The 57,671-nt window shown below is 42.8% G+C and carries 57 protein-coding genes and 1 pseudogene (2 of these 58 only partly in view); 19 read left to right on the forward strand and 39 right to left on the reverse strand.

Annotation, left to right across the window (positions count from 1 at the left end):
- Together KAI36_RS18980 and KAI36_RS18985 are read right to left on the reverse strand one after the other, a co-directional pair.
- On the reverse strand, positions 1-177 hold the 5' portion of the coding sequence (locus KAI36_RS18980; protein WP_220025723.1) for a TIGR04053 family radical SAM/SPASM domain-containing protein. It extends 939 nt beyond the left edge of the window; the window shows 177 of its 1,116 coding nt (coding positions 1-177); it begins with the start codon at positions 175-177; the stop codon falls past the left edge of the window.
- A 14-nt stretch (positions 178-191) separates the two neighbouring features.
- Positions 192-980 carry a YwiC-like family protein gene (locus tag KAI36_RS18985; protein WP_220025724.1) on the reverse strand — a complete coding sequence of 263 codons (789 nt, stop codon included), beginning with the start codon at positions 978-980 and terminating at the stop codon, positions 192-194.
- A 169-nt stretch (positions 981-1,149) separates the two neighbouring features.
- On the opposite strand from KAI36_RS18985, the gene KAI36_RS18990 reads away from it, so the two are divergent.
- Complete coding sequence (locus KAI36_RS18990) at positions 1,150-1,572, forward strand: hemerythrin domain-containing protein (protein WP_220025725.1); 423 nt, start codon at positions 1,150-1,152, stop codon at positions 1,570-1,572.
- Positions 1,573-1,601: 29 nt separating this feature from the next.
- Here the strand turns inward: KAI36_RS18990 and KAI36_RS18995 are convergent, their stop codons facing one another.
- The 5 genes from KAI36_RS18995 to KAI36_RS19015 all read right to left on the reverse strand — a co-directional run bounded on the left by KAI36_RS18995 (position 1,602) and on the right by KAI36_RS19015 (position 5,216).
- Positions 1,602-2,399 (reverse strand): hypothetical protein, encoded by a 798-nt coding sequence (locus KAI36_RS18995; protein ID WP_220025726.1) that lies wholly within the window; start codon positions 2,397-2,399, stop codon positions 1,602-1,604.
- A gap of 77 nt (positions 2,400-2,476) precedes the next feature.
- On the reverse strand, positions 2,477-2,944 hold the full coding sequence (locus tag KAI36_RS19000; protein WP_220025727.1) for a hypothetical protein: 468 nt from the start codon (positions 2,942-2,944) through the stop codon (positions 2,477-2,479).
- Between the two features lie 52 nt (positions 2,945-2,996).
- The gene (locus KAI36_RS19005) at positions 2,997-3,467 is read right to left on the reverse strand and encodes a DUF6097 family protein (RefSeq protein WP_220025728.1); all 471 of its coding nucleotides are present in this window, start codon (positions 3,465-3,467) and stop codon (positions 2,997-2,999) included.
- 100 nt (positions 3,468-3,567) lie between these two features.
- Positions 3,568-4,269 carry a DUF1963 domain-containing protein gene (locus KAI36_RS19010; protein ID WP_220025729.1) on the reverse strand — a complete coding sequence of 234 codons (702 nt, stop codon included), beginning with the start codon at positions 4,267-4,269 and terminating at the stop codon, positions 3,568-3,570.
- Positions 4,270-4,289: 20 nt separating this feature from the next.
- Complete coding sequence (locus KAI36_RS19015; protein WP_220025730.1) at positions 4,290-5,216, reverse strand: cell division protein ZipA C-terminal FtsZ-binding domain-containing protein; 927 nt, start codon at positions 5,214-5,216, stop codon at positions 4,290-4,292.
- Between the two features lie 159 nt (positions 5,217-5,375).
- Here KAI36_RS19015 and KAI36_RS19020 point away from each other — a divergent pair, with 159 nt between their 5' ends.
- The 4 genes from KAI36_RS19020 to KAI36_RS19035 all read left to right on the forward strand — a co-directional run bounded on the left by KAI36_RS19020 (position 5,376) and on the right by KAI36_RS19035 (position 8,827).
- On the forward strand, positions 5,376-6,122 hold the full coding sequence (locus KAI36_RS19020; protein ID WP_220025731.1) for an MORN repeat-containing protein: 747 nt from the start codon (positions 5,376-5,378) through the stop codon (positions 6,120-6,122).
- Positions 6,123-6,393: 271 nt separating this feature from the next.
- The gene (locus tag KAI36_RS19025; protein WP_220025732.1) at positions 6,394-7,479 is read left to right on the forward strand and encodes a WXG100 family type VII secretion target; all 1,086 of its coding nucleotides are present in this window, start codon (positions 6,394-6,396) and stop codon (positions 7,477-7,479) included.
- Between the two features lie 33 nt (positions 7,480-7,512).
- Positions 7,513-8,349, forward strand: coding sequence for a hypothetical protein (locus KAI36_RS19030; protein ID WP_220025733.1), 837 nt, complete (start codon positions 7,513-7,515; stop codon positions 8,347-8,349).
- A complete protein-coding gene (locus tag KAI36_RS19035) occupies positions 8,342-8,827 on the forward strand; it encodes a DUF5381 family protein (RefSeq protein WP_220025734.1) in 486 nt (161 codons plus the stop codon). Before KAI36_RS19030 ends, KAI36_RS19035 begins: the two co-directional genes overlap by 8 nt.
- A gap of 18 nt (positions 8,828-8,845) precedes the next feature.
- Here the strand turns inward: KAI36_RS19035 and KAI36_RS19040 are convergent, their stop codons facing one another.
- The 3 genes from KAI36_RS19040 to KAI36_RS19050 form a co-directional block, all read right to left on the reverse strand.
- Entirely contained in the window at positions 8,846-9,556 is a 711-nt protein-coding gene (locus tag KAI36_RS19040; RefSeq protein WP_071642164.1) for a 5'-methylthioadenosine/adenosylhomocysteine nucleosidase, read from the reverse strand.
- Positions 9,557-9,598: 42 nt separating this feature from the next.
- On the reverse strand, positions 9,599-10,774 hold the full coding sequence (locus KAI36_RS19045) for an aminotransferase class I/II-fold pyridoxal phosphate-dependent enzyme (protein ID WP_220025735.1): 1,176 nt from the start codon (positions 10,772-10,774) through the stop codon (positions 9,599-9,601).
- Between the two features lie 69 nt (positions 10,775-10,843).
- A complete protein-coding gene (locus KAI36_RS19050; RefSeq protein ID WP_071642166.1) occupies positions 10,844-11,683 on the reverse strand; it encodes a MetQ/NlpA family ABC transporter substrate-binding protein in 840 nt (279 codons plus the stop codon).
- A gap of 272 nt (positions 11,684-11,955) precedes the next feature.
- On the opposite strand from KAI36_RS19050, the pseudogene KAI36_RS19055 reads away from it, so the two are divergent.
- Positions 11,956-12,351: pseudogene (locus KAI36_RS19055) on the forward strand (YdhK family protein); the annotation flags it as partial.
- Between the two features lie 86 nt (positions 12,352-12,437).
- On the opposite strand, the gene KAI36_RS19060 reads toward KAI36_RS19055, so the two are convergent.
- The 5 genes from KAI36_RS19060 to KAI36_RS19080 all read right to left on the reverse strand — a co-directional run bounded on the left by KAI36_RS19060 (position 12,438) and on the right by KAI36_RS19080 (position 16,685).
- On the reverse strand, positions 12,438-14,321 hold the full coding sequence (locus tag KAI36_RS19060) for a stalk domain-containing protein (protein ID WP_220025736.1): 1,884 nt from the start codon (positions 14,319-14,321) through the stop codon (positions 12,438-12,440).
- 167 nt (positions 14,322-14,488) lie between these two features.
- A complete protein-coding gene (locus KAI36_RS27405; protein ID WP_258382197.1) occupies positions 14,489-14,671 on the reverse strand; it encodes an antitoxin Xre/MbcA/ParS toxin-binding domain-containing protein in 183 nt (60 codons plus the stop codon).
- A gap of 116 nt (positions 14,672-14,787) precedes the next feature.
- Entirely contained in the window at positions 14,788-15,273 is a 486-nt protein-coding gene (locus KAI36_RS19070; RefSeq protein WP_220025737.1) for a methylated-DNA--[protein]-cysteine S-methyltransferase, read from the reverse strand.
- A gap of 25 nt (positions 15,274-15,298) precedes the next feature.
- The gene (locus tag KAI36_RS19075; RefSeq protein WP_220025738.1) at positions 15,299-15,859 is read right to left on the reverse strand and encodes a bifunctional transcriptional activator/DNA repair enzyme AdaA; all 561 of its coding nucleotides are present in this window, start codon (positions 15,857-15,859) and stop codon (positions 15,299-15,301) included.
- Positions 15,860-15,896: 37 nt separating this feature from the next.
- The gene (locus KAI36_RS19080) at positions 15,897-16,685 is read right to left on the reverse strand and encodes an isocitrate lyase/PEP mutase family protein (RefSeq protein ID WP_220025739.1); all 789 of its coding nucleotides are present in this window, start codon (positions 16,683-16,685) and stop codon (positions 15,897-15,899) included.
- A gap of 320 nt (positions 16,686-17,005) precedes the next feature.
- Here KAI36_RS19080 and KAI36_RS19085 point away from each other — a divergent pair, with 320 nt between their 5' ends.
- Entirely contained in the window at positions 17,006-18,034 is a 1,029-nt protein-coding gene (locus tag KAI36_RS19085; RefSeq protein ID WP_220025740.1) for a chitosanase, read from the forward strand.
- 228 nt (positions 18,035-18,262) lie between these two features.
- Here KAI36_RS19085 and KAI36_RS19090 read toward each other — a convergent pair whose 3' ends face one another.
- Positions 18,263-18,589 (reverse strand): hypothetical protein, encoded by a 327-nt coding sequence (locus tag KAI36_RS19090; RefSeq protein WP_258382329.1) that lies wholly within the window; start codon positions 18,587-18,589, stop codon positions 18,263-18,265.
- 482 nt (positions 18,590-19,071) lie between these two features.
- Here KAI36_RS19090 and KAI36_RS27410 point away from each other — a divergent pair, with 482 nt between their 5' ends.
- Positions 19,072-19,338, forward strand: coding sequence for a hypothetical protein (locus tag KAI36_RS27410; protein ID WP_258382198.1), 267 nt, complete (start codon positions 19,072-19,074; stop codon positions 19,336-19,338).
- A 28-nt stretch (positions 19,339-19,366) separates the two neighbouring features.
- Positions 19,367-19,513, forward strand: a complete 147-nt coding sequence (locus tag KAI36_RS27415; RefSeq protein ID WP_230486196.1) for a GNAT family N-acetyltransferase — start codon at positions 19,367-19,369, stop codon at positions 19,511-19,513.
- A 100-nt stretch (positions 19,514-19,613) separates the two neighbouring features.
- Here KAI36_RS27415 and KAI36_RS19100 read toward each other — a convergent pair whose 3' ends face one another.
- The 4 genes from KAI36_RS19100 to KAI36_RS19115 form a co-directional block, all read right to left on the reverse strand.
- A complete protein-coding gene (locus KAI36_RS19100) occupies positions 19,614-20,786 on the reverse strand; it encodes an MFS transporter (protein ID WP_220025741.1) in 1,173 nt (390 codons plus the stop codon).
- Between the two features lie 79 nt (positions 20,787-20,865).
- Complete coding sequence (locus KAI36_RS19105; RefSeq protein ID WP_013311367.1) at positions 20,866-21,144, reverse strand: ArsR/SmtB family transcription factor; 279 nt, start codon at positions 21,142-21,144, stop codon at positions 20,866-20,868.
- A gap of 222 nt (positions 21,145-21,366) precedes the next feature.
- A complete protein-coding gene (locus KAI36_RS19110) occupies positions 21,367-22,104 on the reverse strand; it encodes an SDR family oxidoreductase (RefSeq protein ID WP_028542250.1) in 738 nt (245 codons plus the stop codon).
- Positions 22,105-22,143: 39 nt separating this feature from the next.
- Positions 22,144-22,422 carry an Atu4866 domain-containing protein gene (locus tag KAI36_RS19115; RefSeq protein WP_220025742.1) on the reverse strand — a complete coding sequence of 93 codons (279 nt, stop codon included), beginning with the start codon at positions 22,420-22,422 and terminating at the stop codon, positions 22,144-22,146.
- Positions 22,423-22,621: 199 nt separating this feature from the next.
- On the opposite strand from KAI36_RS19115, the gene KAI36_RS19120 reads away from it, so the two are divergent.
- The gene (locus tag KAI36_RS19120; protein WP_220028172.1) at positions 22,622-23,551 is read left to right on the forward strand and encodes an AraC family transcriptional regulator; all 930 of its coding nucleotides are present in this window, start codon (positions 22,622-22,624) and stop codon (positions 23,549-23,551) included.
- A gap of 160 nt (positions 23,552-23,711) precedes the next feature.
- Here KAI36_RS19120 and KAI36_RS19125 read toward each other — a convergent pair whose 3' ends face one another.
- Positions 23,712-24,362, reverse strand: coding sequence for a hypothetical protein (locus tag KAI36_RS19125; RefSeq protein WP_220025743.1), 651 nt, complete (start codon positions 24,360-24,362; stop codon positions 23,712-23,714).
- Positions 24,363-24,427: 65 nt separating this feature from the next.
- A complete protein-coding gene (locus KAI36_RS19130) occupies positions 24,428-25,465 on the reverse strand; it encodes a LacI family DNA-binding transcriptional regulator (protein ID WP_220025744.1) in 1,038 nt (345 codons plus the stop codon).
- 340 nt (positions 25,466-25,805) lie between these two features.
- Here KAI36_RS19130 and KAI36_RS19135 point away from each other — a divergent pair, with 340 nt between their 5' ends.
- Complete coding sequence (locus tag KAI36_RS19135) at positions 25,806-26,858, forward strand: 2,3-butanediol dehydrogenase (protein WP_023989740.1); 1,053 nt, start codon at positions 25,806-25,808, stop codon at positions 26,856-26,858.
- A 115-nt stretch (positions 26,859-26,973) separates the two neighbouring features.
- Here the strand turns inward: KAI36_RS19135 and KAI36_RS19140 are convergent, their stop codons facing one another.
- Positions 26,974-28,968, reverse strand: a complete 1,995-nt coding sequence (locus KAI36_RS19140; protein ID WP_220025745.1) for an AraC family transcriptional regulator — start codon at positions 28,966-28,968, stop codon at positions 26,974-26,976.
- Positions 28,969-29,148: 180 nt separating this feature from the next.
- Here KAI36_RS19140 and KAI36_RS19145 point away from each other — a divergent pair, with 180 nt between their 5' ends.
- The 3 genes from KAI36_RS19145 (at position 29,149) to KAI36_RS19155 (ending at position 33,196) form a co-directional block, all read left to right on the forward strand.
- Positions 29,149-30,411, forward strand: a complete 1,263-nt coding sequence (locus KAI36_RS19145) for a VWA domain-containing protein (RefSeq protein WP_220025746.1) — start codon at positions 29,149-29,151, stop codon at positions 30,409-30,411.
- Positions 30,412-30,690: 279 nt separating this feature from the next.
- Positions 30,691-32,034 carry an amino acid permease gene (locus tag KAI36_RS19150; RefSeq protein ID WP_220025747.1) on the forward strand — a complete coding sequence of 448 codons (1,344 nt, stop codon included), beginning with the start codon at positions 30,691-30,693 and terminating at the stop codon, positions 32,032-32,034.
- 7 nt (positions 32,035-32,041) lie between these two features.
- Complete coding sequence (locus KAI36_RS19155; protein WP_220025748.1) at positions 32,042-33,196, forward strand: VanZ family protein; 1,155 nt, start codon at positions 32,042-32,044, stop codon at positions 33,194-33,196.
- A 134-nt stretch (positions 33,197-33,330) separates the two neighbouring features.
- Here KAI36_RS19155 and KAI36_RS19160 read toward each other — a convergent pair whose 3' ends face one another.
- The 10 genes from KAI36_RS19160 to KAI36_RS19200 form a co-directional block, all read right to left on the reverse strand.
- Complete coding sequence (locus KAI36_RS19160) at positions 33,331-33,984, reverse strand: nitroreductase family protein (protein ID WP_023989745.1); 654 nt, start codon at positions 33,982-33,984, stop codon at positions 33,331-33,333.
- Between the two features lie 255 nt (positions 33,985-34,239).
- Positions 34,240-34,671: a transposase gene (locus KAI36_RS19165; protein WP_258382199.1), complete on the reverse strand. Its 432-nt coding sequence runs from the start codon at positions 34,669-34,671 to the stop codon at positions 34,240-34,242.
- Between the two features lie 69 nt (positions 34,672-34,740).
- Positions 34,741-34,866 carry a hypothetical protein gene (locus tag KAI36_RS27420; RefSeq protein WP_258382200.1) on the reverse strand — a complete coding sequence of 42 codons (126 nt, stop codon included), beginning with the start codon at positions 34,864-34,866 and terminating at the stop codon, positions 34,741-34,743.
- Between the two features lie 64 nt (positions 34,867-34,930).
- Positions 34,931-35,113: a 4-oxalocrotonate tautomerase DmpI gene (gene dmpI, locus KAI36_RS19170; RefSeq protein ID WP_023989746.1), complete on the reverse strand. Its 183-nt coding sequence runs from the start codon at positions 35,111-35,113 to the stop codon at positions 34,931-34,933.
- 44 nt (positions 35,114-35,157) lie between these two features.
- Positions 35,158-35,550 (reverse strand): MarR family winged helix-turn-helix transcriptional regulator, encoded by a 393-nt coding sequence (locus KAI36_RS19175; RefSeq protein ID WP_025718154.1) that lies wholly within the window; start codon positions 35,548-35,550, stop codon positions 35,158-35,160.
- A gap of 242 nt (positions 35,551-35,792) precedes the next feature.
- Positions 35,793-37,169 (reverse strand): NADP-specific glutamate dehydrogenase, encoded by a 1,377-nt coding sequence (gene gdhA / locus KAI36_RS19180; protein ID WP_220025749.1) that lies wholly within the window; start codon positions 37,167-37,169, stop codon positions 35,793-35,795.
- A 381-nt stretch (positions 37,170-37,550) separates the two neighbouring features.
- Positions 37,551-38,942, reverse strand: coding sequence for a threonine synthase (gene thrC, locus KAI36_RS19185; protein ID WP_025718158.1), 1,392 nt, complete (start codon positions 38,940-38,942; stop codon positions 37,551-37,553).
- A 215-nt stretch (positions 38,943-39,157) separates the two neighbouring features.
- Complete coding sequence (locus tag KAI36_RS19190) at positions 39,158-40,501, reverse strand: TldD/PmbA family protein (RefSeq protein WP_220025750.1); 1,344 nt, start codon at positions 40,499-40,501, stop codon at positions 39,158-39,160.
- Between the two features lie 3 nt (positions 40,502-40,504).
- A complete protein-coding gene (locus KAI36_RS19195; protein WP_220025751.1) occupies positions 40,505-41,899 on the reverse strand; it encodes a TldD/PmbA family protein in 1,395 nt (464 codons plus the stop codon).
- A gap of 419 nt (positions 41,900-42,318) precedes the next feature.
- Complete coding sequence (locus KAI36_RS19200) at positions 42,319-42,585, reverse strand: hypothetical protein (RefSeq protein WP_220025752.1); 267 nt, start codon at positions 42,583-42,585, stop codon at positions 42,319-42,321.
- 108 nt (positions 42,586-42,693) lie between these two features.
- On the opposite strand from KAI36_RS19200, the gene KAI36_RS19205 reads away from it, so the two are divergent.
- Positions 42,694-42,921: a helix-turn-helix domain-containing protein gene (locus KAI36_RS19205; protein ID WP_028542234.1), complete on the forward strand. Its 228-nt coding sequence runs from the start codon at positions 42,694-42,696 to the stop codon at positions 42,919-42,921.
- A gap of 435 nt (positions 42,922-43,356) precedes the next feature.
- On the opposite strand, the gene KAI36_RS19210 is transcribed toward KAI36_RS19205, so the two are convergent.
- The 6 genes from KAI36_RS19210 to KAI36_RS19235 form a co-directional block, all read right to left on the reverse strand.
- Positions 43,357-45,873, reverse strand: a complete 2,517-nt coding sequence (locus tag KAI36_RS19210; protein WP_258382201.1) for a DEAD/DEAH box helicase — start codon at positions 45,871-45,873, stop codon at positions 43,357-43,359.
- Between the two features lie 30 nt (positions 45,874-45,903).
- Positions 45,904-47,451 (reverse strand): Hachiman antiphage defense system protein HamA, encoded by a 1,548-nt coding sequence (locus KAI36_RS19215; protein ID WP_346730211.1) that lies wholly within the window; start codon positions 47,449-47,451, stop codon positions 45,904-45,906.
- Between the two features lies 1 nt (position 47,452).
- Complete coding sequence (locus tag KAI36_RS19220; RefSeq protein ID WP_220025753.1) at positions 47,453-48,727, reverse strand: MBL fold metallo-hydrolase; 1,275 nt, start codon at positions 48,725-48,727, stop codon at positions 47,453-47,455.
- Between the two features lie 349 nt (positions 48,728-49,076).
- Complete coding sequence (locus tag KAI36_RS19225) at positions 49,077-50,534, reverse strand: hypothetical protein (RefSeq protein WP_220025754.1); 1,458 nt, start codon at positions 50,532-50,534, stop codon at positions 49,077-49,079.
- A gap of 3 nt (positions 50,535-50,537) precedes the next feature.
- Complete coding sequence (locus KAI36_RS19230; protein ID WP_028542230.1) at positions 50,538-51,833, reverse strand: hypothetical protein; 1,296 nt, start codon at positions 51,831-51,833, stop codon at positions 50,538-50,540.
- Positions 51,834-52,171: 338 nt separating this feature from the next.
- Positions 52,172-52,750 (reverse strand): TetR/AcrR family transcriptional regulator, encoded by a 579-nt coding sequence (locus KAI36_RS19235; protein ID WP_220025755.1) that lies wholly within the window; start codon positions 52,748-52,750, stop codon positions 52,172-52,174.
- Between the two features lie 148 nt (positions 52,751-52,898).
- Here KAI36_RS19235 and KAI36_RS19240 point away from each other — a divergent pair, with 148 nt between their 5' ends.
- The 4 genes from KAI36_RS19240 to KAI36_RS19255 all read left to right on the forward strand — a co-directional run.
- Positions 52,899-53,195, forward strand: coding sequence for a hypothetical protein (locus KAI36_RS19240; RefSeq protein WP_220025756.1), 297 nt, complete (start codon positions 52,899-52,901; stop codon positions 53,193-53,195).
- A gap of 29 nt (positions 53,196-53,224) precedes the next feature.
- Positions 53,225-54,037 carry an alpha/beta hydrolase gene (locus tag KAI36_RS19245; protein ID WP_220025757.1) on the forward strand — a complete coding sequence of 271 codons (813 nt, stop codon included), beginning with the start codon at positions 53,225-53,227 and terminating at the stop codon, positions 54,035-54,037.
- 368 nt (positions 54,038-54,405) lie between these two features.
- A complete protein-coding gene (locus KAI36_RS19250) occupies positions 54,406-57,456 on the forward strand; it encodes a nucleic acid/nucleotide deaminase domain-containing protein (RefSeq protein WP_220025758.1) in 3,051 nt (1,016 codons plus the stop codon).
- A gap of 4 nt (positions 57,457-57,460) precedes the next feature.
- Positions 57,461-57,671, forward strand: the 5' portion of a protein-coding gene (locus KAI36_RS19255) for a hypothetical protein (RefSeq protein ID WP_053325908.1). The gene runs 299 nt beyond the window's last position; only the first 211 of its 510 coding nucleotides appear in the window; the start codon lies at positions 57,461-57,463; its stop codon lies off the right edge, out of view.

The raw sequence follows: 57,671 nt of genomic DNA on the forward strand, positions 1-57,671 counted from the left end.
TTCAGCAATTTGATCTATCAGCTTCTTACCCTCTTCTAATGTCAGTTGGCGAGGATCAGGTTTGTACTGAGCTTCCGCTCTACAGTGAAGGCACTTTAAAGCACAAGCTCGTGTAACCTCCCAGATGACTATAAACGGATCTGTATGATAATCACGCGGCGTTTTCAAAGATATCATTGATGTCTCTCCTTTTAGAAGTATAAAAACAACACAAAAACATAGAGCATCATTGAAAATCCAATTTCCGCCATGCCAACTTGTTTTGCCTTTAATCCGAGTTTAGGAAGCCATATGGCTCGTATCAAAAAAATCAAAAAAGGAACAAACAGAGGTAACTTTAACCAAGTAGCAAACAACAAAATCACCAAATGATAGATGACGGAAGCATAATGGTAACGTATATTTTTTCTTTCACGAATGATCGTTTTGACATACAAAGCAGTTCCGATAAAGTAAAGCACCAAAAGCAAGAATAGCTCTGTTGCTACTCTCCAATCCTCTCCTTCCCCCATATAAATAACAGGGTATATAAAAGAACAAAAGAGTAGAATTGCAACAATATCATTGAGTAAAGCACGTTCATTTTTCGTTTTTGCAAAATAAATATTAACCATAAAAAAGAGCAATAGAAGAACTCCATACCAGATCAAGGCAGGCTCAAACCATATCAGTGAAATTAACAAAGGAAGTAATATCACTCCGTATACAACGGCGGGTTTGCGGTATCTTTCACTGCTGCCTGTTTTGATCCATTGGAGGACAGGAAAACTGAATAAGTAGATAAAAAACCAGCACACAAATAGGGGTATATGAATGAGTTCCCCTCGAGAAGCAGCTAAACCGAATAAAAATGGAAGAATGAGCATGGCCCAGGCTCCATGTTGATTGGGTATGTATCTGCTCATCCCCTTCAAACCCTTGATCCTTTTTTCACAATCTTTTTTATGTCTATTATTTCGGTTAATCGATTCATCATCCATTCCCCCAAGATTGAGTTTTATCTTCTAACTTCATTCTAAGTATTATATGAAATTGAACCAATTAGGGAGTTCCCTTTTCCTTAGGGGGGAATATCCTAACCGGAAAAATAACGCTATTTTCTTATGCTATACTGTACTAAAAAAGGGAACAAAGAAAGGATGAACTGTTATGGGAGGACCTTCTTTACGTCAACTGCATGCTCATCATGCCATTCATCAAGGCGGGCTAACTGGCGCTCTAGATAAGACGAGAGAAGTAGAAGAATTACTCGAAGCAAAAGAATTCAAGGTGGCGCGCCAGGCTGCCGACCACTTGATCGAATATTGGGAAACCCGCATTCTCAGCCATGCTGATGCAGAAGAGGAAGGATTCTATCAGGAAATGGTCGAGAAAAAACCGGAACTGCAGGAGGCTGTCGTCAAACTTACACGGGATCATGACCTGCTCCGAATCATTGTAAAAGAGCTCAAAGCCGTGATCCGTGAAGAAGGGCTTACGCCTGAAGTTCTTCAGCAGTTCCATGCGCTTCTGGTTGTCAATGCTATTCATAGTCGGGAAGAAGAACGTTTGTTGTTTGAGGAACCGTCATGATCAAGATGGGGCATAACGATTCACTTTCTCTATAAAAACGTTCCAAAGAAATAGTCCAACGCCTCTTGTGAGTATCCGTCATCTCCTTGCCAAGCTGCTACGGAATAAAAATCATGATTGCCGTTCTGTCGTTTACGAGGCGTGTCCTGTGGGACCAGCAGTCCGGCATATCCCCACACCTCCATGACTACATCACGCTCGTTTTTGCTGGATGGAAACACATCCTTCCAGCGCTTTTCCAATTGACGCGCACTACTTTGAGCATCACAGTTCTGAACAGCTTCGAGCATGTTATGGAGTATAGCTAGATCCTCGTCGGAAACTTGAACATCCTCTTCTTGACTGAACAATTCAAGGTCCATCCAGCAATACAGAAGGTGGTTCAGACGAATACCGCCCCATTTGATTCGTTCAAAATTCAGTACATTCAAATCTTCATTGACATATTCCTTATCAGACATCAATTTATTAAAATTACAATCCCCACAGCTACTGTAATTGGGCAAGACGACAGGCCGCTCCCCATAGGTGTGCAAAGGAAGCCTCGCGGTTAATGCCCAGCTCGATAAGGCGCTTCGTAAATGAACCTTTTTCGTGGAAAGACTGTGCAAAAACGCTGCTGCCACTCGCTCTTTTGTAGCCTTTTGCTGGTGCAGCTCATGCAGCCTGTTTATAATCTCGTTATGTGTAATCGTGATCGGATCGAACATCAAGCCCTTACTTTTGGCATATTCAAAATCCTCACCCGAAAAAGATCCCCGCTCCTGCTTCCAGCCGCTGGAGGACCAGAATGTGTTCATCAGTATTTTTTTCGCCTTTTTATCCACAACACATCTCCCTTACTCATCCAAAACCCTACCTCCAATATAAAGCGCAGGGTTGTAGTGCATTTTATGTAAGATTGCTATTCATCTTTATACTTAAAAGCAATGGCCGTATTTCCTGACCGGGGGTCAAAATAAGAAAAGATTTTCCCCCAGCTCAGCTCATATTCCATATAGGGGTAAGGCTTGGTTTGACGATAGCTTGGCTTCACGGACAAATGTTGCTGTAACAAACGATCATGCTCCCTTTGCCGCTTTCTCTCTCCTTCTTCAGACCAATTATCCCACGAAGTTGGAAATTCATCGCTCTGGAGCGAAATCTCCACGACAACTAGGCTTGTATCCTTAAAGCATACAGACACAAAAAAATGCCGACGCAGCAAAGAAACCTGATCGAAATGATACCAGATGTACTTATTCCCTAGCTTTCTTACAGAATGAAAATATTTCGAATACCAAGCGGACTCTAACAACTGCTCTTCCGTTAAAGATGAGTAAATCGCACGATCACCATCGACCTGAATGATTCCCGATTCCCAGTCATTCATTGCTGCCACTCCTTCAGCTATTATGCCAATCTCCTACAGTTACTCTCTGTCCTCATTTGTCCACATGATTGAAAATGGCCTGCCAGGCCCGATCTAACACGCGCGTATGTAATTGCTTGGCATAAACATTTCTAACGATGGCAAGAACGATCACACCCACAAATACAACACTGAGCAAAGTGATAGAGGGAACCCAATAGTCAAACATGGCATTCGCCAGCACTTGCAGCAAATGTCGTTCGGGTTGTAAATATTCTACTGCCGCAACGATGCCTGCTGCCAGCAATATGATCACAGATATGATCATAAGCATTGCATTGATTACTTTGTATTTGGCAAGCCCTCGCTGAAAAACGCGAATTCCAGCATATTGCTCCAGCACGATGATCTGCTTGTGAAAATCATTTTCTACCTGCTCTACAGGCAGATCGTGCTTCTGAATAAATGCATGGGCTTTCTTCAATTCGGATTGAATAAATAAACTACTCTGGATAGCAGATCCCAGCTGACCTAAAACATTCATATCTTTTCACTCCATTTTCGATAGCTTCTAAACTACGAGTATATAGGGTTGCCATGCTCTACAAAACGATCGGTTCCAGACTGCTCTCTACGTGAGCTTATCAGTAAAAATCAAAGTAACCCCGCCAGGCTCCTTCATTCTGATGCTTGGCAAAATAAAAGCTGCCTCCATCCACAATATTCAATTGGGCTTTGGCATCTGAAGCAATCTGAAACACAAATTCATAGCCCTCGCCAAAGTCGATGCCCGGTTGAATAAAGCTGGGATAGCCACCGATTTTGTGAACCGCATATATTTCCTCTACAATGTCCTCAAAATAGTCGGGTTCCTCCTCGTCCATATGGTTGAGGGCATCGCCATATTCCTCAGGAATGTCTTCACCGTCCCAGACCGGATAGTCATTCTCTTTGAGCTCAGGGAATAGCGGGAACGCCTTGATTTGCATAAATGCCGGACCAAAATCTTTTTCGACCAAATCCTCTACCGACGTATACTCACGAATACACATATATCCTTCTATGTCCTCATGATCCAGTACATCGGGAGACAAAAAGACCGTCAACAGCTTGACACTGTGCATAGCCGGAGGAACAAAGGGCAAGGCAGGCAAATACAATTGCATGATCGGAGCCATAACATTCCCTTGTACATCAATGGGTTGCTCCTCCGTTGGCAAAGCCACTGTAACTCTACCAATCCAGCTTTGTTCAAGGGAATCCGACGGTCTACGACCCCCTGTATGAAAAATAGTAGCTTTACGTTTTAAAATCGTTCTTAGCTTCTCAATAGCGTTGCTGGACAACGAAACCACTCCTTTCTAATCTAGAATAGAAACGCAACAACATCCTCGCCTGCTTTAAATCCAAACTCTCTTAATCGATCTTCCATCTCTTGAATCTGGCGCAGATAATCTTCCGGCACAGCTGGCAGACCCTGTTCATTCACTAATGTCCCGCCGAGTCTGGTGCGTGCATATTCGGCACTTTTCCACATCACCTCAAACACAGTTTGCGGCTGCACGGTTCGTACCCCATCCATACTGAAAATCAAATCGGCAAAGCGATCCTCTGCGAGTGTACTCAACCAAAAAAAGCCAGGCTCGGTTCCCGTATGTACGCTAAATAGTTCATCATAGCCTCCCGGCCCGTGATGGTATGCATGGAAAATATCCATATCTCCCCACTCCATTTCGAGACTCAGCATGACATCCCAGATATCCGCTCCACGGTAAGATTGGCCTTGATCCGCTACCAGCCTAAGCATGACAGCATGTTCCCTTTCACCTTCCTGATCTGTAAATGCTTTAAGTTTTTCCCCTTTTGCACGTGCATGGGCAGCATCCTCCCGAGGAAGCACATGAACAGTGCCCTTCTCCTGAAAACGTGCTGGCAGTGTGTTCATAAAGTCTGCAACCTTGGCTTCATCTAAACGAACCTGCATCTCTACATTATCGAATATATCCATACAAATACAGATTTTATCAAAATGACATTCGCCTGCCGGTCTGCGCCCCACACTAGTCCACATCTGTAAATCATGGACATGCCCATACACGATATATCCTTTGAGCAATTGCAAAATATCCTCATCTGATAACGTAAAACCGCTGAATTCCACGTCAATCAGCCAATAGATATTAGAATCAGGCTCCACTTGATGGATTCCTTTTATGGTCTTCACAGGCTCATGTTCTATCTCCACGGCAAGGATGCTAGATACATCCTCACTCCCATGTTCAGGTAAATTCATGAATCTCTCTCCTAACTAGCTGTTTTCACTTTACAGTTTCCTATAATTCTCAATCTATATTAAACTATAAATCACCAAGCACAAAACAGTATAAAAACGGTGCTGGGTGGTTGAACTTAACTTTTAGAAATTCAAAGCTTCGAAAGGGGAGAACTTGTGATGCAAAAACTTTGGCAAAAAGGGAAGGCTCTGTCTCTGCCTATTATGGTGTCCGCATCGCTGATATCTGGAGCGCTGTCTGTAAGTACACCTGCGGCGAATGCGGCTGCTACCAAGGAATTGCTTCAGCTAACCGGTCAGACGACTTACTATGGAGAGGTCGAGAATGGGCAGCCCAACGGACGTGGTACAATCAAATGGAGCGAATATAAGCAGTATTCGGGTGATTTTGTGAATGGCAAGCGCTCAGGTACCGGAAAATATATAAATCAATACACCGATGCAGATGGACAAAATCATAAAGTCGTATACAACGGCACATGGAACAATGACACGATGAGTGGCAAGGGTACGCAGACTGAAAAAGTGACCCAAATGGACGGAACCGTACGTTCGAACGAGATCCAAGTAGGTACCTTTCAGAACAATGGATTACAGAATGGCTACCAAGTGATCCACGCTGTGGCCGATCCAGACTACAGCTTCACTTATAAAAACAGCAAAGAAACACTAAATATCTTGCACAGTAATCAAGATCTGGTCCAAAGATGGCAAAAAGGAGATCTCTTCTCCGTAAATTATAAAAATGGCTCTGTCCAAAAGGAATACTCTATGTTCCCTGAAGAGACTGCTACCAAAGAACGTCAAAGACAAGCGTCCATCAAGTATCTCAAAGGAATTACTGCCAAGGTCACTCCTTATTTGCAGCAGTTTGAAAAGCTGTCCAAGCAGATTCCGCTAAAATAATTAAAACGACGCGAAATATGTATTAGCCTCTACGCAAGAAGGCCTCTCTTTCTAATGGAAAGTTCCATTTGAAAAGAGTGGCTTTTTTTGTTTCGTTATGAATGACATATAAGAACTTCGGAGCATAACACCTCCTACTATTCTCCCCTATGAATCCTCAGGAACTCATACAAATGACTTATTTTTCACTTAAATCCCCTCCTTTTTTTGCTAACCCCCCCTAGATTCACTAGAATATAAGTAATTATTTTAATCATCCGAGGTGGACATCATGGCAAAAATTATGGTTCCTCCTGAGAAACTTGAGGCGGTTTCCAGGCAGTTCGCACAGGCACGTGAGCTGGGGGCACAAATTTGCGGACAACTGTCACAGCATATTCAGATGTTGGAAAATAGCTGGGCAGGAACAACACAGCAGCGCTTTTATCAGGATTTTCATAAAGCGCGTGGACAAATGGATGCTTTCACCCAAACTGTCGGTTCTGTCAGCACAGAGCTGCGTTCCATTGCAGTAAAATTCAAGGAAACAGATACACAAGCAGACACGGGTATTAACAAAGGAGATCACAGCGGACAGATCGGCAGCAGTGAAGGGGCAGCTTCCGGAAAAAAAGGACCCGATCCAGCAGATATAGCTATTAACAGCATTTCAGAAGCCAATAAATGGCGCGGGCAACTGGGATTTGCCGGAACAGCTATCTATAGCGGTCTGGCTTCTACACTTGTGCTCACCAAAACAGTAGAATTCAAGAAAAGTCTGAAGAATCCCACTCGAGCGGTTATACATAATGCGGCATGGGTGAATGGCAAGGGTAACAATGCGTTTATGCGTAATTTGGGCAAAAGCCTAAACCGCCAATTCGCTAAACCCGGTATTGTGATGAAGGGTTTAAAGGGCTTTGATCGTTTAGCTGGAAAGCTTCAAATGGGTAAGCTCGGCCTCGGATTCAACAAAGCCAATAGCTTTCCTCAGTGGACGCGGAACGTCATCGCTGGGGTGGAAAAAGGCCGTTACGGCATAGCCACCCGCCAAATTCCCGGCATGATTGCCAAAAAGCTATACCCTATTAATGCCACCATGAATATTGTGGGCGAGGGTATCAGTCTGGCTGGAAAATGGAAAAGCGGGAAGCTTACCGGAACGGATGTGGCTGTATCTGCTTCTAACGTAGCGATTAAAACCGCTGCAACTTATGGCGGTGCTGTTGCTTTGGGAGCCGTAGGCGGCGCTATCGGTGGTCCAGTCGGTGCAGCCGTCGGTGCTTACGTCGGCGGTACGGTGGGAAGCTGGGCAGGTGGAAAGGTCGCCAAATTCGCCGAAAAAGGGATACGTTGGGCCAGCAAACTATTTAAATGACATACACCTAACAGATGGAGAAGGAGCCTGACTATGGACAAACAAACGGTAATTTTAACGCTTGAAGAACTAGGCTTTGCCTTGACCGCACTGGGCGCAGAAGATATGGCTTCTGGTCTGCTCCAATCTTATTACGGGGAACTGACCGAGGATCGCTGGGAACTGCTTTTTCATGCCGCAACGCATAGCCTGATATCCAAGGGTTTGATGGAACAACGGGATGACGGGCAACAACAGCTCGAATTTGATGCGTTTATTTTTGAAATGCTAGCTCATCTGGTACAAAGTCGTCAGATGCTACGTGGCTACAAGGAGCAACAGGACAAGCAAAATACATTAACGATACACCATGGAAATGAACGTTTTCTGTATCATTTTTCCAGCCACAATGAACTCCATTTCTTTCGCTGGTCTTCCCCAGAAGACTGGTATCACGACATTGATCAATTGTTCAGCCTGCTTGCTTCGAACTTCAATGCGCACAGCCGATACGTCGATCTGACAGAAGAACAGTGGAATGAGTTAACCTCTTCCAGCTTCAGCATGCAGCAAATGACAACGTGGAAGCTTCATGAGTCGGCTCAACAAATGATACAAGACTGGCGAGAGGATTTTGATCGTAATCAGTGTAGCCTAGATAATTTGAGCCAGATGATATACGCGGATACGGATGAAGATGGACCTTCCGTTACAAATCTACTATTTGTTCTTAAAGGAACGAATGATGTGTGGATCGTAAGAAATACAGAACTGGATATGCAGGCCACCCCATGTCTGCGTATTGAAAGTGTAACCGAATCTGACTGGAGAGAACGAATAACTTATTTCATTCAGGAGTTTGTACGCGACGAGGCGGTATTCCGTGGATAAAATTGTATATCGAAGATCTTTGGCATTTTGGAAAGCCATGGGCAGCTTGATGTTTGTGCTTATCTGTCTGTTTTTGCTGCTGCTCATTTTTATCGACGAAGATATCTCAGCTCTACAAATCTTCTTCTTTATTACCTCCGCCATTGTCGGACTTCCTTTTTTCGGTAGCTATCTCGTGGTTTGTTTGAGCAGAACGCTTCGTAAGGATACCTACCTGTTCATCTTTGACGAGCATAGCATTTCCGATGGTATTCGAACTGTCCCATGGTCTGCAATCACTAAAGTCGAATTCGAAGGGGCCTCCATCCGCAAATGGCTGCGCCCTCGCTTTCCCGCCTTTATTTTTCATCTGAATGACCGCAGCACCTGGGAAGTCAGCACCGATTATGTGTTGAACGATATGGAGCTGAACCAAGCCGGGAAACAACTTCGAACTCTCATTAACCAGCATGGCAAGCCGAAGAAAAAACGTTCCTGAATATTGCCATTGAATATATCAAAGCTTGTCTCTATCATATGCGGCTACAAGAGCCACAACCACTGCTGCCGAGTTGGCCGCAGCCAAATCAAGATTGGAGTCAAAAGAATCCGCCGCTTCTACACCGGCAAGATCAGACAAAGAACGGACAGCCAAAAATGGAACACCAAACTGGTACGCAGTCTGAACGACCGCGGCCCCTTCCATATCCGTCACTTTTGCTTCAGGAAACTGGCTACGGATAAAATGGGCGCGCTCAGCCTGGGAGATAAAAGAGTCTGCCGTCGTAATCAAACCGTTGACGATCTGTCCCTCAATCCTGGTCTCCGCCAGCGCTTCTGTCGCAAAAGCAAGCAGCGCTGGATCGACAGGATAACTTGCCGGCATCTGTGGTACCTGTCCGTAGGTATAGCCGAACGCCGTTCCGTCCACATCGCTGTAAGTCAGCTCGGTCGCCACTACGACATCGCCAACATGCAGCGCTGGATCGAGCCCACCTGCAGACCCGGTATTAATGACAAGCTCCGGGCTAAATCGCTCAATCAGCAGCGCCGTAGTCGAGGCTGCGTTCGCTTTGCCAATTCCTGATTGCAGCAGAACCACTTCCTTGCCCTCAAGCTGGCCTGTATAAAAAATCCCGTTCGCAATCTGGGTCATCTTTATCCCTTCGATCTGCGCTTTCAAATCTGCTATTTCTTCCTCCATGGCTCCGATAATCGCTATACTCAAAGTTCTTTTCCCGCTCCCTCCATGAATTCCTTGTATCCCAGCTTATACTTGAAAAACACCCGTTGCTGCGATGCGCTGCACTGCCTCCAGCAGCCTTTCTTCACTGTTCACCAGACTGACCCGCACATGAGAAGCTCCCGCACGACCAAAGCCTTCTCCAGGGGCGACCGCAACATGCGCCTCGTCCAATAAAAAGTCTGCAAATGAAGCGGATGTATAACCCTCTGGCACCTTGAACCAGGCAAAAAAAGACCCTTGGGGAGCAGCTACATCCCAGCCAATACCTCGTAACGCTGCAATGAGAACATCACGGCGCCGCTCATATAACGCCGCGAGCTCCCGTACTGGTTCCTGCGTGCCCAGCAATGCCACAGCTCCCGCATCCTGTACCGCTCCAAAAACAGTGCTGTAAGCATGCGTATGATAATGCTTGAGCGCACCAATGATGGACGAATTTCCCACTGCAAAGCCGAAGCGCCATCCAGCCATGTTATACGTTTTGGAAGCCGTATACGTCTCGACGCCATACTCCTTGTCGCCGGAGATTTGCAGTAAACTAATCGGCTTATGTCCGTCAAATCCAAGAGCACCGTAAGCAAAATCATTCATAACCGGAAACTGATACCGAGCGGCATAATCCAGCGTCTTTGTCAGAAAATCTGCAGTAGCTACTGCTCCAGTCGGATTGTTCGGATAATTAATCATGAGCAATTTGACCTGCTCTGCAATTTCTTCCGGTACGGTTGTATAATCAGGCAAGAAACCATGCTTCTCATCAAGCGGAATCGTATGAATATGGGCTCTTGCCAGCGCAGCAGCGGAATAATATTGGGGATATGCCGGATCGGTGGTCAATAACCAATCACCGGGATTCAGCAGCGCCTGTGGAATCCCCATTACACCTATGGCTGAGCCGTTGAATATGGCAATCTCCCGGTCAGGATCCAGCTCCACCTGATACTCCCGTTTATAGAACGCAGCGACAGCCTCCAGCGTGCTTTTTTTCCCATGAAAAGGTGGATAGCCCTGATTGATCGGTTGATCGACCGCTTCTTTCAAAGCGCTGATGATATGTGCTGGTGTTGGCTGATCCGGGTTGCCGGCTGCCAAATTGATTACATCTATTCCTTTGCTTTTATACAGATTCACTTTGTCATCCATTGCGCTAAAATAGTTGTCAGGCAGAGCCTTGACGAGATCAGAGGATGAAAAAATCACGTTCATATCCACCTTCTATCCATAAGATACAGGCTGACAACGTCAGCCGGCAGAAGATAATACCCCATATTATTTGAAATAGCTTGGCAACTTGTAGCCTTCATAATCAGAATTCGATTGGATGTACTTTTGGAATTCTTCTGAATGATATCCTTCAATAATGTCTTTGACGAAGGGCTTATCCTTGTTCTTGCTGTCCACAGCGACCACGTTCGTGAACGGATCTGTCATATTTTCAAGCTTTAATGCCGAGGTCAGCTTTATTCCATTCGATACAGCAAAGTTCCCTTGTATGGCCGCAAAATCAACGTCCTCCAGTGCACGTGGCCCCTGTGCCGGGTCGGTAGCAACAAATTGCAGATGATGCGGATTAGAGGTGATGTCATTCACCGAGGTTTGCAATGGATCGATTTTGTCCTTTAACGTAATCCAGCCTACTTCCTTCAAAATATTCAGCGCACGCAGCATATTGACTGGCTCGTTGGGCAGGTTGATTTGGGCTCCATCGCTGATTTCGTCAAGGCTGGTGTGCTTGCTGGAGTACAATCCCATTGGAGGAGTCGGGACCTGCACAGCACCAATCAGATCAATATTCTCCCGCTTATTCATAGAATCCAGGTAGAGCGAATGCTGGAACACATTAGCATCAATATCCCCATTAGCCACGGCTACATTGGGCTGAACACCGTCTGTAAACTCTTTATATGTAATCTTATAGCCTTTCTTCTCCAAATATGGAGCCACACCATTCTTAAACTGATCACTATATGGACCGGGATTAAAGCTGATATGCAGTGTTTTCTTTTCTTCACCCGCAGCATTGCCCGACGTATTCTTGCTGCCGCAGCCTGAAATAAAAAGCACGACTGCTCCCAGCAGCAATATAAATGAAATCCATGGTTTCTTCATTTTAATGTCTCCCCCTGCTCCTTGATATCATCTACTTTTGGTGAGTTAGAATGTTACAATCGCTCAAAATACCAAGTAATTTGATGCGTTTTATAGATATTACAATGGTTTTTTATTCACTGTCAACAACATTTAATTACGCATCTTCTGCATAACAAAAAAGGGGGCACAACAGGAGATCCCCTTGAAAGCAAAACACTTCACAAGTTTGTCATATACTTCCGTTTTAAAAATACCCCATAGGGGTATTTTAAATATGTAATTAAAACCCTAAAGAAGCTGAAAATCCAGCCTTCAAAGTTGGTAGCCAAGCGACTATCCGAGCTGACCATATGGCAGGCATGAATGGGGCTACTGCCACGATTGTTGGTGCTTATACGACTACTGCTTATACAGTCTCATATACTCCAACCACTGGAGAAGAAAAAGTGAATAATCATAAGTGGGTTATTCATGAAGAGATTAAAGATGCAGGCAGCGAGCCCTATGCACCGGACACAGAAATTATCCTTGGGGCAGATCATATGAAGGGGATGGATGGGGCTAAGGCTACCATTGATTCCGCCGAGCCAACGACCGTATATATGGTCGATTATACGCCGACTACAGGAGGAGAGCCTGTCAAAAATCATAAATGGGTGACGGAGAGTGAGCTTTCAGCCCATTAGAACTCTTACAACACAGGCGCTTATGATAACAAAAGGGAGCCTTACATCGGCTCCCTTTATACGGCTTTATTTGGGTTTAGACAAACCTACTTCGCTAAATTCAGCTTGGCATCCTTGATGTCATACAAAGTCCCTTCGTTGGTATCTACAAGCTTTTTCATTTGTTTGTTGGCTAGTCCATTTGCAGGCACGATTGCATTAAAAATAACACCATTTTTCTGTAATTGCTCGTTGATTTCATCTACTGAAAAACGGGCTTTACCCAGAGCTGTATTTTTATCATGAACTGGCGCATCTGTAATGAATATGATTGTTTTGGAATTAGAATTTTTGGGAAATTTACTTATAGCTAACTGAATAGCCTCTAATCCCGATTCCTTCAAATCCCCGCCAGCGGAAGAGCGCAACATATTCAAATTACCTTTTAACTTGTTTTTATCGGTCGTAAACTCCAAAAATTCTAAATCTTTATCTGCTTTCAGATTGATATCCCGAAATGCAACGACAGCAAATTGGGAACCTGCTGGAACGGAATCAACAAAGCCTTTCACCTTCTGTCTCACATAATCCAGCGTCCCTGTCATACTACTCGTAACATCTATGACGAACACAATATCCGTAGATTTGGAGAAGGTGGTGGATATCTTTTTTAGAATCGTTGGATTGGAATGTGATTCGGAAGCATCTTCATTTTCCTCCATTAATTGTTCACTTTCACTGGTTGTCAAAACCTGCGGTGGAGCATGAAAAATCACAACGCTCTGAGCTGCAATATTCCATTTTACCTTCGCACCCAGCGCCTCACTTACAAAGCGAATAGGAACCATTACTTTGCCGTTAATGAGTCTCGGCGCCGCATTGAGACGCACTAATTTACCGTTGATATAGGCATCTCTGGAGCCTACAGTTAACTTAATCGTTGTATTTCCCTTGGTTGCAGTAACGGTCTTGGTAGCTCCATCCCATTTCACTTTCGCCCCAAGCGCCTCAAAAACGGCACGAAATGGCACCAGCATACTTCCGCTAATAGAGGTCGCAGGCTGCTCATATTGTTGCAGTTTCCCGTCTATAAACACCTCAACCTGCTGAGCCTTGTTATTATTTATGGGAACAAATTGGGGTACAGACGCTGCCGAATTTCCTGACTGATCGATCATTTTGATATAAAAGTAGTATCCACCCGTAGATAAATTCAGGTTACTTAATGGGTAGCTAAACGTTGTTTCCGGATCGAACTGAATCCGTTTAATTAATTGAGCATCCGCATTTTTGACCATAACGTATGAAGTGTACGTGGGTTGAATATTTTTCATTTTCAAACGAACCGAAAATGACGTACCTGAAGAGTTAATTGTAAATGTACCCGGAAAACTTTCTCCAGACGGGATAGACAAAGGGATTTCCGGTGACTCATCAACCGATTGGTCCACTTTAGACTCCACGACGGGCTGGGTTACTTGAGGTTCAATTACTTTCGGTTCATCCACAGGTTGAGCAACCTCGGGTTCACTGGGAGTGGGAATCTCTTTTATATTGGTCTCCACCTCAGGCTGCGTTACTTTCGGCTCCTCAGCAAGTGGAGTTACTGTAGATTCATCGACTGACTGCACAGCCCCTTCCATAGTTGTAGCTATAGGAAACTCTATATGATTTTCTGATCCTGGATAAGGTGCTGGTCGTGAATCCGCAATCGTAATTGTAGAGTTGGCATAATCGATCGTAAAGTCACCCGGAGGAATTTCAATATAGTTGCTATACAGACGAATTGGCGTATCAGGCTTAATCGTAAACGGGAGATCGAATTTAAACACTCTGTTTACTCCATTACCATCATCAAGGGTAAGCTTAAGCTTATCTCCATCTCTGAATACTATCGAATTGGCAGCATGAACACTTTCTGTACACAAAGTGAACAACCCTACGAGTATCGTTAAAAACGAAAGTAGGAACATCATTCTTTTGAGCTTCATTCTTATTTCCCCTTTTAAATCTATATTCTTGTCGGTAAATCATAGCATAGGGTTAGATGAAGTTCATGCCATCTGATTACAGTTATGGATATGCGAACTCACTTTTTCCATCATTCGCGCTCTGTTCATCTGTTCAATGTTCATATGTATCTCCTTGGCCCGCTTCTTCAACGTGGCATACGTAATATGGCCGCCTTCAGTGCTTTAGTCCCTTCTTCGCTTTTCAAATAATCCGACGGTGTTTCGTTGCCGAGTGCGGGGACTTCTCGATCCATCCAAGTCAGCAAATACTCCCCCATATCTGGCAGCAGCACGATCTGAATCTCCTTGGGGATTTTACTTTCGGCCACTTTTGCTCTTATAGCCGGATCTACCTGATCATATCGCTCCTGAGATCTGAACCATGTTGGCCCAGCTCTCCGGCTTAAACTCTTTCAAATATATGTCTCTCATCTATGACCCCTCCTTAGGACCTCAGACAACGCTTCTCATGCTGGAGCAACCATTCTTTTCTCCATAGGCCTCCTGCATAGCCCGTTAGTTTCTGATTGGAACCGATAACTCGGTGACATGGAATCACAATGCTCAGCTTATTTTTTCCATTAGCACTGCCTACGGCTCGGATCGCTTTTTCATTTCCAATAGCAAGAGCAATATCTTTATAAGCTGTCGTTTTACCGTACCCCACGGACACCAGAGCATTCCATACTTTTTGCTGAAAATCCGTACCTTCAAAGGCATAAGGAAACGTAAACTCAAAGCGCTCACCTTTAAAATACTCGTCAAGCTGGATAGCGCATTCCGCTAATACTTGGATTGGAACCTCTTCTATAGCCCTCGTTAAGAGCTCATTCCGATTAGAGAACATAATAGAATAGACAGCCTCATTTGTGCCCTGTATCTCTATCTCTCCAATCGGCGATACATACTTCATTACGTATAGTTCGCTCATAAAAGGATACAACCTCCTTCCTTTTCTATTCCTTACTCAACTTTCTATACTCACTAGGAGAACAATGGTTCAAGCTGCGAAACGCCTTATAGAAATGGGAGGGACTTTGGAAGCCCGTCTCATAGCAAATCTCAAGATTCGTAAGATTTGTACTTTTAAGAAGATAGGCTGCCTTATCTACTCTTATTTTTTCCAAATACGTACGCGGGGTTTCGGCGGTTTCCTGTTTAAAGATCCGATCCAAGTAAAAGGAGCTTATTCCGATATGGTCCGCAATATCCTGCAATACAAGTTTTTCCTTGTAATGATTAACCAAGAAGGTTACCACATTCTGCACAAGTCTGATATACGGCGAATGGTCTGTATGGGGCTGGCATCTTTTGCAAGCACGAAAACCCGCCTTTTCCAATTTGTCCAAATCAAAGTAAAACTCCACATTTATTTTTTTCGGCTTTTTGGATCGACAGGAAGGTCGGCAGTATATGCGGGTTGTTTTCACAGCGGTAAAAAACAACCCGTCATACTTACGATCACACGCTATAATTTTCTCCCACATTTCTTCAAAAGAAAGACTAAGGTTAGCCATGATCGAATGCTCTGTCCTTTCTATAGTTCATATTCATCTAGCTCAAGGATTTTGCAAAATCCTCATATAAATGTGATGTATCTTGTAGCTCTATCAACTGTTCTGCATTCTTTTGCAAAGCAACTATTATCTTATCAGAAAATGCATTTCCAAAGCTAAACCGTTTAACTCCTAACTGCTGAAGCTGGTGGACATTCGTCAGACCCGGCAGGGATAAAACATTAAGCGGAGCATGTATATGAAACACAACTTCCCTGATCTCTTCATCACTCTTTAATCCTGGAACAAAAATTCCGCTCGCACCACTATCTACATACGCTTTGGCCCGCTCTATGGTCTCTGAAAGTGGGGCATCCATCTGCAAATATGTATCCGTTCTTGCATTTATAAAAAACGCTTGAAACCCACGCGCATCCAATGCTGTTCTTATTTTGGACAACAGGTTACTGTGCAGGCCCACTCCTCGAAGCCCCTTTTGCGTTTTCAAAGAATCCTCAATATTAATCCCTGCAACTCCCACATCGGCCACCCTTAAAACATGCTCAACAATCGTTGCCGTATCCGCCCCATATCCTGCTTCAATATCTGCCGACACTGGAATCTGAACATGCTCAGCAATCGTCCGAATAATGCTTACATGCTGGTCAAAATCAATAAGCTCTCCATCTGAGAATCCAAGCGTATTGGCAATTCCCCAGCTCGTCGTACCTATCGCCTTAAAGCCTGCCTTCTCCAGAGCCGCCGCAGATAGCATATCCCAGGCGTTCCCTAAAAATAAAAGTTCCTCTGATGTGTGAAGTGCATGAAACTGCTGGATTTTGTTCATAAATATAGCCTCCTGATATGTGATGTAACTCATTTTATCAAGAGGCTATCTTTGTTTCGTCCTCATTCTTGCACTTATGGTCTGTAGGAATCTAGGAACAACTAGGTCCATTTATTCACATACAAAACATAATTTTTAAAAAACGGTTATTTAAGCTCTATTCAATCATATCCTTCTTATCTATACTCTTGCTAAATCAATTCGAGTTAGATGCAAATCTACGCTTTTAGCTTTTAGCTTTTAGCTTTTAGCTTTTAGCTTTTAGCTTTTAGCTTTTAGCTTTTAGCCTTTCACAATTACATTATTATAGGAGGAGTTATATGTATAAAATAAGCAATAAACTCATTTCCAATAAAACAAAGTTCCTTATGATCTTGCTAAGCTTTACTGTAATCGCTTCTTTCTCTAGCTTGTCCGGCCCACCTGCCAAGGCTTTTGCTGAAGAGAATGGAACTCCGGTGCAGAAAACATTCGGTTTAAATGAGGGCTTCGACAACTCAAATGAAGCTAGTATAGAGCCATTATCCCTTACCAGCGAAGAAGCAACTAACCAAGTAGCGGTTACAGCTATTGATCATGATGCTAATTTCTCACCTTCAACACTTCAGTTTCTGAAGGCTAATACAGGACTCGACGGTGAGCAATGGGATAATATTATGAAGCTAGTGAACAAACCAGAGCAAGATTCTTTGAAATGGACTGAATTCTATGGATATGCTGAAGATATCGGCGATAATCGCGGATACACAATTGGTATATTTGGAGCAACAACAGGCGGTTCAAATGATACGGGACCAGATGGTCCGGACTTATTCAAAGCTTTCGATGCTGCTAGTGGAGCTAGTAACCCTTCCATTGCAGGTGGATTAACACGTGCTGGTCTGAAGGGAAAAATGAGTGGTTCGATTCTAAAGCTCAGCGATAGCGATAGTGTAATCAAGAAGAAGATCAACGCCCTCCAAAACAATGAAGCTTGGAGAGAAGCCATGTGGCGTACGTTCTATGACACCTATATCGAGTATAGTGTACAGCAAGCACAGAAACGCGGATTTAATACTGCTCTGACGATTGGATCATTTGTCGACACAGCACTCAATCAAGGCGCTACTGGTGATTCAGGTAGCCTTGAAGGAATCCTCTCACGTTCAGGCAGTAGTACGAATGAGAAGAAGTTCATGACTAGCTTCTATGCTAAGCGTACATTGGTTGTCGATACCAACGATTATAACCAACCTCCCAATGGTAAGAATCGTGTGAAACAATGGAGTTCTCTCTTAGCTTCTGGTGAAACAGATCTTAAGAACGCAGATGCAGCCGTGATCAAAGCAACTAATTGGGAACTGAAGTAAATACAATATACGTCATGAGGAGGGCATATCGTATGTCCTCCTTTATCTATTTTCATGAACATAGAGTTGGCGATGACTGCTGACAACGTCCCATTCTCCCATACAGTTCCTCTCATCATTCGAGTATGTAGGTCGCGTGTACAAATAGAGAGACTGCCCCGGAAGCCCGAAAGTTGCAAGCTCCTGAAACAGTCTTGTAAAATGGTTTATGAAGTCGAAATAAGGCCGTTAGATGATTCGATAGCCAGATGGAAGTCTACCGCTACTGCGGATATTACGGATTTGCTGCAACGTCAGACGTTGATTGGTAGAGATAATAGATTCCACATCATTCCCGCGAATCAGATCATCCAGGTCGGCGATGTTGCGATTGCCTCTAAACACACGGAAGTTACCTCTAAACTGCGTGCCCGTAAAGAGTACAAGTGTAGTATTGCTGCTAGTAGAAAAGAAACGCAGACTTTCGATGCCGTCGAGAATGTTATCGGTATTACGAATGCCTAGGTTTCCTCTGAATACTCTCCTGGAACCCCGAAAATTTTCTTCGTTGTAGATTGTAAGACGTGGATACGTTTAAGATACATGTGCTTTGTTGTCCATGTTGTAATTCCTACTTTCAACTTCATCTTATGCTTCACCATCCGATTGGCGCGGGCCTCGCAGCATCCATCTAAGAATAGTTATGTGATTGAATAGAGCAGATGCAGACTTGAAAAAAGAACATATGTTCTGTATAATCTAGCTTAGCAATTTGGAAAATCCTGAACTAACGGAGATGCGGACATGGACGATAAATTTATTGAGGAACTACGTGAAATTAGCAGAAACGACAAGCGAAGATCCGAATTTCTTATTAAGGGTATGAAGGAAACACTTCAGGAAAGAAAAGAAAAAAACTTTATCGAAAGATGGATTTGGCGACAAAAAAATAAGAAGCTTATAGCGCGGAAGTTTAAATCCTAGTAGATATAACAACTGAATCTTCATAGATTTCTACTTTTTGTTTAGGTCATAACTCATTTTTAGGAGGCAGAGTCATGATTGAGCTACTAGTCCCAAACGACGATATATTAAATCAAAATCAATTTTTGGCTGATGAAGTTCGATACAATTTAGTCCATCGAATTTGTGAGTCAGAAGGGTCAACATGCCTCAAAACGTCCGATAATAATATGATCTTTGCTCAATCACCCGGACATAAGGCTTGGCTATGGATCTCACAACAAATCACAGATAATCATAAATTGACCTATATAGAAGAACTCTTACGTTATTTAAAAGGAACCACCCTATACCCCGCCTAATTTACGAAAGAAAGGTTTTGCCAGCGCAATGGTATCCGAGCTATGTTCCATTTTGGAAAATGAGCATTTAGTACCCATGCTATATGCAGATTTAAAAAATTCGGTTTCCAATCAAGTTTATAAAAATATCGGCTTTGAGGAAGGCGGTAAAATCACTGATATTGCGTTTGAATAAGCCTTCTTACTGCAAGAGAGCATATTATTGCTCATACAAATCAAAGAAGGCCGCAATGTCACCTTCCTCACTGGGCCTCCTCTTCACTTATCTATACACTTTACTCCGTAACACCCACTTGTGTTTGAACTGAGGATCTTCGTGTAAGTAAATACGTAGCCACAATAGCGATACCGACCCCTGCTGCTCCAAACCAGGTGATGGAAGACAGTGAAACCTGACCAACAACTACACCGCCAATTCCGGCTCCGGCTGCCATAGCAAGCTGCATTGTAGACTGATTGAGACTCAGCATCACACCGGAAGATTCAGGCACAAGTGTGACCAGATTATATTGTTGAGTAGGTCCAGTTGTCCAGGCTGCGAACGACCAAAGGATCAATAAAGCAAATACTGCGATCAGGGAATGAGCGGCAAAAGGAAGTAAGAGTAAGGAAATACCGTGCAACACCATACCCCCTAATAATGTAAAGGGTATACCCTTTTTATCCGCACTGTACCCACCAATTTTTGACCCGATTAGACTGGCAATTCCGAAGGCGAGCAATACTGTGCTTAGCATATCCTCTCCTACACCTGATACATTCAGCAAATACGGTGAGATGTAAGTATACGCGAGTGAATAACCTCCTAGCCAAAAGAAGGTAATGCCTAATCCCAAAGCAACTTCAGGCTTTTTCAGAAGAGCAAACTGTTGTAGTAAGGGGACAGGTCGATCTCCTTTCAAGCGGGGAATCGTCATAGCAATAACAATTAGGGCAATAATTCCTGTCAAAGCGATACCGAAAAATACGGTTTTCCAGCCATATGCAGAAGATATCATTCTCCCAAGCGGCACCCCGATAATCAGCGAGGCTGTAAACCCCATAGTAACCGTAGCAATAGAACTGGCCTGCTTGCCGGCTGGGGCAATTTTCGCAGCAATGCTCAGTGCTGTAACCACGACCATCCCTGCCCCGAGGGCCATAAGAATACGTGCGGCGATAAACATTCCAAAACCCGGCAGAACAAAGGAGAGGACATTGGCTACTGCAAATAATCCGAGCGAACTCAAGAGCAGCTTGCGTCTGTCCCATTTAGCGGTTACTGCCATCAGGATCGGCGTGCCAATCGCGTAAGCAAGGGAAAAGACTGTAATCAGCTGACCCGCTGCGGACACCGTAATCCCCATGGTTGTTGCAATCTGATCCAAAACGCCTGAGATAATGTATTCGGATGTGCCTACCAAAAAACTAACAATTGCCAAAATATACACTTTCCACGTGCTCTGCATTTTTAAATAACGCCTCTTTTCTTTTAGTGTTTTTATATTTTTATATTTTTACAAATATCGAAATTAAGACTAAAAAAATTTATGTTATCAGGAACGGGGCATATTTCTGCGCTGCTTCCACATCCAAGCTGTAATAAATAAAGGTTCCCTCTTTACGGTATGTGAGCAGCCCCGACTCTGCCATTTGCTTCAGATGGTGCGATAGCGTTGAAATAGCTACACTGTTCAGCTTCTCGCCCAGCACAGAGCAGCATTGGTCACTTTCCTCTTTTAGCAGAAGTGCTATCTTGAGACGAGTCGGTTCTCCAAGTGCTTTATATATTTTTACAGCCTGCTGCATCTCTGTTGTATCTTTCACCCTGTTCGGCTCCCTTCTGTTCCAGTCTTAATTTCGATGTTTGTCGAAATAAAGTTATCACAAACATTTGTAAAAGTAAACCCGTTTATTATAAAGGTACAGCTATTTTACACTCTGTGGTGTGAATAATGTTCTTTCTCATCCGATAAATAACCCCCCATCCATAAAGGATGGAGGGAAAAATGATCTGAGTAGAGAGGGAGAATCATGGATGCCATGGCGTTAATTCGGGCTTGCCGTGGGTCTGACAATAATTTCATTAACATCTACATCCGCTGGCTGCTCCATGGCATACAGAATGGAACGCGCAATGGCATCAGGCGAAATCGAAATACGACGGTACTCTTTCATTCCTTGCCGGGCCTCTTCATCTGAAATACTGTCAGCAAGCTCAGATTCAGTTACTCCCGGCGATACCAGCGTCACACGAATATCTCCCCCCACCTCCAAACGCAATCCTTCAGAAATCGCCCGAACCGCATACTTCGTTGCGCAATACACCGCTGCAGTCGGGGTTACACTATACGCTCCAATAGAGGCGATATTGATAAACTGACCAAATCCTTGCTTTTTCATAATCGGAAGCCCTGCCGCAATCCCATGCAGAACGCCCCGTATATTTACATCAATCATGCGATCCCATTCCTCTACCTTCAGGGCTTCTAATTTTGAAAGAGGCATCACTCCCGCATTGTTCAAAATTACATCCACACGCCCAAATGTTTTTTCCGCGTACTTAATGAACGCTTCCATCTGGTCCCTCTTAGTCACATCCAGTTGCTGATAATCAGCCGATCCACCTTTAGAACGAATCTCGGATGTCAGAGCCTCTAGTCGCTCTGTCCGTCTGGCCCCTAATATTACATGAGCTCCATGGTGAGCAAGTAAACGGGCAGTAGCTTCACCGATCCCACTACTTGCCCCCGTAATAGCTACGACTTTCCCTTTAATATCCAACATTCTTATTCCTCCTCTAGTTAAAAATATCACTGAAACAGATTACTTTTTTACTTCCCTGTAAAAAACCATCCCTGCATGATACAAAACACCATTTTTGAATACACCATCTGCCGTAAATCCGGTGTCGTCCACATATTCGATATAGTCATCTTCTAAGATATAGCTGCCTGTATAGGCACTTTGTCTCTGACCCCGTGCTTCATCATAACGGCCATTAGGCAAGAGTTCTTGACGGATATTTCCGTCTTCAGTTACCCACATCCCTATATAGGGATGCTGCGAAGCGTGTACACTTTTTTCCGCTTTGTTACTCTCCATGACTCCCACTCCTTTGCACTTCTATTTTTTTCTCAATTGCTCATTAGGTGTTGTATCTGCATCTTATTATGAGAGGAATGTCCATCAGCCCGGTAGAAGAATCAGAGCAAATTATTGCCTAATCCTCCAAAGCCCCTTAATATGTAATAAACTACTGAAAATGAAAACGGGCTACGTTGCAAAGAAGGGATGTGTAATGATGGGGGCAACCAAAATAGAAATTTCTACCATGGAAAAACAAGCCGAGTTGGCAAGGCTTATAGAACGATTTTCAAATCAGGACGGAGTTCTCACTACAGCCATACCTTCGCTTCATTTCGTCCGAAGTTCAAATACAACCGTCCCGATACATCAAGTCCATGAACCTGCTTTATGTATTGTGGCACAAGGCAGAAAAGTCGTGATGCTCGCAGAGGAAAGTTACCATTACGGCACATTCGACTACCTTGTCGTGTCGGTGGATTTGCCGATATCCGGGCAGGTCATCCAAGCGTCAGCAGAAGCTCCTTATTTGTGCCTCCGGCTCAATTTTGATCCGCATCAGGTTTTGGACCTGATCAAGGAATCTGCTTTTCCCACAAGCCCAATGCCTGATTCCAGACGAGGCTTGTATGTAAGCCAAACCAACTCTCTACTGCTGGATGCCGTGGTAAGGCTAGTGCATCTTTTGGAAAACCCGCAGGATGTTCCGGTGCTGGCTCCATTAGTCATTCGTGAGATACTGTATAGGATTTTACAGGGGAATCAGGGGGAATCCTTAAAACAACTGGTCATGACCGGCAGCCATTCCAACCGAATCGCAGAAGTCATAAAGCGGATTAAGCAGGATTATGATAAGCCGTTGCGTATTGAGGAATTGTCCAAACTAGCGAATATGAGTCCTTCGTCACTACATCGTCATTTTAAAGAGGTTACGGCTATGAGCCCAATGCAATATCAAAAACAATTACGTCTACAAGAGTCCCGCCGCCTGTTATTATCCGAATCAGCGGATGCGGCAGATGTCGGTTTTCAGGTAGGTTACGAGAGTCCCTCACAATTCAGCCGCGAATACGCCCGCTTGTTCGGCCTGCCTCCAATTAGTGATATCAAACGCTTGCGCTCGGATCAGGATCACTCGACCACTTGAACCCATTGTTAGATGAACATCTGAAACCAATGGTTCTACTAACATTTATCCCAATCATAAATGCCAGGATGTAAAAAACAGCACAAAACAGCCGCTCCTCCGGTAGAGACGCGGCTGTTCAATATATTCCTCTATAAATGTGGTCATCACTATTTGAGCATCAATACGGATTATCCAGCTTGACGAACAAGGCACGGATGACATCCTTCTCTGCCGTAGTAAGCTTTTGTCCTGCCTGCCATTGTTGAATCTCTTTCTTGACTTCCTTGGGTTCTCTATAGCTGAGAGCATACCCGATGCTTCCTATACCTTGTGTGCGGTTGGTTTTGTCCATATTTGCCAATGCTCGAGTCATCGCAGTTCTGTCTCTTGTAAACAAATCTCCCATAAGACCAGCATAGCTTTCGCTTAATGCTCCATCCAATCCGTCAGAAGCCTGGATCACATTTGCAAAGCTTTCCAATGGAATAAAAGCGCGCTGCCTATACAGATATTCGATAATTTCCAGGCTTTGATGTTCTTTGATTTCGTTTATCTTTCCCCATTGGATTCCTGCTAAATGGTCCGTCATGTGACTTACTTTTGCTTCATCACTAAGGGATGAATCCTTATAAAAGGACAGCACTAGCTCCTCTTTACTTTGCTGGGTGTGCTGCGTATTGGCTGCAGTTTGCTTGGACTCCCCATTGTTTGCACCGGACGGTGCCGCAGTTTCAGCATCCTGTCCCACTGGATGGGGAGTACACCCTATGGTTACAGCCAGCAATAGTGCAGTACAAGCTACAGAAACAAACCCATTACCTTTTAACATGAATCCACTCTCCTGTCTGAACAAACAGTGGTCGTTATAATTGCCCAAAATCCACTCATACCCTACTACGCGTCACGTCCCACCGTAGGCTTACGGATCACAGAGACGCTCGATTCCCTCACGATCAGGCGAGGCTCGAATTGCACACGCTCATAGTCCCCAGGGGTCTGTTCCTGAATCCGCTTGAGCAGCAGCTCCGCAGCCAACCGTGCCACCTCTTCTCCCATGATGGAAACTGAGCTGATCTGAGGGGTCGTTACCATAGCCCACAGATTGTTATCAATACCGACTACAGCAATCTCATCCGGCACTTTTACGCCCAAATCCTTAAATCGATTGACGATCCCTATCGCCACCATATCGTTAACCGCATAAATAGCATCCGGCATATGTTTCAAGCTGTAAAAATAATCGGCTGCGCGCAGCCCTGTCTCAAAGGAGAAATCATCGCCAAAATAAACGAGTGAAGGGTCCACATGCTGGAGAGACTGCTCATAAGCGAAGTATCTTTCCTCGATTTTGTCCTTCGCAGCACCTGCATAGGCAATTCTTGTTCTGCCGATTTTAAGCAAATGCTCCATCACGAGTCTTCCCTCTTGCCGGGCCAGACTGACGATATCCGCTTTGACATCTTCGCCCAGCTTCTTGCCATAGTTAATAATGGACACGGGAACGCTGGCTTTGTTAATCAGATCTACCAACATTTTGGGATACGCCAGCGGCATAATGATGAGCCCGTCGACATGCAGCTTCTTGACCTCACGAACTGTTTCAAGCTCCATTCTGGCATTCCCGGCGGTATTGATTTGCACGACCCGGTAACCATGCTGCTTGGCGGCCTGCTCTACGGACCAAGCGATCTCTGGAATAATCGCGTTACGAATGTCCGGCACGGCTAGCGCGATTTGTCGTGTCTGACGAACTTTTAAGCTCTGAGCCGAGGTGTTGGGCGTAAACCCCATCTCTTCAATCACTTGCAAAATTAAGGCTTTCGTTCTCGGGCTGATGCCCTCACTATCATTAATAGCTCTGGACACAGTCGCTATACCGACTCCTGCCCGCTTGGCTACATCCTCTATGGTTACTTTCTTTTGATCTGTCACGCCCAAAATCCTTTCAAGAACGGAATCGTTTTCTGACTTTCTAAAATAAAGTCTTAATGTTGATATTATACCACAGAATGAGTGTCTAAAAATTGAAGTCGTTTTCTTCTTGTCTTTGCTTCACCTGAAAAATTCACAAAATCTCTTTGTATAAAAGTAACGAGCCAAATATAGCACTGTAGTCACAAGTGATTATATTCACAAAAAAATCAAGTGCTTTTTGTATGAAATTGGTTTGACAATGTGTAAAAATTGTGACATATTATTTTTCGGAAACGTTTCCTAATTCATTCACTTTTATAGAGGCAATGATCATATATTCGTCAAGGAGATGACAGACATGCAAGCATTGAGATGGCATGGAGTAAAAGACTTACGATTGGAAAATATTGAGCAGCCCGCTGCTCTGGCAGGAAAAGTAAAAATCAAAGTAGAATGGTGTGGCATTTGCGGAAGTGATCTTCACGAATATGTAGCAGGACCGATCTTTATTCCCCAAGATGCTCAGCATCCATTGACTGGCGAAAAAGCGCCGATCGTAATGGGACATGAATTCTCTGGACAAGTCGTCGAAATCGGTGAAGGTGTAACCAAGATTCAGGTTGGCGACCGTGTAGTTGTAGAACCCGTTTTTGCATGTGGAGAATGTGATGCATGTAAACAAGGCAAATATAATCTTTGCGATAAAATGGGCTTCCTCGGTCTGGCAGGCGGCGGCGGTGGATTTTCTGAATATGTCGCAGCTGACGAGCACATGGTTCACAAAATTCCAGAAAGCGTATCTTTCGAGCAAGGCGCATTGGTAGAGCCTTCGGCCGTTGCTTTGTATGCTGTCCGTCAAAGCCAACTGAAAGTCGGCGACAAAGCTGTAGTATTTGGCGCTGGTCCTATCGGATTGCTGGTTATTGAAGCGTTGAAAGCTTCGGGCGCATCTGAGATTTATGCAGTAGAGCTTTCCGAGGAACGCAAAGCTAAAGCTGAAGAGCTGGGTGCTATTGTGCTTGATCCTAAGACTTATGATGTGGTGGAAGAACTGCACAAACGGACTAACGGCGGTGTAGATGTAGCCTATGAAGTCACTGGAGTACCTCCTGTACTGACTCAAGCTATTGAATCTACTAAAATTAGCGGACAAATCATGATCGTCAGCATTTTTGAAAAAGAAGCTCCGATCAAGCCTAACAATATCGTTATGAAGGAACGCAATCTGACTGGTATTATCGGCTACCGTGATGTATTCCCAGCTGTCATCAGCCTGATGGAAAAAGGTTATTTCCCTGCCGACAAGTTGGTTACCAAACGTATTAAGCTCGAAGAAGTGATTGAGCAAGGTTTTGAAGGACTACTGAAAGAGAAAAATCAGGTTAAAATCCTGGTATCTCCGCAAGCCTAATTTAGAAAATAAACCAGATGTCTGCTCTGTGCAGACATCTTTTTATAAAAAAACGCTCTCCTTCCTGCGACATGCTGTCGTCAAGATGAGTAGCGTTTTTTGATTACCATTTGGATTACTTCGTTACATTTTTCAGAACATCGTCAATCATTTGACTGTTTGCAATTGTACCTGTGTACAACCAGCTTGAATCCTTACCAAAATCGTATACGTGGCCTTCTTTAACGGCTGGAATTCCCGCCCATACAGGATCTTTTACAATATCTTCTTTACTCACGTTTTTGCTGTTCACGATAAAGATATAATCCGCATCCAACTCGGCCAGCTTCTCCAGCGATAAATTACTCCAGTTCGCCTTAGCCGTTTTGGAAATCTCCTGTACGACTTGTGGAATCTTGAATCCCAAATCCTTATACAATACATCACCGCTGGATAGATTCTGGTTTACGACATACACATTTTTATCCGTTACCCATAATGCCGCCGCAGTTTTTTGTCCCACCGTCTGGCTCAGCTTGGCCTTAGCCTCTGCTGCTTTTTTGTCGTAGTTGCTCAATGCCTGCTTCGCTTCATTGCTCTTATTCAGCACCTCACCCACGGTCAGCAGCTCTTCACGCCAATCATTGTTCATATTACTGCCTACCACGTAGGTTGGAGCAATTTTAGAGTATTGATTATATTTGTCGCCTTCCACCATGCTCGCACTGTCCATAATGATTAAATCAGGCTTGAAGTTCAGAACCGCCTCAAACGGAAGATCTGAAGCAATGGTAGGAACGTCCTTCAGTTCTTTTTGCAGGTAACCTTGAACTGAATTTTTGCCTACCGACCATTGGGCTACGGGTTTAACACCTAGGGCCACTAGATGATCCTCCAGATAAGAAGCGATCACACGCTGAGGCTGAGCCGGAATCTTCACCTCATGCCCAAGTGCATCCTTCAGCACCCTTTCCTGTGATGTTGGTTCCGCTGATGTATTATTGTTCCCTTGGGAAGCGCCATCGGTTGCCGCAGGACTGGATGTGCCTGAGCACGCGCTGAGCAGCAGGGTAAAACTAAGCAATAAAATAAATGCCATGGAATGCTTTGCGTTTCTATTCATTCGTAAAATCCCTTCATCATGATTTTGATAATGATTATTATCCTCAATAACAGTATGCAGGGCGCCACTTATCGAATCAATGGAACATTCGGACATGCTTAATGGATTATCCAGACTTATATCTCTCACATAAGCAGATGAATATAGGCTGTCCCGGTAATGAACCGGGGATACCCCCGTATATTTTTTGAATGCCCGGCTAAAGAAATAGACATCCGGGTACCCCACACTGACAGCGATATCCTGCAAAGTAGCATCCGTCTTCCGCAAAAGCTCCTTCGCCTTGTCCATTCGCAGTTGAATCAAGTACATAATCGGGCTACAATCCGTTTGTTTTTTAAATAACCGAGTCAGATGTCTCGGACTGCATTCCAATAATACGGCCAAACGTTCCAGCGTTACGGACTCCGCGTAATGATCCTGCATAAATCGAATCGCCTGTGTCACGATATCCCGCGCAGAAGTTCGAGCCTTCGGTTCCTGCAATTGCCGCATACATTCATATGCAAAATCATAGAACCGACCCTGAGCCTGAATCTTGGATAGCGCCTCATGATCCTGCCATGCGTACTCCAGTAGTTGCAGCTTTTGGTACAGTATAACCGGATAAGGCGGTACAAAACCATGAGCTATCGAAGGATGATTATACATCGTGTGTCCCGATAGAGAAGTCGCTTTATATAGTACAAGGATATATTCTATCCCGTATTGCGAGGGTTTCATATTCAGTTCAAAGCCTTTGCTGCCATGCAGTACGTACCCTGAATGTGGCGTATCCTTCCAATCACCATCCAAACGCACGCTACCCTGCAATACAAATACAAAAGCCTGCGCAGGAAGACGATACGGTTGAAGCAACTCTTCCAGCTCCAGTCGAATATGCCGGACATCCATGACACGGATCGACGAATGAAGCCATAGGGACAGCAGTTTGTTTAACTCATCAGCTTCATGTCCCTTGCTCATCCCGGTATGGGAACCTGCCTGCTTTTGTCGATCCTGCTTCACGTATCAAAGCCTCCGCTTCATAAATATCATACTTTTTTTCAAAACCAACCTTATTATATATCATCTTTTACTGCGTCTACCATGAGACAAATATTCCTGCACGAAACAAGGTGAATATACCATTTCCATGGTACAATTTGTATAAATACAAGATTTAAAATACATAGGGGGTTTGACAGCATGAGCGGTCCCAACATTGCATTGAGTACAGGAGCTAATGCACCATTCGGTAAGGAAGATACGGTGCGGGTCACCATTACATGGAAGCATGCACCTGCCGAACTGGATGTTAGCTGTTTTATGGTAGGAGCAGACGGAAAGGTTTCCTCTGATGACTATTTCATTTTTTACAATCAACCCGCTGACCCGCACGGCCATGTACGGTTACAGCGTCCAAATGACAGAACCACTGAGTTTACTGTAGCGCTCCAGGAACTGGAACGAACCGGAGTGGAAAAATGTGTGTTTGCGGCCACACTGGACGGCCCGGGTACTTTTGCCGATGTGGTCGGCTGCTCACTTACTGCTCAAGGCAAGCAATCCCATATCACCTACAGCATCACCGAAGCTACCAAAGAAACGTCACTCGTATTCGCTGAAATATACCGCCATACGTCTGGCTTCAAGCTTCGCGCAGTTGGGCGTGGTTTCAATGGAGGACTAAAGCCGCTCGCCGAAGCTCATGGTGTCACCGTAGAGGAAACGGAATCGCCAGCAGCACCGTCAGCGGATAAAGCCCGCGTGAAGGAGCCTTCTCCTGTGAATGGAAGAATTAATCTGCTTAAAGAGAAGGTACAAATTTCACTCCAAAAGAAGCAGATAGACCGGGAAAAAGCACGAGTAGCGGTTGTATTAGACGCTTCTGCTTCCATGGCGAAACTGTACTCTAAGGGAACCGTGCAAAAAGCCTTCGAACGTGTTCTGGCTGTATCGGCCTGCATGGATGACGATGGTGAAATGGATGTATGGTTTTTTGCGGACAAAGCCAAACGTGCTCCAAGCGTCACAGAGAGGGATTTCGAGAATTACGTAAAACGAAATTTCCCGGAAATCGGATACGGAAATATTGGATTTGGTAACAATGAGCCTGAAGTGATAGAGGATATTATTTTAAAATATACAAAAGAGGCACCCAATGAAACAATCCCGACCTACATTATCTTTTTCAGTGACGGTGGCGTATATGAAACGAAAAAAATATCAAAATTGCTGATCAAGTGCTCGAAAACTCCGATTTTCTGGCAATTTGTTGGTCTTGGTAATGCTGATTTTGGAGTCCTTCAAAAGTTGGATAATCTGCGTGGTCGCGTAGTGGATAATGCAGATTTCTTTGCCTTGGATGACATTGAGTCCGTGACAGACGCAGAATTGTACGACCGTCTGCTGAATGAGTTTCCTGGTTGGCTCAAGCAAGTACGGGCTAAAGGAATATTGCGGAGCTAATCCTTCACCGCAATGCGATACTCCTACATGATCACTTAAATATCCGCCGAGCAGAACAATAAAGGCAGAATGACCGCAGATAGAGCAATCATCAGCGCCAGCATTCTGCCTCTGTTTTCCTCGGTTTACTTCAGTTTGTCCTCTAGCGATTTCAATCTCCCTACCAGATCCTATTTATTTCATTTCCTAATTGGATATTTTCATGTAGTATAAGTCTAATTGAAGTAACCCTGTTTGGGCCATGCTGAAGCTATACACTATATGAAGGAGGATTTCATTTTGAAATCAAATGAAGCAACTTTGCACAAAAAGCTGCTCCCACGGCACATTACCTTTATGGCTATGGGTGGAGTTATCGGAACGGGAATTTTTAAAGGAAGTACCGAAACGATTAGCTTGGCGGGACCTGGAGTTATTTTATCCTATGTCTTCGCAGGACTCTTGCTCTTAGTCGTTATGGGCGCAATTGCCGAGATGGCTACCGTCTACCCCAACATGAATATGAAGGATTTTATTCGCAAAGCTTTTGGAGAACGACTGTCCTTTATTATCGGCTGGTTGTATTGCTTCATGTGGCTGGCCGTCTGTATCATTGAGGTCATTGCTGCGGGGAGCTTCCTGCAATATTGGTTGCCAGATGTTCCTCTATGGGTACTCAGCTTAGTGAGTGCGGCTTTCATTATTGTCGTCAACATGCTGAGTGTCGGCGGTTTTGGGGAGCTGGAATTTTGGCTTGCGGGTATTAAGATTGCCATGATTATTATCTTCATCGCCTTGGGTGGCTGTATACTGTCCGGGATTATTCCCACTGAAACTCCACCTTATCTAAGCAACTACGCGCAGCACGGCGGATTTCTACCTAATGGCTGGTTGGCTATCTTTTCAGCGCTGCTGGTCGTTACCTTTTCATACGGAGGGTCCGAGCTGATTGGACTGACGTTGACGGAGACAGAAAATCCGGAAAAGGTACTGCCTAGAGTGGTTAAAAGCTTTATTCTTCGCGTTGTTTTGTTCTATACGTTGCCCATTCTCATCATTTGTGGCTTGATTCCCTGGAACCAACTGGATGCGAATACCAGCCCGTTTGTACAGGTACTGTCTTCTGTAGGGCTTCAAGGCTCGGCTCATGTTATGAACTTTATTCTGATCACTGCCGTACTGTCTGCCGCCAATTCGGGGATTTACGGAGCTACACGTATGCTGCATTCGCTGGCTACCAATGGAGAAGGTCCCAAATCACTCGCTCGCTTATCTTCAAACGGGGTTCCGGTAAATAGTCTCAAATTGTGCGCTGTAGTCCTGATTGTCGGTTCCATGGTTGCTTATGTCGCTCAGGACGGGCTGTTCCGTATTTTGATGGCTGTACCTGGCTTCGTCGTGCTGCTCGTCTGGAGCTGCATTTGTCTGTCCCAATTGAAATTGCGCAAATCTTATCCAGTGGAGCCTACTTTCAAGATATGGGGATTCCCTTATGTAACGGCGGTTACAGTGGGATGTCTATGGGTCATTGCGTTCCTATTCTTGCTTGACCCGCAAAATCGCATTAGCATTAGCGTGTGCGTGGCTTTCATGGCATTTCTGGTCATCTGGTCTTTGGTGAAGTTCCGGAGAAAGCAGGCGTAAGTAGCACATGATTCAATCTTACCTGTTTCCTGTTTCGTATGCCTTTCTTGCGTTTCCTTTTGCTGCGTTATTGTTCACACTGCCTTTCCTAATCGTGCAATATCGAAGGCATGGCTATATTCACAAGGCTAGAGCATGGCTGCTTTACTTGATGCTTTTATACTTAATGAACGCCTTCTTTCTGGTCATACTCCCGCTTCCAGCATCGCGTCATAATGCTGCATTAGCCGGGGGAGCGTTGCAGTTGATGCCCTTGCAGTTCGTTCATGACATTATAAGAGAAACATCCGTCTCACCCGCTCATCCCTCCAGCTATGTTCATTTGCTGAAGGAGCGCGCTTTTCTGCAGGTCGTTTTTAACGTTGTGATGACCGTGCCTTTCGGTATGTTCTTACGTTATTATTTCCGTGCACGATGGGGATGGTGTCTGATTCTGTCCTTTATCCTCTCCCTCTTCTTTGAGGTGACGCAGCTGACAGGACTATATGGATTTTTTGACCATGCCTATCGCGTGTTCGATGTTGACGATCTAATGGCTAATACATTAGGCGGTATGCTAGGCTTTCTATTAGGCGAATGGTTTTCACGCTTCCTGCCCCGCTTAGAACATCTGGACAAGCATGTGGACATGGCAACGAAGCGAGTGTCCTATACCCGACGGGGCGTAGCCTTTTTCGTGGATTCTATCATATGGACCGGGCTACTCGGCATCATGGAGTCTCTGCATGTGCCTGCTGCTTTCTGGGTTTCCAGTGGGGTATACTTTATGGTGGTTCCTTACCTAACGAATGGACGAACTCCAGGGAAATGGCTGGTGCGTATTCATCTTACAGGGACAGGACAACGGATTTCCCTATGGGAGCTCATAAAGCGTTACAGTCTCTTGCACTGGGTGTATTTGGGACTTAATTACGTACTGGGTGGACCCGTGCTGTGGTCTCAAGTCTCTCCATGGGTAAGTGTTCTGATCAGCCTTTTGTTGTTAGTGGTCAACGGATGGTTCTTTTTCCATCTGGTCATACATCTATTCAAGAAAGCCCCGTTATTTTATGAGGAGCTTAGCCATACTTCACACCAAATTATATGGCCCAAGCACTATCATCATCCTCAAAATGACACCGCTGACCCGGCAGAAACATCGGGAGCGAATACCTTGAAATGATAACTGAAAGACTGAGAACGTGATAAGCACCCGCGATCTACGTTGCATCTAAGCAAACATAAAAACAGGCGAAGCAAAGGGATTTCCTTTGTCCGCCTGTTTTTATGTTGCGTATAGATGTTAGTTCGTTTCCCTTATTTCCACTGTGCGATTTGATCAATAGGCAAACGTGTGGAAGGATGACCATCGTTGATTCCTTTACCCATGGAAATGAGCATAACAGGGACATAACGATCTTTTTCCAGACCAAAGGCTTCAGCAATTTGATCCTTTTCAAAACCGCCAATAGCATTAGTATCATAACCGTGAGCGCGTGCTACCAGCATAAGCTGCATGGATACCAAACCACCGTCAATCAGGACCGTTTCTTTGTTCACAACTGGATCAAGCGCTGCAAAATGAGCTGCCACTTTTTCCTGTTGCATTTCTTTAATGTCTTTTGGCATATAGCCCAGTTCTACAGCTTCTCCGAAAATTTGTTCGAAATTATCAAAGTTGTTCAAATCTCCAAACACAGCGATCACTGCCGAAGATGTTTCTACTTGACGTTGGTTGAAACGAGCCAATGGTGCCAGTGTAGCTTTACCTTCAGGGCTGTCAATGACGAGGAAACGCCAAGGTTGCAGGTTAATGGAAGATGGTGCGCGTGTAGCTTCCGTCAAAATCTCTGTCATTTCCTCGCGGCTGATCTTCACGGACGGATCGTATACTTTTACAGAACGGCGTCCCAGGGCGATTTCTTTAAAATCATTCGTTTTTACAGTACTGGATGTATTCGTATTATTCATTCCAATCTCTCCCACTATAAATTAATATTTTCTCATGTTTTCTCACTCGTTCTTCGGTTTTCAGCCATTGACATATCGAGCACTGGAGAAGTCATGTAAGGATGTCATTATTTTCCGGAAGAGCCGGTGGCTGGATTAGAGGTTGAGACATTTTTCCCAATCTATGGATCGACTTCTATGATCGCACCTTGGATATCCACTCTTCCTTTGTCTCTGCTAATTCCTGTCCGATGAGAAACATGAATCCGGTTTTTCTTAAGCTGTCTTCTGTAACTGGGCCTCACGTACTGGCCCTAAAACGTCGTTTGCATCGTACCGAACTTGCTTGGTGCCGAGCGTGTGAAGAACGCGAATCAGCTTCCCGCACAACGCTACAATCAATTGCTTTTTCTTCAGTGGATTCTGGCTTCGTTTGGTAAAGTATTGGTGCAGTGCCTTAAACTCCGCATTCTTCGCCACCATGAGCATCACGGCCCGAAACAGTAGCGCTCTTAGCCTTGCGCGTCCTCGTTTGATTATACTGGATTTTCCTTTTTTCTTCCCCGAGCTGTCTGGCGAACATGTCGTACTGTTCCAGAAGTGTTTTAAATCTATTTTTGCTGCTGGAAGTCCTTCGGTCAGATCGATGGAACTTCTCGCCGTTTCCACCAGTTGCTGGGCTCGTTTCGTCCCTACGGCTCGCTTCACGTCTTTCTTCCAGCGCTGGACGATGGCTTCTGCACCTAATTCTACGATCTCACCTGGCGTTGGAAACTCCTACAAGGTAATGCGCGAAGCTTTCCCTTCCCAGTCTTTAAATACCTGCGTGTACTCTGGAAAAAAGCGATCCTGCCAGTTCTGTACCCGTGCATACAGGAGGCGCTTCTTTTGTTCAAATCTCAAATTAATTCATTACAGAAATGGCTCCTTACCTTAAAAATGAATGAACCCACTTCATCTTCTGACATTAGCGATCAGATAATAATTTTCCTCCCAAACCAATGTTTTCTTTTTCGCTTTCCTTAATCAAAACAATAAAAGCCGACTCGGGTACATTCATTATGGTTGAAGCTGATGTGGTAAGTTCAGTGACCAACGATCTTTTTTGTTCTTTATTTAATTTGCCTGCTTCAATAGTAATTACTGGCATGTAAATTCCTCCTTGTTTCCCCTATGGGTATAATGTAATTGGGGTCAGTCCATATCGGATATATGACTATTCATCACTTGCAGCATATCAGCTAGTTGGTGCCGCTGGGTCTCGTCGAAGCTCTGTAGCAGCTGAGCTACAAACTGCGAGCGCTCCTGCTTAAAAATGACAATGCGTGCACGCCCATAATCGGTCAGGCTTACCAAGGTAACCCTGTTGTCCTCTGGCTTCGTGCGTCGTGTGACCATTGCTGTCGCTTCCAGTTGTTTCAAATGGCGCGTTACGGCTGCAGCGTCAATGCCAACCTCTTTTTGCAGCAGAGTTTGACTAATCTCCTCCACTTGATACAACTTGCACAATAGCTGCAATCTGGATGCGCTGACTCCTGCGCAACGCTCAAACTTGGAGCTAATCTGCTTGTTCAGCAACAACAGCATGTCAAAAATATACTCAGGCTCGGATGGTGTCTGGGTGATATCAATCTCTCCTCCCTTAAGAATATCGCTGGGCTTCGTGATCCGACCTTTGATCCATCAATTATTGATCTATCAAGTAATATACATCCTCATTAAAAATAAATCAAGTCCCTGAGAAAAATAAAGTGCTCTTTGCAAATAAAAGCTGAGCGACTCGCACAAGAGCCGCTCAGCTTCAATTAACTTTATTATGTTCCGTTGTGCTAAATAATCCCGTGGGACAGCATTGCGTCGGCCACACGCACAAATCCTGCGATATTGGCTCCGACAACCAGATTGCCTGGCACGCCGTATTCCTCAGCCGCCTTCACACTGTTAGCATAGATATTTTTCATAATATCATGCAGCTTGGCATCCACTTCCTCAAAGGTCCATGACAGGCGCATGCTGTTCTGCGACATTTCAAGCGCCGAGACCGCTACTCCGCCTGCATTGGCTGCCTTGGCTGGCCCAAACAGAACCCCATTGTCCAAAAACACTTCAATGGCCTGTAGCGAGGATGGCATATTGGCACCTTCACCTATAGCTTTTACGCCATTACTTACCAGCAGCTGGGCTGCTTGCTCGTCAATTTCATTCTGTGTGGCGCATGGCAATGCGATGTCGCATGGGATCGACCAGATCCCCGAACAGCCTTCTGTATAGATTGCGTCTGGACGCTCTTGAGTATACTCGCTAATCCGCAGACGGTTCACTTCTTTCAGCTGCTTCACCAGCTTCAGATCGATACCGTCTGGATCATAGATGTAGCCATTCGAGTCACTACATGCCACGACTGTAGCGCCAAGCTGCTGTGCTTTTTCAATCGCATAAATGGATACGTTCCCTGAGCCCGACACGACGACGCGTTTTCCTTCAAAGGACGATCCCTGAGCCTGCAACATCTCGTTTACAAAATACACACAGCCATATCCAGTCGCTTCTGTACGTGTGAGACTGCCTCCGTAATGAATCCCTTTACCCGTCAGGACGCCACCTTCATGTCCTCCGCGAATCCGCTTGTACTGCCCGAACATGTAACCAATCTCGCGGCCACCTACTCCAATATCCCCAGCCGGAACGTCGGCATCTGGACCAATATATTTATACAACTCAGTCATGAAGCTTTGTGTAAAGCGCATCACTTCGTTATCTGATTTCCCTTTGGGATCAAAATCCGAGCCGCCTTTACCACCACCGATGGGAAGACCTGTCAATGCATTTTTGAAAATCTGCTCAAAACCCAAAAACTTGACGATTCCTAGATATACAGACGGATGAAAGCGAAGTCCACCTTTATAAGGCCCTATCGCACTGTTAAACTGCACACGGAAGCCACGGTTGACCTGTACAACCCCCGCATCATCCACCCAAGGTACACGGAAGGTAATGACTCGCTCCGGTTCCACTAGCCGTTCCAGAAGCCCCTGCTGCATATACTTAGGGTGCTTAGCCAATACCGGAATTAGCGAATCCAATATTTCCTTGACGGCCTGATGGAATTCATTCTCATGAGGATTGCGCGCGATAACCTTCTCAAAAACGGACTGCACATATTCGGCTGCTGCTTGTTGACTCTGCTCTGGACGGATCATGGTCATTTTTTTAATACACCCCTTTTATAATTAGCCCCTCTGTTAAATGACGGAACGACTTTATTCTGCACCTTCGAGAGTGGAACTTTATGTATTCATAAAATTTAGTTAACTATACATGATTTTTTATAATAATACATCTAATTCGCCTATAAAAAATTTTTGTATCCTTCATTAAATAACTCTATGAACCTCTCATTGTCTGTTAGTTTCCTAAAGCTAAATCCCTTGATTCACGGGCTTTTTTCACGATTTCTAAGGCCCTAACACCTTACCCTACATGGCATTATAATGTGAACAAATTGAAACTAAAACATACATTATGTCTGAAATATGGAAATAAGAAAAAGAGGCTGCGCGCAGGGCGTAGCCTCTTTTCCCATCCTTTTACACATAAAAGGCTTCAAGCTGACGCACAATTTCTGCCTCGTCATGCTCTACCACCTGCTGATGCTGCGATTTGGAGAACAATTGTTCAATTTGCGCTGGGAACTCCTGCTTGATGTCCACCAGACGGATGGCTTCATCAAATTTGGCCGGATGCGCTGTCGCAAAGGTCACACATACTTCGTCCGCGCCATTATACGCCTCATACGCGGCAATACCGCATGCCGTATGGGGATCGAGCAAATAATCGTATTCGGCCTTGTATTTCTTGATTAGCTCCAGACACTGCTCATTCGAAGCGCCGAGCGCTTCAAAATCCTGCTGTACCCGTTTCAAATCCTCTGCACTAATCACAATCCGTCCCTCGGTTTTGAGGTTATTCATATATTCAGATACCTTGGCTGCATCTTCTCCGAGGAAGTAATACAGGTATCTTTCGAAATTGCTCGCCACCTGAATGTCCATCGAAGGACTGTATGTGCTTTTGAAGTCGCCTGGCTTGTATTCGCCTGTCTTCACGAAGCGCTCCAAAATATTATTTTCATTGGTTGCAATGATCAGCTTATGGATCGGCAAGCCCATTTTCTTCGCAAGAAAGCCGGAAAAAATATTGCCAAAGTTGCCAGATGGCACACTGATATTGATTTTTTTCGTACCCGCAGACTCCTGCGCCCGGAAATAAGCATAGAAGTAATATACGGTTTGCGCCAAAATGCGCACAAAGTTAATCGAGTTAATCGCCCGCAAATGATGTTTAGCTTTGAAATCCAGATCGGCAAACAGGTCCTTAATGACCTTCTGACAATCGTCAAAGTTCCCTTTTACGGATAGATTCAATACATTTTCATCGTCTACCGTCGTCATTTGCAGCTCTTGTACCTTGCTCACCTTTTGGTGTGGGTGCAAAATACAGATTTTAATGCCTTCCTTGCCACGCACGCCCTGAATGGCTGCTGCCCCGGTATCGCCCGAGGTTGCACCCAAAATGTGAATGATCTCATTCTGCTTTTTGGACACATAGGAATAAAACTCACCCATAAATTGCAGCGCCACATCCTTGAACGCAAACGTAGGCCCGTGGAACAGCTCCAAAATAGACAGGGAATCGTTGATCTTCTTCACTGGCGTGACTTCCGGGTGACGGAAGCTCGCATAACTGCGCTCCACCAGCTGCTCCAAATCTTCACGAGGAATCTCATCATTGATATACAGCGCAAAAACTTCCAGCAGCAGCTCTCTGTAGCTCAATGTTGCCCATTGCTCCAGCGTAGCTGCCGACACGGTCGGAATCTGCTCAGGTACCATCAGACCTCCATCGTCAGCTAACCCCATGAGCACGGTATCAATAAATCCCTTGGCTTCTACTCGACCTCTAGTGCTTATATATCTCATATACATCCCCCAATAAAAATTCAATTCGAACCTTTTTTCGAATATATTATTGTCTATAATACCCTGTCGCGGTGCTGTAACCAAGCCTTTTTTTCATATTTCAAAGACTTTCTCCTACTTTACCATACCCTGATGCATCAGGCATCTGTAATCGCTAGGCAATCGGAACGTCAGAAACAGGCCGTGAGTCTGAAAAAAGAAGGCTGCTCCAGTCATTAGGAACCTGAAATCGAGAGTGCAGCCAGCCTGAGCGAAGGCGATGTGCAGCTTCCCGTAAAACGCAAATCGTTGCCAACTTCCTCTACCTGCTGCAACACATCAAAGAAGTTGCCCGATACGGTGATCTGATTGACTGCTCTGACCACTTGCCCCTGCTCAATCCAGTATCCCAGACAAGCCAGCGAAAAATTACCGGACGCCGTATTCGTACCCGCATGCAGCCCTTGCAGCTCTACGATCATCAACCCGCGATCCGTCTCGCGAATCATGTCCTCCAACGTAGACGTACCTGGAGCCACGTACAGATTATGATACGACACACCGATTTTACCGTTATAGCTTCCCTTAGAAGCATTAGAGGTACTTTCCACCCCAGCCTTGCGAGCCGTCTTGCGGTTATGGAAATACGTCCGTAGTTCTCCATCCTTGATGATCTCATTACGATGCGTTGCGCTGCCTTCGGCATCAAACGTACTGCCTGCGGGAACGTTCTCCATCAGCGGATCATCAATCAGCGTAATACGTTCGCTTGCCACCTTTTGCCCCAGTTTCCCAGCTAATCGCGAAAAGCCTTTATCCACCGACTCCGCTGAAAATACCGACGTATACGCAGCCAGCAATTGCGCTGCTGCATCATGACGGAAAATGACAGGATAGTTATCCGATTGGATCGTGTGCGCACCCAGCTTGGAAACAGCTTCTTTTACGGCTTTACGCGCCACATCCGCAATATCGATTTCTTCCACACTTCGCAGCGAATAATCATGCCAGCCCCCGGTAACGGTCTCGTCATGGTCTGCTGCAATCACATACACATAAGCGCTCGCCAGACTTTTGCGACGATGGCAGTGCAGTCCTTTTGTATTTACTATCAGAACCTCATTTTCACGAATGCTGACCGAGCAATGCCGAGCCATCACAATCCGTGGATCTGCGGCAAGCGCTGTACGTTCCATTTCTAGCGCCGCCTCGATCAGAATCTCAGGAGCCGTGTCAGCCAACGCTGCGGCATAAGCAGGCTGCTCAGGGTAACTCTCAGAGCCTGCGAACAGCTCATCCTGCTCCTCGCTTTCCAATATGTCCGCGTTGCTGCGAGCTTCTTCCAATAAAAAGTCGATCACGTCGGGTTCCAGCTTCTCCGTAGAGGCATAACCCATTTTCCCGTTAATGACGCCCCGGAAGGAAAGTCCACCGTTCTCCACGATGGTATATTGGTCAATTTCTCCCTTCAGTACCTTCACCGAGGTAGAACGTCCATTTACATAGTAGATTTCCATATCCGCGTAGCCGATTTCCCGGCCTTTTGTGAACAACGCTTCCTGAAATTGCTGAATATTCATCGCCTATTCCCCCTTCCGTCCGCCGACGGTCATCTCGGACACACGAATTGTCGGCTGTCCGCAGTTGACCGGAAGACTTCCGCTGACCGAACCGCACATCCCCTGACCATGATCCAGATTGTTGCCGACCATATCAATATTTTGCAGGGTTTCAATCCCTTTGCCGATTAGCGTTGCGCCTTTGACCGGCTCCACAATTTTGCCGTTGCGAATCATGTACGCCTCTTCAACCGCAAAATTAAACTCGCTCGTCGAGGTATTCACCGACCCGCCACCCAGCGATTTGGCATAGATCCCGTACTCCGTATTGGCAATGATCTCTTCACGCGTAGAATCCCCATTCGCAATAAACGTATTGTTCATACGGGACGCAGGTGCAAATTTATAGGATTGTCTTCGTCCCGACCCTGTCGCAGGTACACCCATCTGGCGCGAGCCCATGCGGTCGATCAGATATCCTTTTAAAATACCGTTCTCGATCAGTACGTTGCGCTGTGTCGGCGCTCCTTCATCATCGATATTGAGCGAGCCCCACGCGTTCTGAATCGTTCCATCATCTATAGCCGTGACAAGCGGTGAAGCCACCTGCTGCCCGATCTTATTCGCAAACACGGAGGTTCCATGGGCCACCGCCGTAGATTCCAGCCCGTGTCCACATGCCTCGTGAAAAAGAACGCCGCCGAAGCCGTTCTCAATCACGACGGGTAGTCTGCCGCTAGGCGCATATCCCGCTTTGACCATCGTGGTGGCAATACGAGCGGCGTGTCTCGCATTTTCTTCGATATTCAGATTCTCCAGAAATTCAGTCCCCGCATACGCTCCCGGCCCACGGAACCCGGATTGTCTATGCTCCCCATCGGTCGCAATCGCGCTTATTCTCATGCGTGTATACGTACGGGTATCCTCCACCAGCAACCCGTTGCTATTGGCGATCAGCACGTTCTGGATCGAGTTACTGATCCCTATGGAGGTTTGCGTAATGGAAGGATCGTATTGGCTTGCTGCCTCATGCGCCCGTCTCATCATGTCAATCTTGGCGCGTTTCTGTGAAGCGTCAGGAATGATCGCAATTGGATGGTGATTAGGAATCGCGTGGGGATGGAGTGTAATGGTGTGTGTACCTGGCACTCCACCGCCGCGAATGGCCTTGGCGGCCGATTTGGCCAGTCGAATCAGGCTCTGTTCGCTCATATCACTGGTGTAGGCATACACCGAGAAATGCTCCTTCATGATCCGAATACCAATCCCAAAATCCCGGCCTGATAATGCCGTATCCACGACTCCCCCGGTCATGCCCAGTTGTCCATTGGTGCGGTCCTCGACGAACACCTCTGCAAAATCCCCGCCCGTCTCCAGCGCGGCTTGCAGCATATCCTGAATCTGTGTTGGATGTATCATCACGTTCCTCCTCGTTTTTGCCATGTTTCTTATTGTACGGTTAAGCGATCAAGATAATATGCGGGTTCATGTTTATTTCCCATAACTTTACTATACATGATGTTGGGAGTGGGTGTAACTATCTGGGTGACGAGTGATTTGGGGGAGGACGAAGATTTATGCGCGGGGGTTAGGGGAGGGAAAATGGGAAAACCCGATCAGACCGTGAAGGGTCATGTCGGGTTATTGAGAAAATTGATTACTGGGTGGATTGAACAAGTAAGTGCGTGTAAGGCGCTACGTGGACGGATCATGCTTCCGATTCTGTTGCCCTCAGATTTTTTTAATTATATTTTAACGGTAAAAATCCGGGTTCAAAGGCGAACGCTCCGCTTCTTCAGAACGATTCCGTCCCCTCCGCTGCTATGCTTGGGTTTGTTTCATTTTGTTTCAATCTCTAACTTGTTAGTTAAAATACTTTTCTCTAAACGGATATAATACAAAACATGGTTTAGTTCAATCTCCGTTGAGTGTAAATAATAAGCCGCTTCCTTAACTGAATCCATGCTAAGCGCTCCTGCTTTGGCAGCGATAATGTTAAACGCATCTCCAAGTAATTTAATACAAGTTTGAATCCTCGCTGTGTATTGCTTTTCAAGTTCTACTAACTTTTCATACTCCGCTACCATGTCACTCTGAGAAGTCAAAATATTCCCCACCTTTTGGTACGTATATGAGTACCAGTTTTACAAAAATTATATGTTACGTTTATGCGTATCGTCAAGAAAAATTTGTAAAATAAGGTGGGAGCTCTAATGGCAAAGAAAGTAGTAGTAAAAATAAACGAAATTACGAGAAAACATAATATCTCCTTGAGGGAACTATCACGTTTATCTGATGTACGTCATGCTGCTCTAAGCGAACTTCAATCCGGTAAACGTGAAAGTATCAATTTTAATCATATCGAAAGAATAGCCGAAGCCATGAATATTGAAGATATTCGGGAAATTATTGATCTGGTTAGTGAGGTAGAACAAAATTAGTTAATTTTTGTCGTGTTTAAAGTGAAAATTCCTCCTCTAATACTTTAACAAACATAATAAATATTCCTATATCATATCGAATATACATTCCTATTAAAAACTCACTTTGGAAAAACCGTCCTTAAAGAGGGGAAAGTTCATGTTTCGAAAGCAAGGGGAAGTATGATGAAAAGGCCCAGCATATCTCCTAGGCCCTGAAACTTGAATATTAAATAATTTCAATGGAACAAATTTAGTGAAAAATGGCATACACAACATAGGAGAGCACATTTTTGACCTCTTCATTGTCAGTGGAGCGATAAGACTTTGTGCGTTAGGGAAATACGTTGGAAAGCCTTGTCCGACAAGGCTTTCTTTAACTTTCTTTGTTATACGTTCGAGTTTAACGCTCAAGAAAGCAAAAGTGTGACCAAAAAACAACGGATATTGTTGCGGTTACAAAGTCATCTGTAATCCATAAATCTCTTTTTTCAAATAATTTGCTACATCAATTGATTCTACATCTAGATTCTTTAACCACTCTATACAAGTATCTGTAGTAATATTATCGTGAAATCCCATAATACGAGACAACTTGATTGCAGCTTCACGATGTAAACCAATTGCCATAAACTCTAATGCAGAAGTAGCGCAAGCTCCATACTCTAAATATGCCGATATATTTATTATTTTTTCAGAATCCTCTCTTCTATTAATGCTAATAAGGAAGGTTTTTAATACTTCGATATATGTTTGAGTATATTTAACTATTTGATATCTGATTGTTTTATTTATAAATTCAATCTGGTCTTTAACATGCTTAGTAATTTCTCTTTGTTCTCTGTTTAGAATCTGTCTATCGTAAAAAATAAGACTTGTCAAAGAAACGCCTTTCATCCATTTATCTCCTACTGTAGTGATTCTTTTAACCTGTTTTTCAGTCCATGAACTATCATTAAAGAAAACATTGATAGCATTAACTATCAAGTCAAAACGTTCATAGCCACTTTCGTTTAATGGGAAAACTGGGCAGAGATAATCAATCTCACTCTCATTATCAACCAAAAAATCCCACAATGCATTTATTTTCTGGGGCATAACCCCTGGATTCTTATTCAATAACTCTGTAGGAGGCTTAAATGCGTTAATTGTTGAACCAGTTATAGTGTCAATCTCTTTTAAAATATCTAAATTTTGATCTGTACTATACAAAGAATTTTCCAATCTTTCGCCAAGCAGATGCTCTTTAATAACTAGCGAGAATAACTGCTCGTTATAATCATCACTTTCTTGCCTTTTTGGATTTTCGCTCTTGATAAACTCTTTAAATTTTTCTGGTTCCTTAACTAACCTGATTTCAGAAGAGGGAATTATATCCTGATATCTTTCTCCTATAACTGGATTTGTGACCCAACTTTCTAATTCTATACATATAACGTTACCAGAAAAGTCATTTCCGATTCGTCCAGCTCTCCCCACTAAATTCCAGAAACTAAGGTTATCAATAGGGTTTTTTCTACCTTTTTTAGGTTTGTAAACAAAAATATTCTTAGCTGGCATGTTTACACCTTCTAATAAGGTTGACGTACAACTCACTATTTTTAAGAGTCCTAATTTAAATAGATCTTCAATACCGGATCTTATTATTGCAGGCAAAGAACCAAAATGGAATGCTAGTCCCCTTCTTATAAAATTTGCAAGTTCATAGCTTTCTGTAATATATTCTTCAATAAAGTCAGCAAAATCATTTAAACGCACATCATCTAGAAGAGGAAAATTTCCATTGTTATATAACTCTCTGATTACATCAGTGGAAAGCATTGGCTCATTTGAGTAGACAATTGAAGTTTGATTATTCCAAAGGTCTAACGTTGCACTGGAAAGAATTTTAGAAATTGTTTTACTTCCCGAATAAGTATAACTTTTCTTCCCTATAGCTATTTCTTCTTTGTTAAATAATGCGGTAACCAACAACGTATCTTCTAACAACTTTACTGTTATAATGTTCTGACGTACCAGTGGCAAATTATCTCTTTCATTTACCCCATTCTCGAACTCAAATGTGTCCAATAATTTTTGTGGATTTTTAACAAGCGGGCTTGAAAACAGTATCTTTGTCTCTGGCCAGAGTAAACGAGAAAATTTAACTGCGTTTTCAAGTAATACTCCTCTCCCACCATATTGAATGTTATGAGCCTCGTCCACTACAATAATATTTGTTTTAACTCTGTTTACATCTTTTCTGTTACAAAGTTGATATAACCTTTCTTGAGTTAAAACTAGTATATTCGATCGTTCTGGATGCTCGATTAGGACTTCAATTTCCGAAGAACATCCTACAAAGATATTCTTTAGTCCCATTTCTGATATACTTGAAAGGAAATCGTTCATAACTTGCTTAATTAGTGCTCTTGTTGGCACAATATAAATAGCAGTAGTACCCTTCTGTTTAACTATCTTATCTAATAACACTTTGAGATATACAAATGACTTTCCAGCAGATGTAGGAGCAGAAATACTAATCCCATCTACCTCTTCCTCGATCATGTCAACTACTCTTTTCTGAAAATTAGTTAAAAGATAATCTTTCCCTGATAAATTTCTAGTGTTAGCATTCTCAAACACATGTGCTTCGAAAAGCGCCATCCCATTTAATTGTCTTTTATAATTACTTAGTTTATTTCGATCTTCTAACAATTTTATTCCAGGGTAATTTCCAAGTTTCCTCAATATTAATGAAGAAGCCATTACAATCGAATTCGACGGTTTGATCAAAGGAAGAGTGGTAGCAATGTTTAATGCTTTTTGTTTATTTTTAATTTTAACTGATGCAGCTAATATATTTGCAGACTCCAAAAGTATCCTAGTTTCTTCACCCGATAACTCTTCATCAGTTTGATTAAAGAATTCTAGTTGAATTTCCATTTTCTTTATTTTTTTTATTAAAAAATCTATATTTCCTGAGTATTCCATTCTATATATTAGGGACTCGAAGCTCATAAATCACACCTCCATTCCAATTTTATGCATAAATTGATTCTCGAAATCAATAATTTTATTAAAAGGAAGTATAAACCAATTAATCTTTACATTTTTAATACTGCTTGTTTTTAATAATTGATGGCAAATAGATTCGTAGTTCTTCTTCAATTCACTAATAAAATATTGATTTAAATGTTTCTCTAAGGTTGGACCGTTTATTCCATCTTTTTCAAACATATTCAAAAGTTCAGAATTATAACCTGTAAATACAGTCATTTCTACATTAACTTTGCTCCAATCCCTTGAATCAAAGAATTTGTCAATTAGAGTCTTCAACGGACCATGATTTAAAGTCTCATATGAATAATCATCATAAAAGAGAATATCATTCTCCATATTCACTATTTCCTCTAATTCTTTAAGAATTGTAGTAATAGCTACTTCAAAATTATCATGTAGAATGCCTCCACCAATAAATAGCGCCAACTGCCCATTCTTCAAACCTGCATGCACATCATCTGAAATATAATTCAGTTCTGTAGACGGGATGTCGCTTCTAATTCTTGTATACATTTTAGGCATTTCTAAAATTCCTTCTATCAACATCCACAAGAGCATAGAACCAAGTTTTCCACTTTTGCTAATTTCACTAACTATTTTATTATTATTCTTAAAAATCTCTAATTGTTTGCGTAGGTCATTTGATGATGAACTAATAATGGTTAGACTATTAGCATACTGTTGTAAAACAAGTGTTAAATGTTCAGCTAGTTCACTAATTCTTTTATTTCCTGATTCATGATATTTTACATAGTAGAAATCAACATCCATATTCAATTCCTGATTTATCATCGAATGGTTTATTTTGTTGAATATGTCGTTACATACTCTCTTTTGTATATCCAATCTTTGTTTCAATAAATTATTGGAATTTGCTAGCGAAGAATTAATCAAAATTCCATTTTGTAGCAAGAAGTTTGCACACTTGAAGAAGCTAACTGACTTCAGTTGATTCTTTAAAAGGCTGTACTCCTCTTTAATTAAGATACCAACTATTTTCTTATCAACCAATAATGGGGCACCTGATAGGCCTGAAAGACCGTACGGCCAGTCTTCTTTTATATAATTACTTGTTAATTGCTTATCATACTCTTTACTGTCATCAAAACTGCTATCAAAGTAGAGTTGCCCTCTGAGATAACAATAAGCATCTCCCTCGGCATCAGTATTCCAATCTTTGGGATACCCCATACTCTCCCATTCAATCTCCCTGCTATCATAACTATTTACGTCAATTGCTAGCCATTCTTCAATATGCGTTACTTTATCAGTAATTTCAAGCAGAGCCATATCATCTTCGATTGAATCAGCTATTAAATTCGCATACCTTTTAAAAGATTTCGTACTTCCAGGATAAAATTCAAGTTCTATTGGCTCATTATTGTCAATATGCTCTTTTATACAATGTCTTGCTGTAATAGCACGTTTTTCATCAATTAAAAATGCAGTACCTTGGTTACGGCAGTTAATTTTCGCTGTAGTTTTATATAAATATTTAATAGTATCTATGCTAAACTTCCTCCTTAACTTTTTCGTTTTTTTGAAATGAAATTATTGTAGGAACATCATCCAATGTGTTTGCCAAATCATTGGTGTAATGAATACTGTAGCTATACTTTTCCATCAAATTTGGATCATTAAATTTATTTAAAATCCTGAAAGGTTTATAGTTGAAAATTAGCTCCTTATCAGGAGTGTTGTCAGTCGATATTATTCTATAGATCGTTTCAATATCAGGATGACTAAAGTTCTTGCCTTTACCGTTTGTTGAAAAAATATATTTATTGGAATGTATCAGTTCTAACATACTAACACTAGTATTGTGTTTACTTCCGTGATGAGAAACTTTAACCATATCAAACCACATTTTCTCTTCTTTTCTCTGATTCAATAATTTTTTTAAATTATTTTCAATAATTTCCGAATGACAATCTCCTAAGAAAAGCAGTTTCTTAGAGTTGAACTCCAATATAAATGCAATAGAACTTCCGTTCACTTCTGCTCTATCTGGTTCAAAAGACTGTTGTGCTATTTCTTCCAATGTGTATCTAGTAGAATTTATATCTTGGACCTTTCTCTGTTTTTGTTCCATTTGGATATTCGACATATAAAATTCGAAAGCATCGTCCAGTGTCTGATCACTATCAACTTTATCTTGATAACCGAGTGATGATAATTTCTCAGCCCATTTATTAGAAAGCAATTGAAGATTTTCAATATTAGGAGATAATAAAGTTATTGATAATTCTTCATTCGTATAGTTTACCTTGATCTCGTTTTCATCAACTACTACAGCTTTATGATTAAAGCTAGTATTCCACTTGTTCTCATAACCATTTTGTAGTATTAGTGATCCCAAAGTTGAGCCTTGCTTATATCCTATATCTGCTACTTCTCTTACTCCTATTTCCCGTGGATATCCCATGGAAAGAATGCTATTCATTCCACTGTTAATAGAGAGCTCCCCTTTAGTTTGAATCTTATCAAACTGTAAGTGTCGAAAACTGTTATACCAAATTTCTCTTATGTCAATTGAATTTGGATTATCAGAATGACCGTTTTTCTTAAAGAATCTAACTCCGCCTAGAATATGATCTTCATCTACATGAGTAAAAATTAACAAAGATATACCCTCTGCTTTTATTTTCTGAAGTTCCTCACTAATAAACTTTTCATAGGTAGTAGCAAAGCCCATATCCACTAAAATATGATTAATTGCTTTCCCTCTACAAGAAATAAGAAAACTATCACCATACGATGCAGGAAACATTTTTACCTCTAACATATATCTTCTCTTCCTTTTTAAAATATTCATGACATTTGACTCAGTAATTAAGTCCTATATAAATAATAACTCAGTTTGACCGAAAAAAATGTCGAAAATTGTATTACATTATGTTTCAATAGATAAAATTAAGCACTAAGTAAGCTTCATTCTATATTTCACGTAAGAAACTTTCTATTAATCATTAAAAAATCTGGATAATAGTAAAATCAAAAAATAAACAAAAAAATCCCCTGTGAGTCTTACTCAACAGGGGCTGCCAATTCTTTCGGACAAAATAAGTACAACAGGAATAATTAAATATTCCTCTTTTAATCCAAATCAAGTTAAAAAATGTGTTAATTTTTCATTATTGACCATTTCCATTTTCAAACTTAACTTCCTTACCTTCTTTAACGCTATAATTCTGTTTTATTTGTTCGTCATGATCAGATTTTTCGCCCTTTAAATTGGTCTCATTAGGAACACTCCCTACCATTTTAGGTTCTTTATCTTGCTTCTCAAACTTTGAACCTTCTAATCCTAGCTCTTTAAGTGCATCTTTTAATCTTTCGTTAGGTTTACTCTCTTCTTGTTTTTTATTCTCAGGTTTTAGGCCTTCTGATTGGGCTTGATCAGAGGACTTTTTCCATTTTCTGTATGGTTTACTCTCTTCTCGCTCCTTACTTCCAGATTTTGGGGATGCTGAGCTATTTTCCATCTTACTCCACATTGACTTCCAATCTAATCCACAAGATTCTCTCACAAAAGAAAGTATATTACGCGATACTTTAAATTTTTCATCTGATAACGTATATCCGAACAAATTCCTAATTTCATCATCTGTGTAATCCCTACCCTTTATACCTTGCTCAAAAAGTAAGAAATCGAGATGCTGAGGCATTGACAAGTATGCATTTGGACGAGCCAATGCTCTTTCAATGAGACCAATTAGACTAGAAGTGTAAGGGGGGGGTACAATCTCTCCAAAGTCAACATCTTTTGGCATCATTGCCTTCGGAACTGAAGTTTTTATTATTTCATTTGCAAGTTCTTTGGCAGTGTTTATTAGATTTCTAGCAGTACCTGGGTCTAGCTCTCCATAAGTAAGCTTTGATGAAATATGTTCTCTTCTAGCCTTTTCTGGTAGACCTAGTATATCTGAACTTATCCACAATATCTGTAATCCAACTAAAACTGTTAGTTCACATGCGAGATACTTTAGAGCATCATAATGATCTTTGCTATGATTCCCTCCATGTTGAAAGCCTTTTGCAATGTTAGTAAGAAACTCCATACATATGTTAATAGCAACGTAAGGATTCTTATGAAGATATAACTTTTTAGTATTCAAAATGATATTATTCAAAAGAGAACTTGACTTTGCAGCATTCTTTATTTTCTGTTCATAGTGAGTATAAAATTGCCCGTCAGCTAAACCGTAAGAAGATTGATTCTTTCGGTATTCACTCATACTATCACTAGTAAGAACTTTCACTCCACCTGAAGCTGCAAAACGAATAATTTCCCATTGTGTTTTGTTGAGAGCTACGAATACATTAGAAGCATTAACAAATTCACCAAGACCTTTTGCCCAAAATACCCTCTCAAAAGGCTTAGCTTTAGTTTTGTTTTTGCAATCGCATATTATCTTATGACCTTGAAAGGGGTTAGTAAATACAATTCCCAAAACATCTATATCAGTCGCATCATTGCCATAGGATAAGGGGACTCCTCTTCTAGTTAAGTAACCCTGGCTTTGAAACATACTAGAAACATCATATTCAAACCCAAAGCCCTTCTGATCAGATTTATTATTATAAACCACACTTTACACCCCCGACGAAGTACGAATAGTAGTTAGCAACTTATTTCGCAAGGCTTCTACTGGAGCTGTAGATTTTGCAAAAATCTCGCTTTTCCTTGTTTCAGGAATAATACAGCCACTTGGCTGATCTTTTAATAGATCTCCAATATTTGCCTCCGCTTCAAGAGCAACTTTATTGTAAGTAATCATTTGTCGAACAAGTTCCCCCACCTCAAGTTGGCGTAACTTCATTTCAAAACCATATGGCTTTGCTGGTCTTGTTTGTATCACACCATCAATTTCCAGCAATGCATAATCCTGACCTATAGCTGTTGCAGGACCAACCCACTGTCCACGGAGTAACTTATTCAGAATATTCATCATCTTGTCAAGAGTAGAAATTTTCCCTCTCCCCCATGTCGACTTTGTTTGTCCAAAACGCAAACAACTTAATAGTATTTTCGCCTTATGGAAAACATCCTCAGAAAGTGAAAAACTTCCTATACCTTGACCTTTAATTTGAGGTGTTGTTAGGAAAGTGGCCGATCCTATTGCAGATTGTACAGTAATACCATCAACAAGCCCCACTCCTTCCATCATCTCCACAATATACGTAGGAATATGCGATGGAATATGTTCAATTAGAAAACCCTGTGTCTCAGAAATCAAATTTTGAATTTCAATTACCATATCTCGTTCATTGTTGTCCAGTGACGACAATGCTTTTACTACCCTTTGTGGATCTCCATTAAACGAGTATTCGTTAAACAGTACTTTTTCACCACTCTGACCACTCTCTCTAACTAGTCCAAAAGATTGCTGTAACTTGATAGTTGTTTCAGCACATTCTTCAGATATACTACTGGTTGTCAAATACTGCTTGAGTTCATCTGTAGTTCTTGGTAAATGAAAGGTGTGATTTAGACCGATTAAACTCGCATTCTCTTCTTGTTGGGGTTCAAGCGTCTCATAAATGGTTGATACGCTTTCCAGAGCTTCCTTACCAGAGAAACAATAGATTTCAATTTCTTTCGGTCTGTTCATTGCATCAACTGAATAATCGACTTTCTCAGCTTGCCGTAAGTAGCTCAAATATGTATTCAATTCTGCAGGTGAAATACTAGATTGGCGAGCAAAAACTTTTGCATTCTGTATAGGTATAATTTCTTGTTTATCTGCCACCAACCTACCAAGAAAGGCTCCAGCTTTTCCTGCTTGTTCTGTTGCCTCATAAAAAGCAAGCTCGGTTGTATACTGTTTAAGTTCAGCCAGATGTTTAACCGTGTTTACAATCCAGGTACCCTTTGTAAGCTTATCCATCTTCATTCCTCCTGTAATTTTGGTAAAACAAATATTTCTTGTTCAATTTGAATGTACTCCTTTTTTTGGCACATAACAACAGCTTAGGAAAGGAAAAAATCGTAGGTTAATTATTTTCACTTTGTCCAAATTAATATAACGCATTTAGGTGACCCTTTAGAGCTGGATTAAAACTTGCTGGTAACACCATCAAAAACTATAGATAATGCCTATAAACAGATACTAAAATGTTAAAGATAGAATGCTGTAAAAGGTTTTAGTTGAAGAAAAAATGGCCGAGAAAAACGGGCAGACGTATATAGTTCATCGAGTTTATACTGAAAGATTTCTTTATACTCCTAAAAACCAACCGTTTTTACAGGGCCAATCACTAATAATTTTATGAATTCTTCAGCGATGAAGTTGGATGAATATTTCATGTTTTGGTTCAACCACCATCGTATCACTGACATATACAAAGATGTCATCCATTCCAAGAATAAATCCCGAGATATTAAGATATTATTCGGGAAGCTGCTATCCATTTTTCCAATGAGAGCTTGCTGATACTTTTGATTAATGTCTATCATCTGCGGATCGTTAAGCAGTACCTTGTATAGCACCGCATCATCTTCCACGACTTTAAGAATTGCACGAATATTTTCTTTGAAGCTGCTATATTCTAGTTCTCCATCAACAATATGTGTTTCAGGGGCTACCAATTCTATGATATTAGCTAACGCTTGTTCCGCTGTTTTTTGCAGTAAATCATACTTGTCCACATAGTGTAAATAAAAGGTAGAACGATTAATCATAGCTGCATTCGCAATCTCCTGAACGGTAATCGCCTCAAATCCGTTTTTATCGAGCAAATCAACAAATGCATTCCGAATGACTTTTTGTGTTTTTATAATACGTAAGTCATTATTTCGCATCATTTTAATACCTCCTGTCTACTATATACATAATAATCATCATATTTGAGATTCGTGTCGTATAAGCAACAAATCCCTATATATCAATGATTGAAGACTATTACACAAGAATATTATGCTGTGTTCATACTTATTTGAAAGGAGTTTTAATATGACAAAGAAATGGCAACCTGATGATTTTCCGGTAGGACTCTACGAGCTGCATCCTGATGCAAGCGTCAACTTCCATATGAATGTATTCTATAACTGGACCAATGATAACGTCTTACTTGAAGAAATGCGCGAAGTAGGCAAAACTGCTCACAACTATGAAACATTAATTAAACGCTTTATAGAACTTGGAGACGAGTCATTGAAAAAAGATGCAAAATTACGTGCAGCCTTTTATTTCAGAGGCGCTGAGTTTTTTTATTCCACAATCAAATTCACTCAAGCTAAATTTACGTGATCAGTTTATTCAGCTCTCCAAAGAAGCTTATGGTATTACATCCCTATGAAAGAGGCTATCTTTCCGCTTATCGTCTTTCGGCAAAAAATCCGAAGAAGACTTTGGTTTTATTTGGAGGTTTCGACAGTTATATTGAAGAGCTTTTTCGAATGTCTATGGTGTTCAGAGATGCTGGATATGATGTTATTATGTTTGAAGGTCCAGGACAAGGCAGTGTCTTGGAAACCTACAATATTCCAATGACACATGAATGGGAAAAACCAGTTAAAAGTTTGCTTGACTATTTCAAGGTTGAAAATGTAACACTTATAGGCCTCTCTTTAGGCGGCAATCTTGTTTTGAGAGCAGCTGCTTATGAACCGAGAGTAAAAAAAGCAGTCGCCTATAATATATTAACGGATTTTTATGAAGTGGTAACGCATCAAATCCCCCCTTCCTTCCGAGATAAACTTAATATCATGATTGATGAAGGAGATTCACAAACCGTAAATGATACCTTAGCTCAATTAATGAAGCAGAGTTTAATGCTAGAATGGGCTCTTGCTCAAGGCATGCATGTTACAGGAAGCAAAACCCCTTATGACTTCATTAATGGCACAAAGGCCTACAACGCGAATCACTTCTCTCATTTAGTAGCTCAGGATGTCTTGCTGCTGGCAGGACAAAACGATCATTACGTGCCAATCAATCAGCTTACAGATCAAATTCTAACGCTAACAAATGTTCGATCACTTTCGGCAAGAATGTTTACTCCTCATGAAACATCTGATACTCACTGTCAGATTGGTAATATTGGACTGGCTTTGCAAGTTATTTTCAATTGGATGGAACAAACAGACTGAGTCTTAGAAGCTGCAAAATTTAAATTTTATACAAGAGCTCCCTTTGACATACATCACATATGTATGGCTGTTCAAGGGGGTTTTTGCTACGTCCCCCTCCCATTTTTCCTATCTCCAAAAATACACATTGAAAATCCCTCAATGAATGGGTCATTCTGTAAACTAACTCTCTCTTTTAACCGATAAATACATATGCTGGGTTGTTTATTAAATATCGCCTCTCGTCCCTTTTTAGCGTACAAACCTTGTTATACATATTTATACTCACTGTTATACTCATCTACGGCTTCTTTAATCAGAAGCAATTTCAAGATGACGTGCTTTACTTGGAAATACCCATCGCATCTAGAAAGGAGTTATGAACTCACTTGAGCGTATTATCAGATGGGATCGGATATGATAGCCTACGCTTTTATGGTCCCTTTCAGCCACTACACATCGAACAACTTCAAATAACACGTACCATTAATGATCATGCCTTTTTACATATCAGTGGCATGCTCTCCGAAGAACAAGGAGCTGCATGCATCGGACAGGATATGGAGCAAGAGCCCATTGTGATCCGTCAGTTGAATGATCAGGGACAATCGCTGAGAAGGCTGTTCCATGGGATTGTTACGCGTATGTCCGTACACTGCGTGCGAGGCGTGTATACGTTTGAACTAGAGGCCGCTTCCCATTCGTACCAGATGGATATTAAGCGTAAAAGGCGCTCCTATCAAGATACTCACCGTACCTATGATGATCTGGTCACTGCGCTGGTTCGAAAATATCAGTACGGAGATGCCATTGATACGGTAAGCAACTATGCCAAACTGGAGGCATTTGTTTTACAATATGAGGAGACTGATTGGGCGTTTTTAAAACGTCTCGCTTCTCGCTTTGGTTCCGTCCTTGTGCCAGAGGTAACCGCAGCCTCGCCCAAGGTTTTCTTCGGAATGCCGGAAGGCAAACAGCATAAGGTGGAGCGGGATGTATTTTATCGAGTACGAAAAACGTTTCATGAGCTGGATACGGAAAAGCCGGGAGAACGTGCTAGCTCGTATGTCACCTATATGATCGAAAGCCTACAATACTATGCGCTGGGCGACCTCATCACGTTACCCATTGGACAAGGCAAAGAACTGGTCGTGGTTCGAGCCGTGACCACACTAACAGATGGCTTGCTGCGCACCCGTTACGATCTTCAAGCCGAACAGGATATCCGCTATGCTCGGTATGAAAACGATCAGGCCACCGGGATTTCGCTGACAGGAACGGTGCTGAAGGTACAACAGGATTTCGTACAGCTTCAACTGGACATCGACCCGAAGCAAGATCCTGCCAAAGCGTGCTGGTTTCCAGTGTCCACCCGTTATGTCGCCGAAGAACATAGTGGCTGGTACGATATGCCTGAAGTGGGAGAACAGGTGGAATTGTATCTGCCTACCCACCGCGAACAAGATGCCTATGTAACGGATTCACTGCGACAACAACGCCACACCAATGGACAGCCGAATGTGAAGGTATGGCAACATGTGCAAGGTAGCGGCGTAGAAATGTCTGAGCATGAACTGACCCTATCCACCTCCGGTGAATTTTCCATTACACTGCATGAAAGTAGCGGCATTACGATCGACAGTCCGGGGAATGTGCAGATTCAGGGTGGTCACGTAAAGCTCAATGCTGGCGAGGAACTTTCACTGGAAGCTGGAACGGCGCTGTATCTAAAAGGCGGAGCCAGCAGCATGGTACTGGATGGTGAGACGGATACCAAAGCTCCGGTGATATATCAGGAAGGTACGGTGAAAGCTCCTGTTTTCGTGGCTGACCTCCCTCCTGTTCCAGAACCGCCATTGATGAGCATCAAAGCGTACGAGGCGGCGCAAGTTCCATCAGCAGCTAAGACATCATCAAGCAGCACTCCTACCGCCAAAGTAACAAGCCCGGCTGCACTTCAACAGGCCAACTCTTTGTTGGGTACGGTGTCCAAGCTATTAGGCTCCATTCCAGTGATGGGAAAAGTGGCTGGCGTTGTTGCGGGAGCTTTAGGTGGGCCTGCGACGGGTGTGATTCTGAAAGCAACCGCTATGATCCCCGTTCGGAGCAAAGGAACTCCTACGATTGGAGGCAGAAAGGGGAACGGTATTCATCCGTTGAAACACTTGGCTGGTCTAGCACTACAAGGATTGATTAATCAGTATGAGCATGATCAAGCGAGACAAGCCTACTATAGCAAGTGGATTCTTGGGAAAGTGTTTACGAGTGCACGTCATATAGCGCATTCTGGTGGCCCATTGGAACTGGTGCAAAACCTGCTGAAAGAGTCTAATGCCATGGCTCATGCGTATCAGCAGGTTCCGGTAGATCTAAGACAACGCTGGAGAGCCAATTATGACAGCTACATGGCAGCTGAAAAAGCCAAAGTATCCTATAATTTTGATGAGTTTGATAAAGAATTTATGGGTACTATGTGGGTCCTCAGTAAAAATGGAGTTACCGATCAGAAAGCAGCCCAAGCCACTCTTGCCTATAACGAAGCTATCAAAAATGGAGAAATCAAATTACATCACGAACCAGAAAATGTGGATATTTTCGTAGAACAGATTAAAGCAGCTAAAGAAGGAAAGAACTATTGGACAGGCGAAGAAATACCAAAATGGCAGGCAAATGCAATTATAATCAGTAGCGTATTTTCTGAATTTCAGATGGTTGGAAGTTTATACGGTGCTAAATTTGGTAGGAATATAAAGATACCTTCTAAATCAATTAAAGCTCCAAAAGTTAATGTTGAAACACCGGGGACAGGAGTAATTAAAGTATCTCCGGCCGAACAAATAAAACAGCGAGTATTACAAAACATCGCTCAGAGCAAAGCTGCAAGGGAAGCATCAAAGTTTGGGGATTATTCAATTAAAGAAAAGCTTACCTTTGATGATATTAAGAAACGACAGGCGTTAGAGGGGACGGGTAACCCTAACAGAATACCTAACTCCAAAATTCCAAAACAAGTTGGTTATGGAGAAACAGATTTAAGTGCAATGACGAAAAAGTATCGAATTGAAAATCAAATATTCGATTTAAGAAATCTAGTAGTAGCGGAAATTGAAATAGACGGTGTTCGTTTTCAGAAGGTTTTTGAAAGCACAGAAAGATCAGTAGTAAAGCCGAGTGGAAAAGTAGAAGTAAAAAAGGTCCATTCTGAAAAGGTTTTGGTTGAAGAAAAAATTGCCGCTGAAAAAAACGGGCAGACGTATATAGTTCATCGAGTTTATACTGAAAGAGAACCATGCATCCTTGGTGGTCATAATTGTAAAGAGCTACTTTCTAAGGAATTACCTGATGCTGAAGTAACTTATAGTGTTGAGTATGGGGATAAGGCTTCAAGAGATCGAGGCAATACTGGTTTAGCCCAAGAACTTGAAAAGTTAAAGGAGTGATAGTATGGATTATGATATTCGAGAAATTCGTGAATATTATGACTCAGAAATACGAGACTATGATTTTAATGAATTGGTAGGTCTTGGAGTAAGTCGTGAAAATGCTGACTTTATGATTGACATTGGAGTACCAGAAGAATTTGATGATTTTGTATTTTATGAACTGAATGATTTTAAAAAGTTGTTAATTGGTGAGGTACAATTTATCAAAATCG

The organism is Paenibacillus sp. S02 (genome assembly GCF_019454065.1).
GTDB lineage: Bacteria > Bacillota > Bacilli > Paenibacillales > Paenibacillaceae > Paenibacillus > Paenibacillus polymyxa_B.

Coding starts and splice junctions, on each gene's coding strand:
- KAI36_RS18985 (WP_220025724.1), bottom strand. CDS start 980: ATGGATGATGAATCGATTAACCGAAATAATAGACATAAAAAAGATTGT.
- KAI36_RS18990 (WP_220025725.1), top strand. CDS start 1,150: ATGGGAGGACCTTCTTTACGTCAACTGCATGCTCATCATGCCATTCAT.
- KAI36_RS19000 (WP_220025727.1), bottom strand. CDS start 2,944: ATGAATGACTGGGAATCGGGAATCATTCAGGTCGATGGTGATCGTGCG.
- KAI36_RS19005 (WP_220025728.1), bottom strand. CDS start 3,467: ATGAATGTTTTAGGTCAGCTGGGATCTGCTATCCAGAGTAGTTTATTT.
- KAI36_RS19015 (WP_220025730.1), bottom strand. CDS start 5,216: ATGAATTTACCTGAACATGGGAGTGAGGATGTATCTAGCATCCTTGCC.
- KAI36_RS19020 (WP_220025731.1), top strand. CDS start 5,376: ATGCAAAAACTTTGGCAAAAAGGGAAGGCTCTGTCTCTGCCTATTATG.
- KAI36_RS19025 (WP_220025732.1), top strand. CDS start 6,394: ATGGCAAAAATTATGGTTCCTCCTGAGAAACTTGAGGCGGTTTCCAGG.
- KAI36_RS19030 (WP_220025733.1), top strand. CDS start 7,513: ATGGACAAACAAACGGTAATTTTAACGCTTGAAGAACTAGGCTTTGCC.
- KAI36_RS19050 (WP_071642166.1), bottom strand. CDS start 11,683: ATGAAGAAACCATGGATTTCATTTATATTGCTGCTGGGAGCAGTCGTG.
- KAI36_RS19060 (WP_220025736.1), bottom strand. CDS start 14,321: ATGAAGCTCAAAAGAATGATGTTCCTACTTTCGTTTTTAACGATACTC.
- KAI36_RS19070 (WP_220025737.1), bottom strand. CDS start 15,273: ATGAGCGAACTATACGTAATGAAGTATGTATCGCCGATTGGAGAGATA.
- KAI36_RS19075 (WP_220025738.1), bottom strand. CDS start 15,859: ATGGCTAACCTTAGTCTTTCTTTTGAAGAAATGTGGGAGAAAATTATA.
- KAI36_RS19080 (WP_220025739.1), bottom strand. CDS start 16,685: ATGAACAAAATCCAGCAGTTTCATGCACTTCACACATCAGAGGAACTT.
- KAI36_RS19085 (WP_220025740.1), top strand. CDS start 17,006: ATGTATAAAATAAGCAATAAACTCATTTCCAATAAAACAAAGTTCCTT.
- KAI36_RS27410 (WP_258382198.1), top strand. CDS start 19,072: ATGATTGAGCTACTAGTCCCAAACGACGATATATTAAATCAAAATCAA.
- KAI36_RS27415 (WP_230486196.1), top strand. CDS start 19,367: ATGGTATCCGAGCTATGTTCCATTTTGGAAAATGAGCATTTAGTACCC.
- KAI36_RS19100 (WP_220025741.1), bottom strand. CDS start 20,786: ATGCAGAGCACGTGGAAAGTGTATATTTTGGCAATTGTTAGTTTTTTG.
- KAI36_RS19110 (WP_028542250.1), bottom strand. CDS start 22,104: ATGTTGGATATTAAAGGGAAAGTCGTAGCTATTACGGGGGCAAGTAGT.
- KAI36_RS19115 (WP_220025742.1), bottom strand. CDS start 22,422: ATGGAGAGTAACAAAGCGGAAAAAAGTGTACACGCTTCGCAGCATCCC.
- KAI36_RS19120 (WP_220028172.1), top strand. CDS start 22,622: ATGGGGGCAACCAAAATAGAAATTTCTACCATGGAAAAACAAGCCGAG.
- KAI36_RS19125 (WP_220025743.1), bottom strand. CDS start 24,362: ATGTTAAAAGGTAATGGGTTTGTTTCTGTAGCTTGTACTGCACTATTG.
- KAI36_RS19135 (WP_023989740.1), top strand. CDS start 25,806: ATGCAAGCATTGAGATGGCATGGAGTAAAAGACTTACGATTGGAAAAT.
- KAI36_RS19145 (WP_220025746.1), top strand. CDS start 29,149: ATGAGCGGTCCCAACATTGCATTGAGTACAGGAGCTAATGCACCATTC.
- KAI36_RS19155 (WP_220025748.1), top strand. CDS start 32,042: ATGATTCAATCTTACCTGTTTCCTGTTTCGTATGCCTTTCTTGCGTTT.
- KAI36_RS19160 (WP_023989745.1), bottom strand. CDS start 33,984: ATGAATAATACGAATACATCCAGTACTGTAAAAACGAATGATTTTAAA.
- dmpI (WP_023989746.1), bottom strand. CDS start 35,113: ATGCCAGTAATTACTATTGAAGCAGGCAAATTAAATAAAGAACAAAAA.
- KAI36_RS19175 (WP_025718154.1), bottom strand. CDS start 35,550: ATGCTGTTGTTGCTGAACAAGCAGATTAGCTCCAAGTTTGAGCGTTGC.
- gdhA (WP_220025749.1), bottom strand. CDS start 37,169: ATGACCATGATCCGTCCAGAGCAGAGTCAACAAGCAGCAGCCGAATAT.
- thrC (WP_025718158.1), bottom strand. CDS start 38,942: ATGAGATATATAAGCACTAGAGGTCGAGTAGAAGCCAAGGGATTTATT.
- KAI36_RS19190 (WP_220025750.1), bottom strand. CDS start 40,501: ATGAATATTCAGCAATTTCAGGAAGCGTTGTTCACAAAAGGCCGGGAA.
- KAI36_RS19195 (WP_220025751.1), bottom strand. CDS start 41,899: ATGATACATCCAACACAGATTCAGGATATGCTGCAAGCCGCGCTGGAG.
- KAI36_RS19205 (WP_028542234.1), top strand. CDS start 42,694: ATGGCAAAGAAAGTAGTAGTAAAAATAAACGAAATTACGAGAAAACAT.
- KAI36_RS19210 (WP_258382201.1), bottom strand. CDS start 45,873: ATGGAATACTCAGGAAATATAGATTTTTTAATAAAAAAAATAAAGAAA.
- KAI36_RS19220 (WP_220025753.1), bottom strand. CDS start 48,727: ATGTTAGAGGTAAAAATGTTTCCTGCATCGTATGGTGATAGTTTTCTT.
- KAI36_RS19230 (WP_028542230.1), bottom strand. CDS start 51,833: ATGGATAAGCTTACAAAGGGTACCTGGATTGTAAACACGGTTAAACAT.
- KAI36_RS19235 (WP_220025755.1), bottom strand. CDS start 52,750: ATGATGCGAAATAATGACTTACGTATTATAAAAACACAAAAAGTCATT.
- KAI36_RS19240 (WP_220025756.1), top strand. CDS start 52,899: ATGACAAAGAAATGGCAACCTGATGATTTTCCGGTAGGACTCTACGAG.
- KAI36_RS19245 (WP_220025757.1), top strand. CDS start 53,225: ATGGTATTACATCCCTATGAAAGAGGCTATCTTTCCGCTTATCGTCTT.